The organism is Enterobacter sp. YSU (assembly GCF_016082135.1).
GTDB classification, from domain to species: Bacteria; Pseudomonadota; Gammaproteobacteria; order Enterobacterales; family Enterobacteriaceae; genus Enterobacter; species Enterobacter hormaechei_C.
Window position 1 is genome coordinate 288,018 of the sequence record NZ_CP059487.1, and the last position, 57,671, is coordinate 345,688.

55 protein-coding genes and 7 tRNA genes (3 of these 62 running past the window's edge) are annotated in these 57,671 nt (G+C 54.6%); 47 read left to right on the plus strand and 15 right to left on the minus strand.

Translation table 11 applies throughout. The features are described from left to right. The 4 genes from ybfF to fur all read left to right on the plus strand — a co-directional run. Window positions 1–299 carry the 3' portion of an esterase gene (gene ybfF, locus H2Z33_RS01355; RefSeq protein ID WP_063134795.1) on the plus strand. The gene continues 475 nt to the left of window position 1, outside the view, so only the last 299 of its 774 coding nucleotides appear in the window; the start codon falls outside the window, past its left edge; its stop codon occupies window positions 297–299. Between the two features lie 128 nt (window positions 300–427). Next, the gene (ybfE, locus tag H2Z33_RS01360; RefSeq protein WP_003858652.1) at window positions 428–715 is read left to right on the plus strand and encodes a LexA regulated protein; all 288 of its coding nucleotides are present in this window, start codon (window positions 428–430) and stop codon (window positions 713–715) included. A gap of 155 nt (window positions 716–870) precedes the next feature. Continuing rightward, entirely contained in the window at window positions 871–1,401 is a 531-nt protein-coding gene (gene fldA, locus H2Z33_RS01365) for a flavodoxin FldA (protein WP_003858653.1), read from the plus strand. A gap of 291 nt (window positions 1,402–1,692) precedes the next feature. After that, complete coding sequence (gene fur / locus H2Z33_RS01370; RefSeq protein ID WP_010428651.1) at window positions 1,693–2,139, plus strand: ferric iron uptake transcriptional regulator; 447 nt, start codon at window positions 1,693–1,695, stop codon at window positions 2,137–2,139. A gap of 143 nt (window positions 2,140–2,282) precedes the next feature. Here the strand turns inward: fur and chiQ are convergent, their stop codons facing one another. From chiQ to nagE, 4 genes are all read right to left on the minus strand, one after another. Further along, a complete protein-coding gene (gene chiQ / locus H2Z33_RS01375; protein ID WP_032102682.1) occupies window positions 2,283–2,609 on the minus strand; it encodes a ChiQ/YbfN family lipoprotein in 327 nt (108 codons plus the stop codon). A gap of 47 nt (window positions 2,610–2,656) precedes the next feature. Further along, window positions 2,657–4,054: a chitoporin ChiP gene (gene chiP / locus H2Z33_RS01380; protein ID WP_017694280.1), complete on the minus strand. Its 1,398-nt coding sequence runs from the start codon at window positions 4,052–4,054 to the stop codon at window positions 2,657–2,659. 446 nt (window positions 4,055–4,500) lie between these two features. Continuing rightward, on the minus strand, window positions 4,501–6,168 hold the full coding sequence (gene glnS, locus H2Z33_RS01385) for a glutamine--tRNA ligase (RefSeq protein WP_047734239.1): 1,668 nt from the start codon (window positions 6,166–6,168) through the stop codon (window positions 4,501–4,503). Between the two features lie 169 nt (window positions 6,169–6,337). Continuing rightward, window positions 6,338–8,287, minus strand: a complete 1,950-nt coding sequence (gene nagE / locus H2Z33_RS01390) for a PTS N-acetyl glucosamine transporter subunit IIABC (RefSeq protein WP_063134794.1) — start codon at window positions 8,285–8,287, stop codon at window positions 6,338–6,340. A 325-nt stretch (window positions 8,288–8,612) separates the two neighbouring features. On the opposite strand from nagE, the gene nagB reads away from it, so the two are divergent. The 12 genes from nagB (at window position 8,613) to H2Z33_RS01450 (ending at window position 15,478) form a co-directional block, all read left to right on the plus strand. Continuing rightward, complete coding sequence (gene nagB / locus H2Z33_RS01395; RefSeq protein WP_003858663.1) at window positions 8,613–9,413, plus strand: glucosamine-6-phosphate deaminase; 801 nt, start codon at window positions 8,613–8,615, stop codon at window positions 9,411–9,413. 55 nt (window positions 9,414–9,468) lie between these two features. Then, entirely contained in the window at window positions 9,469–10,617 is a 1,149-nt protein-coding gene (nagA, locus tag H2Z33_RS01400) for an N-acetylglucosamine-6-phosphate deacetylase (protein ID WP_032670349.1), read from the plus strand. Window positions 10,618–10,625: 8 nt separating this feature from the next. Then, a complete protein-coding gene (gene nagC / locus H2Z33_RS01405) occupies window positions 10,626–11,846 on the plus strand; it encodes a DNA-binding transcriptional regulator NagC (RefSeq protein WP_063134793.1) in 1,221 nt (406 codons plus the stop codon). 45 nt (window positions 11,847–11,891) lie between these two features. Next, entirely contained in the window at window positions 11,892–12,644 is a 753-nt protein-coding gene (gene nagD / locus H2Z33_RS01410; RefSeq protein WP_003858667.1) for a ribonucleotide monophosphatase NagD, read from the plus strand. A gap of 250 nt (window positions 12,645–12,894) precedes the next feature. Further along, a complete protein-coding gene (gene asnB / locus H2Z33_RS01415; RefSeq protein WP_063134792.1) occupies window positions 12,895–14,559 on the plus strand; it encodes an asparagine synthase B in 1,665 nt (554 codons plus the stop codon). A gap of 225 nt (window positions 14,560–14,784) precedes the next feature. Beyond that, a tRNA-Met gene (locus H2Z33_RS01420) sits at window positions 14,785–14,861 on the plus strand. 8 nt (window positions 14,862–14,869) lie between these two features. Then, a tRNA-Leu gene (locus H2Z33_RS01425) sits at window positions 14,870–14,954 on the plus strand. A 23-nt stretch (window positions 14,955–14,977) separates the two neighbouring features. Next, window positions 14,978–15,052, plus strand: a tRNA-Gln gene (locus H2Z33_RS01430). 32 nt (window positions 15,053–15,084) lie between these two features. Continuing rightward, window positions 15,085–15,159: transfer RNA gene (locus H2Z33_RS01435), tRNA-Gln, on the plus strand. Between the two features lie 17 nt (window positions 15,160–15,176). Then, window positions 15,177–15,253 (plus strand) — tRNA-Met (locus H2Z33_RS01440). Window positions 15,254–15,294: 41 nt separating this feature from the next. Beyond that, a tRNA-Gln gene (locus H2Z33_RS01445) sits at window positions 15,295–15,369 on the plus strand. Window positions 15,370–15,403: 34 nt separating this feature from the next. Further along, window positions 15,404–15,478: transfer RNA gene (locus H2Z33_RS01450), tRNA-Gln, on the plus strand. Window positions 15,479–15,574: 96 nt separating this feature from the next. Here H2Z33_RS01450 and ubiF read toward each other — a convergent pair. Then, a complete protein-coding gene (ubiF, locus tag H2Z33_RS01455) occupies window positions 15,575–16,750 on the minus strand; it encodes a 3-demethoxyubiquinol 3-hydroxylase (RefSeq protein WP_003858670.1) in 1,176 nt (391 codons plus the stop codon). 135 nt (window positions 16,751–16,885) lie between these two features. On the opposite strand from ubiF, the gene miaB reads away from it, so the two are divergent. The 10 genes from miaB (at window position 16,886) to rihA (ending at window position 27,134) form a co-directional block, all read left to right on the plus strand. Continuing rightward, window positions 16,886–18,310: a tRNA (N6-isopentenyl adenosine(37)-C2)-methylthiotransferase MiaB gene (gene miaB / locus H2Z33_RS01460; RefSeq protein ID WP_017382461.1), complete on the plus strand. Its 1,425-nt coding sequence runs from the start codon at window positions 16,886–16,888 to the stop codon at window positions 18,308–18,310. Window positions 18,311–18,473: 163 nt separating this feature from the next. After that, window positions 18,474–19,520 carry a PhoH family protein gene (locus H2Z33_RS01465; RefSeq protein WP_003858674.1) on the plus strand — a complete coding sequence of 349 codons (1,047 nt, stop codon included), beginning with the start codon at window positions 18,474–18,476 and terminating at the stop codon, window positions 19,518–19,520. Next, window positions 19,517–19,984 carry an rRNA maturation RNase YbeY gene (ybeY, locus tag H2Z33_RS01470; RefSeq protein ID WP_017694310.1) on the plus strand — a complete coding sequence of 156 codons (468 nt, stop codon included), beginning with the start codon at window positions 19,517–19,519 and terminating at the stop codon, window positions 19,982–19,984. The genes H2Z33_RS01465 and ybeY overlap by 4 nt, the downstream gene beginning before the upstream one ends. A gap of 84 nt (window positions 19,985–20,068) precedes the next feature. Continuing rightward, a complete protein-coding gene (gene corC, locus H2Z33_RS01475) occupies window positions 20,069–20,947 on the plus strand; it encodes a CNNM family magnesium/cobalt transport protein CorC (RefSeq protein WP_003858679.1) in 879 nt (292 codons plus the stop codon). 5 nt (window positions 20,948–20,952) lie between these two features. Next, the gene (gene lnt, locus H2Z33_RS01480; RefSeq protein WP_032670351.1) at window positions 20,953–22,491 is read left to right on the plus strand and encodes an apolipoprotein N-acyltransferase; all 1,539 of its coding nucleotides are present in this window, start codon (window positions 20,953–20,955) and stop codon (window positions 22,489–22,491) included. A 380-nt stretch (window positions 22,492–22,871) separates the two neighbouring features. Continuing rightward, a complete protein-coding gene (locus tag H2Z33_RS01485; RefSeq protein WP_003858681.1) occupies window positions 22,872–23,777 on the plus strand; it encodes an amino acid ABC transporter substrate-binding protein in 906 nt (301 codons plus the stop codon). Window positions 23,778–23,932: 155 nt separating this feature from the next. Then, window positions 23,933–24,673 carry a glutamate/aspartate ABC transporter permease GltJ gene (gene gltJ, locus H2Z33_RS01490; protein ID WP_015571133.1) on the plus strand — a complete coding sequence of 247 codons (741 nt, stop codon included), beginning with the start codon at window positions 23,933–23,935 and terminating at the stop codon, window positions 24,671–24,673. Beyond that, window positions 24,674–25,348 (plus strand): glutamate/aspartate ABC transporter permease GltK, encoded by a 675-nt coding sequence (gene gltK / locus H2Z33_RS01495; protein ID WP_003858686.1) that lies wholly within the window; start codon window positions 24,674–24,676, stop codon window positions 25,346–25,348. Then, window positions 25,348–26,073: an amino acid ABC transporter ATP-binding protein gene (locus tag H2Z33_RS01500; RefSeq protein WP_017382465.1), complete on the plus strand. Its 726-nt coding sequence runs from the start codon at window positions 25,348–25,350 to the stop codon at window positions 26,071–26,073. The genes gltK and H2Z33_RS01500 overlap by 1 nt, the downstream gene beginning before the upstream one ends. Before the next feature lie 119 nt (window positions 26,074–26,192). Further along, window positions 26,193–27,134: a pyrimidine-specific ribonucleoside hydrolase RihA gene (rihA, locus tag H2Z33_RS01505; RefSeq protein WP_058700494.1), complete on the plus strand. Its 942-nt coding sequence runs from the start codon at window positions 26,193–26,195 to the stop codon at window positions 27,132–27,134. A 56-nt stretch (window positions 27,135–27,190) separates the two neighbouring features. Here the strand turns inward: rihA and H2Z33_RS01510 are convergent, their stop codons facing one another. Continuing rightward, window positions 27,191–27,673, minus strand: coding sequence for a zinc ribbon-containing protein (locus tag H2Z33_RS01510; protein WP_003858689.1), 483 nt, complete (start codon window positions 27,671–27,673; stop codon window positions 27,191–27,193). Between the two features lie 214 nt (window positions 27,674–27,887). Here H2Z33_RS01510 and leuS point away from each other — a divergent pair, with 214 nt between their 5' ends. The 14 genes from leuS to lipA all read left to right on the plus strand — a co-directional run bounded on the left by leuS (window position 27,888) and on the right by lipA (window position 42,844). Further along, complete coding sequence (gene leuS, locus H2Z33_RS01515; RefSeq protein ID WP_015571136.1) at window positions 27,888–30,470, plus strand: leucine--tRNA ligase; 2,583 nt, start codon at window positions 27,888–27,890, stop codon at window positions 30,468–30,470. 14 nt (window positions 30,471–30,484) lie between these two features. After that, on the plus strand, window positions 30,485–31,054 hold the full coding sequence (lptE, locus tag H2Z33_RS01520; protein ID WP_006809628.1) for an LPS assembly lipoprotein LptE: 570 nt from the start codon (window positions 30,485–30,487) through the stop codon (window positions 31,052–31,054). Then, entirely contained in the window at window positions 31,054–32,085 is a 1,032-nt protein-coding gene (gene holA / locus H2Z33_RS01525; protein WP_015571137.1) for a DNA polymerase III subunit delta, read from the plus strand. Before lptE ends, holA begins: the two co-directional genes overlap by 1 nt. Next, window positions 32,078–32,743: a nicotinate-nucleotide adenylyltransferase gene (gene nadD, locus H2Z33_RS01530; protein ID WP_033486409.1), complete on the plus strand. Its 666-nt coding sequence runs from the start codon at window positions 32,078–32,080 to the stop codon at window positions 32,741–32,743. The genes holA and nadD overlap by 8 nt, the downstream gene beginning before the upstream one ends. Window positions 32,744–33,011: 268 nt before the next feature. After that, complete coding sequence (rsfS, locus tag H2Z33_RS01535; protein ID WP_003858696.1) at window positions 33,012–33,329, plus strand: ribosome silencing factor; 318 nt, start codon at window positions 33,012–33,014, stop codon at window positions 33,327–33,329. 3 nt (window positions 33,330–33,332) lie between these two features. Continuing rightward, complete coding sequence (gene rlmH, locus H2Z33_RS01540) at window positions 33,333–33,800, plus strand: 23S rRNA (pseudouridine(1915)-N(3))-methyltransferase RlmH (RefSeq protein ID WP_003858701.1); 468 nt, start codon at window positions 33,333–33,335, stop codon at window positions 33,798–33,800. Window positions 33,801–33,828: 28 nt separating this feature from the next. Next, a complete protein-coding gene (mrdA, locus tag H2Z33_RS01545) occupies window positions 33,829–35,730 on the plus strand; it encodes a peptidoglycan DD-transpeptidase MrdA (RefSeq protein WP_047637510.1) in 1,902 nt (633 codons plus the stop codon). A gap of 2 nt (window positions 35,731–35,732) precedes the next feature. After that, a complete protein-coding gene (mrdB, locus tag H2Z33_RS01550) occupies window positions 35,733–36,845 on the plus strand; it encodes a peptidoglycan glycosyltransferase MrdB (protein WP_015571139.1) in 1,113 nt (370 codons plus the stop codon). A 16-nt stretch (window positions 36,846–36,861) separates the two neighbouring features. Beyond that, on the plus strand, window positions 36,862–37,968 hold the full coding sequence (gene rlpA / locus H2Z33_RS01555) for an endolytic peptidoglycan transglycosylase RlpA (protein ID WP_032652961.1): 1,107 nt from the start codon (window positions 36,862–36,864) through the stop codon (window positions 37,966–37,968). A 139-nt stretch (window positions 37,969–38,107) separates the two neighbouring features. After that, a complete protein-coding gene (gene dacA, locus H2Z33_RS01560; RefSeq protein ID WP_003858714.1) occupies window positions 38,108–39,319 on the plus strand; it encodes a D-alanyl-D-alanine carboxypeptidase DacA in 1,212 nt (403 codons plus the stop codon). A gap of 107 nt (window positions 39,320–39,426) precedes the next feature. Further along, window positions 39,427–39,690 (plus strand): DUF493 family protein YbeD, encoded by a 264-nt coding sequence (gene ybeD, locus H2Z33_RS01565; protein WP_063134791.1) that lies wholly within the window; start codon window positions 39,427–39,429, stop codon window positions 39,688–39,690. A gap of 94 nt (window positions 39,691–39,784) precedes the next feature. Next, entirely contained in the window at window positions 39,785–40,426 is a 642-nt protein-coding gene (gene lipB / locus H2Z33_RS01570) for a lipoyl(octanoyl) transferase LipB (RefSeq protein WP_017694313.1), read from the plus strand. A 291-nt stretch (window positions 40,427–40,717) separates the two neighbouring features. After that, window positions 40,718–41,671, plus strand: coding sequence for a YbeF family transcriptional regulator (locus H2Z33_RS01575; protein WP_032647690.1), 954 nt, complete (start codon window positions 40,718–40,720; stop codon window positions 41,669–41,671). Between the two features lie 207 nt (window positions 41,672–41,878). Next, window positions 41,879–42,844 (plus strand): lipoyl synthase, encoded by a 966-nt coding sequence (lipA, locus tag H2Z33_RS01580; RefSeq protein WP_006809637.1) that lies wholly within the window; start codon window positions 41,879–41,881, stop codon window positions 42,842–42,844. 80 nt (window positions 42,845–42,924) lie between these two features. On the opposite strand, the gene tatE is transcribed toward lipA, so the two are convergent. Both tatE and H2Z33_RS01590 read right to left on the minus strand, forming a co-directional pair. Next, window positions 42,925–43,128, minus strand: coding sequence for a twin-arginine translocase subunit TatE (tatE, locus tag H2Z33_RS01585; protein ID WP_003858723.1), 204 nt, complete (start codon window positions 43,126–43,128; stop codon window positions 42,925–42,927). Window positions 43,129–43,253: 125 nt separating this feature from the next. Next, a complete protein-coding gene (locus tag H2Z33_RS01590) occupies window positions 43,254–44,042 on the minus strand; it encodes a deaminated glutathione amidase (protein ID WP_032103123.1) in 789 nt (262 codons plus the stop codon). Window positions 44,043–44,109: 67 nt separating this feature from the next. Between H2Z33_RS01590 and crcB the strand changes: the two genes are divergently transcribed. Continuing rightward, the gene (gene crcB, locus H2Z33_RS01595; RefSeq protein WP_017382474.1) at window positions 44,110–44,493 is read left to right on the plus strand and encodes a fluoride efflux transporter CrcB; all 384 of its coding nucleotides are present in this window, start codon (window positions 44,110–44,112) and stop codon (window positions 44,491–44,493) included. A 219-nt stretch (window positions 44,494–44,712) separates the two neighbouring features. Here the strand turns inward: crcB and cspE are convergent, their stop codons facing one another. The 7 genes from cspE to H2Z33_RS01630 all read right to left on the minus strand — a co-directional run bounded on the left by cspE (window position 44,713) and on the right by H2Z33_RS01630 (window position 52,175). Beyond that, window positions 44,713–44,922, minus strand: a complete 210-nt coding sequence (cspE, locus tag H2Z33_RS01600) for a transcription antiterminator/RNA stability regulator CspE (protein WP_002439184.1) — start codon at window positions 44,920–44,922, stop codon at window positions 44,713–44,715. 190 nt (window positions 44,923–45,112) lie between these two features. Further along, window positions 45,113–45,688, minus strand: coding sequence for a lipid IV(A) palmitoyltransferase PagP (gene pagP, locus H2Z33_RS01605; protein WP_032670357.1), 576 nt, complete (start codon window positions 45,686–45,688; stop codon window positions 45,113–45,115). Between the two features lie 161 nt (window positions 45,689–45,849). Next, window positions 45,850–48,966, minus strand: coding sequence for an efflux RND transporter permease subunit (locus tag H2Z33_RS01610; RefSeq protein WP_063134788.1), 3,117 nt, complete (start codon window positions 48,964–48,966; stop codon window positions 45,850–45,852). After that, window positions 48,963–50,162 (minus strand): efflux RND transporter periplasmic adaptor subunit, encoded by a 1,200-nt coding sequence (locus H2Z33_RS01615; protein WP_058689205.1) that lies wholly within the window; start codon window positions 50,160–50,162, stop codon window positions 48,963–48,965. The genes H2Z33_RS01610 and H2Z33_RS01615 overlap by 4 nt, the downstream gene beginning before the upstream one ends. Further along, window positions 50,159–51,415 (minus strand): TolC family protein, encoded by a 1,257-nt coding sequence (locus H2Z33_RS01620; RefSeq protein ID WP_023303289.1) that lies wholly within the window; start codon window positions 51,413–51,415, stop codon window positions 50,159–50,161. Before H2Z33_RS01620 ends, H2Z33_RS01615 begins: the two co-directional genes overlap by 4 nt. Window positions 51,416–51,426: 11 nt before the next feature. Next, window positions 51,427–51,720: a copper-binding protein gene (locus H2Z33_RS01625; RefSeq protein WP_017694319.1), complete on the minus strand. Its 294-nt coding sequence runs from the start codon at window positions 51,718–51,720 to the stop codon at window positions 51,427–51,429. Between the two features lie 53 nt (window positions 51,721–51,773). Continuing rightward, window positions 51,774–52,175, minus strand: a complete 402-nt coding sequence (locus tag H2Z33_RS01630) for a hypothetical protein (RefSeq protein WP_032652952.1) — start codon at window positions 52,173–52,175, stop codon at window positions 51,774–51,776. 340 nt (window positions 52,176–52,515) lie between these two features. Here H2Z33_RS01630 and dcuC point away from each other — a divergent pair, with 340 nt between their 5' ends. Beyond that, a complete protein-coding gene (gene dcuC / locus H2Z33_RS01635; RefSeq protein WP_017382481.1) occupies window positions 52,516–53,883 on the plus strand; it encodes an anaerobic C4-dicarboxylate transporter DcuC in 1,368 nt (455 codons plus the stop codon). 94 nt (window positions 53,884–53,977) lie between these two features. After that, window positions 53,978–54,787, plus strand: coding sequence for a ribonuclease I (gene rna, locus H2Z33_RS01640; RefSeq protein ID WP_003858741.1), 810 nt, complete (start codon window positions 53,978–53,980; stop codon window positions 54,785–54,787). Window positions 54,788–54,960: 173 nt separating this feature from the next. After that, window positions 54,961–55,284, plus strand: a complete 324-nt coding sequence (locus H2Z33_RS01645) for a PTS fructose transporter subunit IIB (protein WP_017382483.1) — start codon at window positions 54,961–54,963, stop codon at window positions 55,282–55,284. Between the two features lie 27 nt (window positions 55,285–55,311). Next, window positions 55,312–56,562 (plus strand): PTS fructose transporter subunit IIC, encoded by a 1,251-nt coding sequence (locus H2Z33_RS01650; RefSeq protein ID WP_045337956.1) that lies wholly within the window; start codon window positions 55,312–55,314, stop codon window positions 56,560–56,562. Window positions 56,563–56,573: 11 nt separating this feature from the next. Beyond that, window positions 56,574–57,671, plus strand: the 5' portion of a protein-coding gene (gene ypdF, locus H2Z33_RS01655; protein ID WP_063134787.1) for an aminopeptidase. Its footprint extends 15 nt past the window's final position; 1,098 of the gene's 1,113 nt are visible here — the first part of the coding sequence; it begins with the start codon at window positions 56,574–56,576; the stop codon falls past the right edge of the window. Further along, on the plus strand, window positions 57,659–57,671 hold the 5' end (the start) of the coding sequence (gene ypdE / locus H2Z33_RS01660; RefSeq protein WP_063134786.1) for an aminopeptidase. 1,028 nt of this gene lie beyond the right edge of the window; the window shows 13 of its 1,041 coding nt (coding positions 1–13); it begins with the start codon at window positions 57,659–57,661; the stop codon falls past the right edge of the window. Before ypdF ends, ypdE begins: the two co-directional genes overlap by 28 nt.

The window sequence follows — 57,671 nt, forward strand, 5'->3', positions numbered from 1 at the left end:
TTCAGTTCCTGCTGAAATCGTTTGTTGACGGACAATGGCGCTTTAACGTCCCGGTATTGTGGGATCAGTATTCGCATATTGTGGGCTGGGAAACCGTCCCCGCCTGGCCGCACCCTACCCTTTTTATTCGCGGCGGCAACTCCCCTTACGTCACTGATGCGTATCGTAACACGCTGCTGGCGCAATTCCCGCAGGCTCGCGCTCACGTCATTGCCGGTGCCGGACACTGGGTACACGCGGAAAAACCGGATGCCGTCCTGCGCGCCATTCGCCGCTATCTTACTGATACAGCGAATTGATTAAAAAGCCAGCGACCGGAAGACGACGGGCTTCCAGTCGTTGGCGTGTGGATTTGGGTGATGTATGATGGCGCGCTTATCGCCCGGGCATTAGCAGGGCGGCGTGTTTCCCCCGAAGTCTCAGAATCATGGCCAAAGAACAAACGGACCGTACGACACTAGATCTGTTCGCGAATGAGCGTCGACCGGGACGACCGAAAACGAATCCGCTTTCGCGCGATGAACAGCTGCGTATCAATAAACGCAACCAGCTTAAACGCGATAAAAATCGTGGGCTTAAGCGTGTCGAACTGAAGCTGAATGCCGATGCCGTCGATGCGCTTAACGAGTTAGCTGACGCGCGCAACATCAGCCGCAGCGAACTGATCGAAGAGATGCTGATCGCCCAGCTTGAGACGTTACGCGGCAAGGCGTGAGTCAGAAAATCCCCAATATTACCTTTTTCATGTAGCACAGAGTGCAGTCCTGCGTGATAGCTGTTTCCGCAGGGTTGCCTGTTCTGCTATTATTGCCCTTATCCGTGGACAATTTGGGCCACCATACCATTAAGTTTCAAGAGGTTATTTTACTCATGGCAATCATCGGCATTTTCTTTGGCAGTGATACCGGCAATACTGAAAATATCGCAAAAAACATTCAAAAACAGCTCGGTAAAGACGTTGCTGATGTGCATGACATCGCCAAGAGCAGCAAAGAAGATCTCGAGGGCTATGACATCCTGCTGCTGGGCATCCCGACCTGGTACTACGGTGAAGCACAGTGTGACTGGGACGATTTCTTCCCGACGCTGGAAGAAGTAGACTTCAACGGCAAGCTGGTTGCCCTGTTTGGCTGTGGCGATCAGGAAGACTATGCTGAGTATTTCTGTGATGCGCTGGGCACTATTCGCGACATCATTGAGCCACGCGGTGCGGCGATCGTCGGTCACTGGCCAACGGCGGGTTACCATTTCGAAGCGTCCAAAGGTCTGGCAGATGACGATCACTTCGTTGGCCTGGCCATTGATGAAGACCGTCAGCCAGAGCTGACCGCTGAGCGTGTAGAAAAATGGGTTAAGCAGGTTCGTGAAGAGCTGAACCTGGACGATATCCTTAACGCCTGATATCTCTGCGGCGCAACTCCGGTTGCGCCCGTTTTCCAGGTAAAACCGATTAAATTAATTGCTACAAACTTTTAACTTTTTCGCCCAGACCTGTACAATATCCCCCTGGTAAAAAGTGGGTGCCATCGAACAAGTTTGTTGGTGATACCACGTTTTTATAAGCATACTTTGCTTGAGACTTGCAGTTTTCATTTAGCCATGGCAGTTCTATAATGAGACGCATTATCCCAAGTGCATTTTCTGTCACTTCTTCTTTTGAAGTGAATCGTTTAGCAACAGGACAGATTCCGCATGACTGACAACAATACCGCATTAAAGAAAGCTGGCCTGAAAGTAACGCTTCCTCGGTTAAAAATCCTTGAAGTGCTTCAGGGGCCAGACAATCACCATGTCAGTGCGGAAGACCTTTATAAGCGTCTTATCGATATGGGTGAAGAGATTGGGCTGGCAACCGTCTATCGTGTGCTGAACCAGTTTGATGACGCGGGCATTGTTACTCGTCATAATTTCGAAGGCGGTAAATCCGTGTTCGAGCTGACTCAGCAGCATCACCACGATCACCTGATCTGCCTCGACTGTGGCAAGGTCATTGAATTTAGCGATGATTCCATTGAATCACGCCAGCGTGAAATCGCCGCCCGTCATGGCATCCGCCTGACCAACCACAGCCTGTACCTGTACGGTCACTGCGCTGAAGGCGATTGCCGCGAAGACGACCACGCGCACGACGCGAAATAATATCGTGTTCATACTCTGAGCCAGCCGTAAGGTTGGCTTTTTTTTTGCCTGAAAAAAGCCCGGTGGCGCTGCGCTTACCGGGCCTACGGGCTGTGACACCGTTGTAGGCCCGGTAAGCGCAGCGCCACCGGGCGTAAAGCAACTTATTTATTGTTATTGCGAATCTCGTCCCAGATCTTATCGCAACGCTTCGCCACTTCCTGATCGTTACCGCTTTTCCGCGCCTGGATACAGGCCTGGTAATCCATCACGCGAACATTTTCCTGCGTCGCAAACTGCTCATGCGCTTTCTCTTTTTTCAGCACATTCAGCACGCTCTGGCAGGCTTCAATCTTCTCTGGCGATCCTTGTGCTGTATTGATGCAGGCGCTATACGCCTCCTTCAGACGGGAGTCTTCTTTCTGCGCCTGATCCTGCGCACACGCCACCAGCCCCGATGCCAGCAGCGCAACGATTACCATTTTTTTCATCATATGCAGTCTCCATGCAGGCGGGATTTCGCCCGCCTGCGTGTTCATCAGAAGATTGTGAATGGCGCAATGACCATGAATTTCACGTCACGTTCATCCTGGAAGATGTTGCCGTAACCGCCCGCGTAGCTCGGGATATCGGAGTGGTTGTCATACTGGGTGAAGTGCAGTTTGAACATCGTGCCTTTCGCACGGCCCTCCTGAAGGGTGTAAATCGCATCCAGACTGTATGAAGACTCTTTCAGACGGTAATTCGGATCGTAGTAGGCGTCTGGCGTAGCCATATCTGCTGGCTTCGCGTCCCAGGCGTACGCGTAGGACGCACCCACTGCCCAGCCAGGCAGGTTCCAGTTCTTCAGGTCATACATTGCGCCGAAGAAGACCGCCTTTTCGCCGTCGGCGTTAAAGTCAGAGCGGTTATCCCACCAGATATCCAGACGACCATTGGAAGAGGCGTAGGTTGGCGTCATACGTTGCAGGAAGTAGCCCTGCTGCCCTTCTGCCTTGACCCATGTTCCCTCCAGACGTAAATCAACCTGACCTACCTTGTAACCGAAGGTCAGCGCCTGTAACCACGCGGTGCCGTCATAGATATCATTTACGCTGCCATCACTGACTTTGTCGCGCGTACCGTAGAACTGATAGCTGGTGCTCAGCGGGCTACCCGCGATATCAAATTTGTAGCTGGCTTTAGCAAAGTACTGATCGATATAGCCTTCAGCCTGACCAAAAGCAGCTTCCAGCACCAGATCGTTTTTGAAGTCGTACTTCGCCCCCAGCGAGTGGAGATAATCAACTTTGGTTTTTTTATCGTTCTGATAGAACTTGTCCATCTCAATGTGCCACGGCGCTTTGTACTCGTTGGTCCACATATAGGAGAAGCTCAACGCCCCCGCATCGCCGTAGTCAAAATTAGCACCGGCTTCCGCACCCTGATAGGTACCTGGCATAAAGCTCCAGTGCGGTGCTAACAGCGTCTGGCCGGTTGGCTGGATATAACCTCCACGCGCCCAGACAGGACCATATTTGAATTTTGCAGCCGCTTTATACAGGCTGATTCCGCTTTTATCGCCGGACCAGTCTTCGTCGTAGGCTTTATTGCTGGAGGAGAACGCAATTTCGTTCGGATGGCCGCTGTCGCCATTTTCGGCCATTTCAATTGCGGTGAACGCTGCAATATCGATCCCGAACATATCGGCGGCATATCCCGACTGGAAATCAAGGTTAGCGTTCCAGGTCGAGTGAGAAAGGTTGGTTTTGTATTTATCTTCAGTGACGTCTTTACGGTCACGCTCACGCTGCCAGTAATAAATACCGCCCGTGAGGGTGGAATCTTCGATGAAACCTGCTGCTTTTGCCTCTGGCGCAACCACCAGGCCCGACATTGCTGTCACACCGGCGATAGCCAGCGCCAGCGCACTACGTTTGCCACTGAACGTACGCATAGATTATTCCTCTTTGACGAATTAAAACGCCTTAAACGGCGAAAAACAGAAAAGACCAAGTGGTCAGGGGTAGTCAGAAATACCCTCGAATTAACTACCGTCTTTAGGTTATTTTTCGCGACGCGAATTATCAATGCTTTTAATCAGGCAAAAGTCAGGATTATGACGAAGAGCACATATTTCGTAGTGCTTTGTAACATTTACCGGGAAGCAAGTACTGGCGGGGGAATGCGCTAATTTTCAGTAATTAACATTGATATTGTGAATATATTTTTCAGCGTTTCTGTTTTTGGAAAACAACAAACTTTATTAAATAAAATAAGTAGCACCACATTGACCTGGAATGTTGGCTTTAATTCATCATCCCGATGCTTAACGACATGATCGTTAAATAAAAAAACGCCGCATTACGCGGCGTTTGTTTCTCATTGACCATGCCAGCGTGATTATTCGCCGATCTTAGTCCAGGTATCACGCAGACCGACGGTACGGTTAAATACCGGTTTTTCCGCCGTGCTGTAACGGCTGTCCAGGCAGAAGTAACCCTCACGTTCAAACTGGAAAGCTTTACCGGCTTCAGCGGCTTTCAGAGACGGCTCGGCATACCCCTGCTTGATAATCAACGACTCAGGGTTGATAACCGCCAGGAAGTCCTCCGCAGCGCCTGGGTTAGGTACGCTGAACAGACGATCGTAGAGACGGATCTCAACCGGCAGCGCATGCTGCGCACTCACCCAGTGGATCACACCTTTTACTTTACGGCCATCCGCCGGATCTTTACTCAGCGTCTCTGCGTCGTACGTACAGAAGATGGTCGTGATGTTACCTTCCGCATCTTTCTCTACGCGCTCGGCTTTGATCACATAGGCGTTACGCAGACGCACTTCTTTGCCCAGCACCAGACGCTTGTACTGCTTGTTCGCTTCTTCGCGGAAGTCGGCGCGATCGATCCAGATTTCACCGCTGAACGGCACGTCGCGGGTGCCCATTTCCGGTTTGTTCGGATGGTTAGGCATCGAGACCAGTTCGCTTCCACCCTGCGGATAGTTTTCGATGACCAGTTTCACTGGATCGATCACTGCCATCGCGCGCGGCGCGTTTTCGTTCAGGTCTTCACGAATGCAGGATTCCAGAGACGCCATTTCGATAGTGTTGTCCTGCTTGGTAACGCCAATACGTTTGCAGAACTCACGAATGGACGCCGAGGTGTAGCCACGACGACGCAGGCCAGAGATGGTCGGCATACGCGGGTCGTCCCAGCCTTCAACGTGCTTGTCGGTGACCAGCAGGTTCAGCTTACGCTTGGACATCACGGTGTATTCCAGGTTCAGACGAGAGAACTCGTACTGACGCGGATGCACAGGAATGGTGATGTTATCCAGCACCCAGTCGTACAGACGACGGTTGTCCTGGAATTCCAGCGTGCACAGAGAGTGCGTAATGCCTTCCAGCGCATCGCTGATGCAGTGGGTGAAGTCGTACATCGGGTAGATGCACCACTTGTTACCGGTCTGGTGGTGTTCAGCGAACTTAATGCGGTACAGCACCGGATCGCGCATCACGATGAACGGAGACGCCATATCGATTTTGGCACGCAGACACGCTTTACCTTCTTCGAAGCCACCGGCACGCATTTTTTCAAACAGCGCCAGGTTCTCTTCCACGCTACGATCGCGGAACGGGCTGTTTTTACCAGGCTGAGTCAGCGTACCGCGGTATTCACGGATTTCGTCAGCAGACAATTCGTCGACGTATGCCAGACCTTTGTTAATCAGTTCAACCGCATAGGCATACAGCTGATCGAAGTAGTCTGAGGAGTAGCAGATATCGCCAGACCAGTTGAAGCCCAGCCATTGCACGTCGTTTTTAATCGACTCAACGTATTCGATGTCTTCTTTTACTGGGTTGGTGTCATCGAAACGCAGGTTGCACTGCCCCTGGTAATCTTGCGCAATACCAAAGTTCAGGCAGATCGATTTGGCGTGACCAATGTGCAGGTAGCCATTTGGCTCCGGCGGGAAACGCGTGTGGATTGTGGTGTGCTTACCACTGGCCAGATCTTCATCGATGATCTGACGAATAAAGTTACTCGGGCGGGCTTCTGCCTCACTCATCGTGGATTCCTCAAAGCGTAAACAACGTATAACGGCATATGATCTTATAAGCCGGACGTAGTGACAACCCTTAAAACGTCCCGGAAGAAAATAATGGGGGCAATTGCTGCAAAAAAAAGCGGCGGAGGATATCCCCCGCCGCTAAAGGCATAACTCTACTCAGGAGCGATTACTTGCCTTTAATCTCATACAGTGGCGTCTGGCCTGCAACCACCTGACCCTGCGCCTGGATCACCAGACCGCTGAAGTCGTCGATGTTGCTGCACACGACCGGGCTTATCATGGAGCGCGCGTTGGCATTCAGGAAGTCCAGATCCATTTCCAGAATCGGCTGACCTGCCGCCACTTCAGCACCCTCTTCCACCAGACGAGTAAAGCCCTGACCGTTCAGCGCAACGGTATCGATACCCATATGGACAACGATCTCCGCGCCTTTTTCCGTTTCCAGGCAGAACGCGTGGTTGGTGTTGAAGATTTTCACGATAGTACCGGCAGCCGGAGAGACCACGGTTTTGTCCGTTGGTTTCACCGCCACGCCGTCACCGACCGCTTTGCTGGCGAACGCTTCGTCAGGCACCTGCTCAAGCGCAACAACGTCACCTGTCACCGGAGAAACCAGCGCAGCGATGGTCACCGCGTTTGGCACAGCCTGCGGTTTTACAACCGGCGCGTCAGCCACTGGCGCGTTATCCGTTGAGGCGGCAGCGACCGGCCCACGGGCAACCACTTTTTTCATTTCATCGCCGATAGATTCGGCTTTCGCACCCACGATAACCTGGATGGTTTGTTTGTTCAGTTTCACCACACCAGACGCACCCAGGCGTTTGCACATTGCATCGCTCACGCGCGCGGAGTCACCTACGGTCAGACGCAGACGGGTAATACAGGCATCGATCGCTTTCAGGTTGTCGGTGCCACCCACAGCGGCAATGTAGTTGGTTGCCAGCTGGGTTAAACCCTCTTCGGTATTGCTGTTGGCTTCACTGGTCACAACATCATCTTTCGTATCTTCGCGGCCCGGCGTCTTCAGGTTAAACATACGAATAACCGCGCTGAACAGAACGAAGTAGATAACGAAGAAGATCAGGCCCATCACCATCAGGATCCAGACGTTGCTGCTTGCCGCCGGCAGGTTGTACATCAACACATAGTCGATGGCGCCTGCGGAGAAGGAGAAGCCAGCATGGATACCCAGAAGGGTGGCGACGAACAGGCTGATACCGGTCAGGATCGCGTGCATCAGATACAGCAGCGGAGCCAGGAACATGAACAGGAATTCCAGTGGCTCGGTCACGCCGGTCAGGAAGGCGGTGATCGCAACGGACAGCAGCATCCCGCCAACCATTGGGCGACGCGCTTTCGGCGCAGCCAGGTACATTGCCAGCGCCGCGCCAGGCAGACCAAACATCATGATTGGGAAGAAGCCAGACATGAACATGCCCGCGGTGCCGTCGCCTGCGTAGAAGCGGTTGATATCACCGTGGAATACCGCGCCGGCCGCGTTGGTGAACTCACCAATCTGGAACCAGGCGATGGTGTTCAGTACCTGATGCAGACCGGTTGGGATCAGCAGACGGTTAATGAAACCGAAGATGCCCGCGCCCATTGCGCCCGCAGACACGATCCACTCGCCACCCGCATGGATAGCATGCTGCACCGGTGGCCAAACGTAGCCAAAGATGGCGGCGAGGATCAGACAGAAAAAGCCCGTCGCAATCGGCACAAAACGTTTACCGCCGAAGAAGCTCAGGAAGTCAGGAAGTTTGATACCTGCCCAACGGTTGTACACGACGCCACCCACCAGGCCGGTAATGATACCTGCCAGCACACCCATATTGATTTCAGGGTTGATGGTTACCATCGCTTTCGTGAGGATGAAGTAACCGACAGCCCCTGCCAGTGCCGCGGCACCAGCGCTGTCTTTTGACCAGCTTGACGCCACACCGATGGCGAAAATCAGCGCCAGGTTGTCAAAAATTGCGCCGCCTGCCTGGGCAATAAACGGCACGTTAAGAAGATCGGGTTGCCCGAATCGCAGCAGCAACGCTGCAACCGGTAGCACGGCGATAGGGAGCTGCAAAGCCCTACCGAGGCGCTGGAAAAAACCTAAAATATTCATCCTATTCCCCCTACGAGACCCTTTGTTAAGACTCGCGCATAAACTATGTTTTTATTGTGTCACGAACGATAGATACAGTTGATGATTCACTGGCAGTGTGAGTGTGTGAAAAATTAATTCGTATCGCAAATTAAACACCTATTTTTTGTGATTATTGTCACCAAATATCGTATTAAACCCTCCCTTCCACTGGCTAACGACGAAAACTTATTTTATCATTCAAAAAATCAAGACGGATTGATCCGGCCTGAAAGGTTCCAGGTTACGCTTAGTTCAGGTTGCACTAATCATCCGCCCACTTTTACTTAAACTTTAGAGGTGAATAATGAGACTGATTCCCCTGGCAACAGCTGAACAAGTCGGAAAATGGGCTGCTCGTCATATCGTTAATCGCATCAACGCGTTCAAACCAACAGCCGATCGTCCTTTCGTTCTCGGTCTTCCAACCGGTGGCACGCCCCTGACCGCGTATAAAGCCCTGGTTGAAATGCACAAAGCGGGCCAGGTTAGCTTTAAACACGTTGTGACCTTCAACATGGACGAATATGTCGGCCTGCCGAAGGAACATCCGGAAAGTTACCACAGCTTTATGCACCGTAATTTCTTCGATCACGTTGATATTCCGGCTGAAAACATTAACCTGCTGAATGGAAACGCGCCTGATATTGACGCAGAATGCCGTCAGTATGAAGAAAAAATCCGTTCCTACGGTAAAATCCACCTGTTTATGGGCGGCGTAGGCAACGATGGTCATATCGCGTTCAACGAACCGGCATCTTCACTAGCTTCCCGTACCCGTATTAAAACGCTGACCCATGATACGCGCGTGGCTAACTCCCGCTTCTTTGACGGCGACGTCAATCAGGTGCCTAAATACGCGCTGACCGTGGGCGTGGGCACGCTGCTGGATGCCGAAGAAGTGATGATTCTGGTGCTGGGCGCGGTGAAAGCGCAAGCGCTTCAGGCTGCCGTTGAAGGTAACGTGAACCATATGTGGACGATCAGCTGCTTACAGCTGCATCCAAAAGCGGTTGTCGTGTGTGACGAACCGTCCACCATGGAGCTGAAAGTGAAAACGCTGAAATACTTCAACGAGCTGGAAGCTGAGAACATCAAAGGTCTGTAATTGAATAACCGCCTCTTTATATCCGGGGCGGTCGCTTTTTTAACCGGGGGTCGATATGTACGCTTTAACCCACGGTCGGATTTATACCGGCCATGAAATTCTGGATGACCATGCGATTGTAATCGCCAATGGCCTGATTGAACGTGTTTGCCCGCTGGCGGAACTGCCGCCGGAGATCGAACAGCGTTCCCTCAATGGAGCAGTAATCTCCCCCGGTTTCATCGACGTACAGCTCAACGGCTGCGGCGGTGTCCAGTTTAACGATACCGCAGAGGCGGTATCGGTTGAAACGCTGGAAATCATGCAAAAAGCCAACGAGAAATCGGGCTGCACCAGCTATCTGCCAACGCTGATCACCAGCAGCGATGACCTGATGAAACAGGGTATCCGCGTCATGCGCGAATACCTGGCAAAACATCCGAATCAGGCGCTGGGCCTGCACCTGGAAGGACCATGGCTGAATATGGTCAAGAAAGGCACCCATAACCCAAACTACGTGCGCAAACCGGATGCCGAGCTGGTGGATTACATGTGCGCCAATGCCGATGTGATCACCAAAGTAACGCTGGCCCCGGAAATGACCGGCACGGACGTTATCAGCAAACTGGCCGCCGCCGGGATTGTGGTGTCTGCGGGCCATTCGAACGCGACGCTGAAAGAGGCGAAGGCCGGTTTCCGCGCAGGCATTACGTTTGCCACACACCTTTATAACGCGATGCCCTATATTACTGGCCGCGAACCGGGACTGGTTGGCGCCATTCTGGATGAACCAGACGTCTACTGCGGCATTATCGCCGACGGCTTGCATGTCGATTACACCAACATCCGCAACGCCAAGCGTCTGAAAGGCGACAAGCTCTGCCTGGTGACGGATGCTACCGCTCCGGCAGGAGCGAATATTGAGCAGTTCATTTTTGCTGGTAAAACAATATACTACCGGAATGGACTGTGTGTGGATGAGAACGGCACGCTGAGCGGTTCTTCTCTGACGATGATCGAAGGGGTACGTAACCTCGTTGAACATTGCGGCATCGCGCTTGAGGAAGTGCTGCGCATGGCCACGCTTTATCCGGCGCGCGCCATTGGCGTCGATAAACAGCTCGGCGGTATTGCGCCAGGTATGGTTGCAAACCTGACGGCGTTCACACACGATTATAAAATTATTAAGACCATCGTTAATGGTAACGAGGTCGTCACTGAGTAAGTAAAAGTATGACACCAGGCGGACAAGCTCAAATCGGTAATGTCGATCTCGTTAAACAACTTAACAGCGCGGCGGTTTATCGCCTGATTGACCAGCACGGGCCAATCTCACGCATTCAGATAGCCGAACAAAGCCATCTTGCTCCCGCCAGCGTGACAAAAATTACACGTCAGCTTATTGAGCGCGGCCTGATCAAAGAAGTCGATCAGCAGGCCTCCACCGGGGGCCGCCGCGCGATTTCCATCGTCACGGAAACCCGCAATTTTCAGGCCATTGGCGTTCGCTTAGGACGTCATGACACCACGCTTACGCTCTACGATCTGAGCAGCAAGGCCATTGCCGAAGAACACTACCCCCTTCCTGAGCGCACGCAGGAGACGCTTGAACACGCGTTGCTGAATACCATTGCGCAGTTTATCGAAAGCTGTCAGCGCAAGATCCGTGAACTCATCGCCATCTCGGTGATTTTGCCCGGCCTGGTTGACCCGGAAAGCGGCGTTATTCGCTACATGCCGCATATTAAGGTAGAGAACTGGGGGCTGGTTGAGGCGCTGGAAAAGCGCTTCAAGCTGACCTGCTTTGTTGGTCACGATATTCGCTCGCTGGCGCTGGCGGAGCACTACTTTGGTGCGAGCCAGGACTGCGAAGACTCTATTCTGGTGCGCGTTCACCGTGGTACAGGTGCGGGCATCATCTCGAATGGCCGCATTTTTATTGGCCGTAACGGTAACGTAGGCGAGATTGGTCATATCCAGGTGGAACCGCTTGGCGAGCGCTGCCACTGCGGTAACTTTGGCTGTCTTGAAACCGTTGCCGCCAATGCCGCCATTGAACATCGCGTTCGCCATCTGCTGGAGCAGGGTTACCAGAGCCGCGTCACGCTGGACGATTGTAAGATCGGCGCCATCTGCAAAGCGGCAAACAAAGGCGATGCGCTGGCCTGCGAAGTGATCGAACAGGTAGGACGCCACCTGGGTAAGACCATCGCCATTGCCATCAACCTGTTTAATCCGCAGAAAGTGGTGATTGCCGGCGAGATCGTTGAAGCCGAAAAAGTGTTACTGCCCGCCATTGAAGGCTGCATCAATACCCAGGCGCTGAAGGCATTTCGCCAGAATTTGCCGGTGGTGCGATCTACGCTCGATCACCGCTCGGCAATTGGCGCATTCGCCCTGGTAAAACGTGCCATGCTCAACGGGATCCTGCTGCAACATTTGCTGGAATCCTGATCGGACCTTATAGTAACGCCTTCTTTTTTTGATGTCGGATTGTCCATGACCATTAAGAATGTAATTTGTGATATCGACGGCGTGCTGATGCACGACAACGTTGCCGTGCCGGGTGCTGCGGAGTTTCTTCACCGCATCATCGACAAAGGAATGCCACTGGTTCTTCTCACGAACTACCCTTCACAGACTGGTCAGGATCTGGCAAACCGCTTTGCTACCGCAGGCGTCAACGTCCCGGACAGCGTGTTCTATACCTCTGCGATGGCGACCGCGGATTTCCTGAAGCGTCAGGAAGGCAAAAAAGCCTATGTCGTTGGTGAAGGTGCGCTGATCCACGAGCTGTATAAAGCGGGCTTCACCATCACCGACGTGAACCCGGACTTTGTCATCGTGGGCGAAACGCGCTCCTTTAACTGGGAGATGATGCATAAGGCAGCCTACTTTGTCGCCAACGGTGCGCGTTTTATCGCCACCAACCCGGACACGCACGGTCGTGGTTTTTATCCCGCCTGCGGTGCGCTTTGCGCCGGTATCGAAAAAATCTCGGGTCGTAAGCCGTTTGTTGTCGGTAAACCGAGCCCGTGGATCATCCGCGCCGCACTGAATACGATGCAGGCACACTCAGAAGAAACCGTCATCGTGGGCGACAACCTGCGTACCGATATTCTGGCTGGCTTCCAGGCGGGGCTTGAAACCATCCTGGTGCTTTCTGGCGTTTCACAGCTTGATGACATTGATACGATGCCGTTCCGGCCAAGCTGGATTTACCCTTCTGTCGACGAAATCGACGTTATTTGATTCAGAACCACGCCTCAGGGCGTGGTTTTTCATTTCTGCTGTCTGAAAACATCACTTCATCTAAAGAAATCAGCCCTTCATTGAGAAAGCATCAATAGAATTGCTTAAGACATACTCTTTTTTTAAGATTCGGCAATCGTCATTGCACTTTTTACGTTTTCATCGGTAAAACGCTTGCGCCCCCTCCCCCTTTTGCGGCATTTTCATAAGCAAGCAACATCACAACGCAACAGGGTTAACGGAGAAGGTTATGTGTTCTATTTTTGGCGTACTGGATATTAAAACTGACGCGGGCGAACTGCGTAAAAAAGCACTCGAATTGTCCCGCCTGATGCGCCATCGCGGTCCGGACTGGTCAGGCGTATACGCCAGCGATAAAGCGATTCTGGCTCATGAACGTCTCTCCATTGTTGATGTCAACGCTGGCGCACAGCCGCTGTATAACGAGAAAAAAACGCACGCGCTGGCTGTTAACGGTGAAATTTACAACCATCAGGCGCTGCGCGCCGAGTACGGCGATCGCTACGCGTTTCAGACCGGCTCAGACTGCGAAGTGATCCTGGCGCTGTATCAGGAGAAAGGCCCGGAGTTCCTCGACGATCTGCAAGGTATGTTCGCCTTCGCGCTGTACGACAGCGAAAAAGACGCTTACCTGATTGGCCGCGACCATATCGGTATTATCCCGCTGTACATGGGACACGATGAGCACGGCAACTTCTACATTGCCTCAGAGATGAAAGCCCTGGTACCGGTGTGCCGCACCATCAAAGAGTTCCCGGCAGGTAGCTACCTGTGGAGTAAAGACGGCGAGATCCGCCCGTACTACCAGCGCGACTGGTTTGATTATGAGGCGGTGAAAGACAACGTGACGGACAAAGCCGAACTGCGTCAGGCCCTGGAAGAGTCAGTGAAAAGCCACCTGATGTCAGACGTACCTTACGGCGTACTGCTCTCCGGCGGTCTGGACTCCTCCGTGATCTCCGCGATCACCAAGAAATTCGCCGCACGTCGCGTGGAAGATCAGGAGCGCTCTGAAGCCTGGTGGCCGCAGCTGCACTCCTTTGCCGTGGGTCTGGAAGGGGCACCTGACCTGAAAGCCGCCCAGGAAGTGGCAAATCATCTCGGCACGGTGCACCATGAAATTCACTTCACCGTACAGGAAGGTCTGGATGCGATCCGCGATGTGATCTATCACATTGAAACCTATGATGTGACCACCATTCGCGCCTCCACACCGATGTATTTGATGTCGCGGAAGATCAAAGCGATGGGCATCAAGATGGTGCTCTCCGGCGAGGGTTCTGACGAAGTGTTTGGCGGTTACCTCTATTTCCACAAAGCGCCAAACGCCAAAGAGCTGCATGAAGAAACGGTGCGTAAGCTACAGGCGCTGCACATGTTTGACTGCGCGCGCGCCAACAAAGCGATGTCCGCCTGGGGTGTGGAAGCCCGCGTGCCGTTCCTCGATAAGAAATTCCTTGATGTGGCGATGCGCATCAACCCGCAGGACAAAATGTGCGGCAACGGCAAAATGGAGAAACATATCCTGCGTGAATGTTTTGAATCCTACCTGCCGGCAAGCGTGGCGTGGCGTCAGAAAGAGCAGTTCTCGGATGGCGTGGGTTACAGCTGGATCGACACCCTGAAAGAGGTAGCGGCGAAACAGGTTTCTGATCAACAACTGGAAACTGCGAGCTTCCGTTTCCCGTACAACACGCCAGCCTCGAAAGAAGCGTATTTGTACCGTGAGATCTTTGAGGAGCTGTTCCCGGTTCCAAGCGCAGCAGAGTGCGTACCGGGTGGCCCATCGGTCGCCTGCTCTTCTGCTAAAGCCATTGAATGGGATGAATCATTCAAAGCGATGAACGATCCGTCAGGACGCGCGGTGGGCGTTCACCAGTCTGCCTATAAATAATGTTCAGAGTATCATCAGGCCCTCCGGGGCCTGATTTTTTTGCCTCTCTTTTCTCCGCATAAAATCGATTAATAACCAATAATTGTCGAATATTCGGCCTCGCTGTTCGCAACCTAACCAAACAGTCACATTCCGGCTATTTTCATTGAAAAAGGTGTTGACGCTGCAAGGGTCTATACGCATAATGCGCCCCGCAACGCCGATAAGGTAACGCGAAAAAAAGATGGCTACGTAGCTCAGCTGGTTAGAGCACATCACTCATAATGATGGGGTCACAGGTTCGAATCCCGTCGTAGCCACCATCTTTTTTGCGGGAGTGGCGAAATTGGTAGACGCACCAGATTTAGGTTCTGGCGCCGCAAGGTGTGCGAGTTCAAGTCTCGCCTCCCGCACCATTCCCAGGTAAGCGTTGCACGGATGGGGTATCGCCAAGCGGTAAGGCACCGGTTTTTGATACCGGCATTCCCTGGTTCGAATCCAGGTACCCCAGCCATATTTCTTCGATTATGCGGTTCTCCGCGGTATTGGGGTATCGCCAAGCGGTAAGGCACCGGTTTTTGATACCGGCATTCCCTGGTTCGAATCCAGGTACCCCAGCCATCGAAGATTGCAGTACTGGCTACGTAGCTCAGTTGGTTAGAGCACATCACTCATAATGATGGGGTCACAGGTTCGAATCCCGTCGTAGCCACCATATTTATGTTATCGAATACGATTCGGTAAACTGAACATTGTTGGGGTATCGCCAAGCGGTAAGGCACCGGATTCTGATTCCGGCATTCCGAGGTTCGAATCCTCGTACCCCAGCCACTTTAAAGTCGTTAAGCAGTTTGTTTAACGCAATTGGGGTGTCGCCAAGCGGTAAGGCTCTGGTTTCTGATACCAGCATTCCGGGGTTCGAATCCCTGCACCCCAGCCACTTAAAACAAACAAGCCCGCTCTGCGGGCTTTTTTGTTTTTGTTGTTCAGAATAGTGCGGCCTGATGCCCTCTCCCACGGGGAGAGGGAATAAAGATCAGAGTCCGAGGGCATATTTCAGGGCCTGACGCTTCAGACCACCGGCGCGTTCCGCTGCCATCAATCCAATATTGCGCACTATACGCACCGGACCAACATCGTTGCTGAACCCGGCATAGAACAGATCCATCCCCGACTGCATAATGAAGTTATCCGCCATACGGCGCGTCTGGTAGCGCTTCAGTACCTGATGGCTGGCCCAGGCTTCCGCGTGGGCGCGAGCGTTACCCAGCACATCCAGTAACGCATCGACGTCACGGTATCCCAGATTCACCCCCTGCCCCGCCAGCGGATGAATGGTGTGCGCCGCGTCCCCCACCAGCACCAGTCCTTCACGGGCATACTGCAACGCATGGCGTCGCATCAGCGGGAATGCGCCGGCGGCAACCGGGGTCACGTTGCCCAGACGGCTCGGGAAGTGCTGGCGGATTTCGCGCTGCAACTGATCCATGGACAGCCCCTGCAACTGTCGAATGCGCGCCGGTTTGTCGTACCACACCAGCGAAGCCCAGTTATCAAACAGCGGTAAGAATGCATGCGGGCCGTTCGGCGTAAAATGCTGCCAGGTGCTTTCGCCCGGCGCGTTTTCTGACTGCACGGTGATCAGCATGCAGGACTGCTGGTACTGCCAGGCATGGATCCCAATGCCTGCCATCTGCCTGACCTGCGAGTTCGCGCCATCCGCCCCCACCACCAGCTTCACGGCCAGCTCATCGTCGTTGTCCAGCGTCAGGAGATACCCGCCCTCATGACGATGCAGGCCTTTCAGCGAGTCCGGAACGCGCAGCGTCACCTTCGGGTGCGCCTCCAGCGCCTGCCAGAGTGCCTGCTGGAGCACGTTGTTTTCCACCATATAGCCCAGGCGCGGCAGTTTCAGCTCGGCGGCATCAAACGACACGTGAGCATTTTCCCACTCCCAGGTTTCAAGACGGCTGTATGGGTGCGCGCGCATCGCCAGCACCGCCTCCCAGACGCCCAGCCCGCGAAGCAGATCAACAGAGGCCGCGCTGATGGCGGAAATACGCACGTCCGGTTGGCTGGCAGGATCGAATGCCGGCGGAGCCGCCTGTTCAATAACGGTTACGTCAAATCCCTGCTGCGCCAGCCCCAGCGCCAGTGCGCCGCCGACCATACCGCCGCCAACAACGGCAACTTCGGTGTTCAGGAGTGTCATGGTCACTATTCCTTATTGGAGAATACCTTAAGTTTACCGGATTTTTGCGGCCCTGAGGTTGACAACCTTCATACTGGTCACAACCGCACCAAAGCATTACAATACGCGGCTTGCAATCCTGAGCTGAGCAAGTCGATGACTAAAAAACTCCATATAAAAACCTGGGGCTGTCAGATGAACGAATACGATTCATCGAAGATGGCCGATCTGCTGGATACCACCCACGGATACCAGCTGACTGAAAATGCGAAAGAAGCCGATGTGCTGCTGCTGAACACCTGTTCAATTCGTGAAAAAGCACAGGAAAAAGTCTTTCATGTGTTAGGCCGCTGGAAGCTTCTCAAACGGAAAAATCCGGACCTGATTATTGGCGTGGGTGGCTGCGTCGCATCGCAGGAAGGTAAGCTGATCCGCCAGAGAGCCCCCTATGTGGATATCGTTTTTGGCCCTCAGACCCTGCACCGCCTGCCAGAGATGATTAATCAGGTTCGCGGCAGCCGTAGCCCGGTGGTTGACGTGAGCTTCCCGGAGATCGAGAAATTTGACCGTCTGCCTGAGCCGCGCGCTGATGGCCCGACCGCCTTCGTCTCCATCATGGAAGGCTGCAACAAATACTGTACTTACTGCGTGGTGCCTTACACCCGCGGTGAAGAAGTGAGCCGCCCGGCAGACGATATCCTGTTTGAAATCGCGCAGCTTGCCGCGCAGGGCGTTCGTGAAGTGAACCTGCTGGGTCAGAACGTGAACGCCTGGCGCGGGGAAAACTACGACGGTACCACCGGCAGCTTTGCTGAACTGCTGCGTCTGGTGGCGGCGATTGACGGCATCGACCGCATTCGCTTTACCACCAGCCATCCGATGGAATTTACCGACGACATAATTGACGTCTATCGCGATACGCCAGAGCTGGTGAGCTTCCTGCACCTGCCGATCCAGTGCGGTTCTGATCGCGTGCTGAACCTGATGGGTCGTCCACATACGGTGCTCGAGTATAAGTCCACCATCCGCAAGCTGCGTGAAGCGCGCCCGGATATCCAGATTAGCTCCGACTTTATCGTCGGCTTCCCTGGCGAAACCGCTGATGACTTTGAGCGCACCATGAAGCTCATCGGCGAGGTGAATTTCGACGTCAGCTACAGCTTTATCTTCTCTGCGCGCCCGGGCACCCCTGCGGCCGATATGGTTGACGATGTGCCGGAAGAAGAGAAAAAGCAGCGTCTGTATATTCTACAGGAGCGTATCAACCAGCAGGCCAACGCCTGGAGTCGTCGTATGCTCGGCACTGTCCAGCGTATTCTGGTGGAAGGCACCTCCCGTAAGAGCGTCATGGAACTGTCTGGTCGAACCGAAAATAACCGCGTGGTGAATTTTGAAGGCACCCCGGACATGATCGGTAAGTTTGTGGACGTCGAGATTGTCGAAGTACTCACGAACTCGCTGCGCGGGAAGGTGGTACGCACTGAGGACGAAATGGGTCTGCGTATTGCCGAGACGCCTGAGTCCGTTATCTCTCGCACCCGCAAAGTCAACGACTCTGGCGTGGGTATTTACCAGCCTTGATCCTTCTGGCCTGCCTGTCCGGCAGGCCTTGTATTTCCTCTCATCGCCCCCAATATCTACCGCAACGCTTGCGCCTTTATTCTGTGGCGTGAATAATTTCGGTAATGACCGTTTTATTACGCCGTGTGGCCACAGGTCAGTTAACCAATTAAAGAGGAACAGTTTGAACATAGATACGCGTGAAATTAGCCTTGAGCCCGCAGACAACGCTCGCCTGCTGAGCCTGTGCGGGCCGTTTGATGACAACATCAAACAACTGGAGCGACGTCTGGGTATCGAAATCAATCGTCGCGATAACCATTTCAAACTCACCGGACGCCCAATCTGCGTCAACGCCGCGGCGGATATTCTCCGCAGCCTGTATGTTGATACCGCCCCGATGCGCGGTGAGATCCAGGATATTGAACCTGAACAGATCCACCTGGCCATCAAAGAGGCACGCGTGCTTGAGCAGAGCGCGGAGAGCGTGCCGGACTATGGCAAAGCCATCAACATCAAAACTAAACGGGGCGTGATTAAGCCTCGTACCCCGAACCAGGCGCAGTACATCGCCAACATTCTCGACCACGACATCACCTTCGGCGTGGGTCCGGCGGGTACGGGTAAAACCTATCTGGCCGTTGCCGCTGCGGTCGATGCGCTCGAGCGTCAGGAGATCCGCCGTATCCTGCTGACCCGCCCTGCTGTTGAAGCCGGTGAAAAACTGGGCTTCCTGCCGGGCGATTTGAGTCAGAAAGTAGATCCCTACCTGCGCCCGCTGTATGACGCGCTGTTCGAAATGCTCGGCTTCGAGAAAGTTGAAAAGCTCATCGAGCGTAACGTGATTGAAGTTGCTCCGCTGGCCTACATGCGTGGCCGTACGCTTAACGACGCGTTCATCATTCTGGATGAGAGCCAGAACACCACCATCGAACAGATGAAGATGTTCCTGACGCGTATTGGCTTTAACTCGAAAGCGGTTATCACCGGTGACGTCACCCAGATTGACCTGCCGCGTAACACCAAATCGGGTCTGCGTCACGCCATCGAAGTCCTGGCCGAGGTAGAGGAAATCAGCTTTAACTTCTTCCACAGTGAAGACGTGGTACGCCATCCGGTCGTCGCGCGTATCGTTAACGCTTATGAGGCCTGGGAAGAGGCAGATCAGAAGCGCAGGGCCGAGCTGGCCGCAGAACGTAAGCGCGAAGCGCAGGAGCATGAACAGAAATGAGTCAGGTGATCCTCGATTTACAGCTGGCCTGTGATGATAATTCCGGCATGCCAGAAGAGGCACAGTTTCAGAAATGGCTGGATGCCGTTATCCCCCAGTTTCAGGAAGAATCAGAGGTCACGATTCGCCTGGTGGATGAAGCAGAAAGCCATGAGCTCAACCTGACCTACCGCGGGAAAGATAAGCCGACCAACGTGCTCTCTTTCCCGTTCGAAGCCCCTCCGGGCATTGAGATGCCGCTGCTGGGCGATCTGATCATCTGCCGTCAGGTGGTTGAGCAGGAAGCCAAAGAGCAGCAAAAGCCGCTGGAAGCGCACTGGGCACACATGGTGGTGCACGGTAGCCTGCATCTTCTGGGTTACGACCATATTGAAGATGACGAAGCGGAAGAGATGGAATCCCTCGAGACAGAGATAATGCTTGCTCTGGGCTATGAGGATCCGTACATTGCCGAGAAAGAATAGTCAGTCACTGACTACCATGCCGCCGCGCAGGGACATAGCGCGGCGGTTAACATTGAACTAACAAGAGAACCCTTAACAAACGCCATGAGCGACGACAATTCACACAGTAGCGACACGACAACCACTAAAAAGGGATTTTTCTCCCTCATTCTGAACCAGCTTTTCCACGGCGAACCGAAAAACCGTGATGAACTGCTGGAGCTGATTCGTGATTCCGGGCAGAACGACCTTATCGACGAAGATACGCGCGAAATGCTCGAAGGGGTGATGGACATCGCCGACCAGCGCGTCCGCGACATCATGATCCCCCGCTCGCAGATGATTACCCTGAAACGCAACCAGACGCTGGACGAGTGCCTCGATGTGATTATCGAATCGGCTCACTCACGTTTCCCGGTCATCAGCGAAGACAAAGATCACATTGAAGGGATTTTGATGGCGAAAGATCTGCTGCCGTTTATGCGCAGCGATGCCGAAGCCTTCAGTATGGAAAAGGTGTTACGCCCGGCCGTGGTTGTGCCGGAAAGTAAACGTGTGGATCGGATGCTGAAGGAGTTTCGCTCCCAGCGCTATCACATGGCGATTGTTATTGATGAATTTGGTGGCGTTTCCGGTCTGGTCACAATCGAAGACATCCTTGAGCTGATCGTGGGCGAAATCGAAGATGAGTATGACGAAGAAGAGGATATCGACTTCCGTCAGCTGAGCCGCCACACCTGGACCGTGCGCGCGCTGGCCTCCATTGAAGACTTCAACGATACCTTTGGCACCAGCTTCAGCGATGAAGAAGTGGACACCATTGGTGGTCTGGTGATGCAGGCCTTCGGCCATCTTCCGGCCCGCGGTGAAACCGTTGACATCGATGGTTACCAGTTCAAGGTCGCAATGGCTGACAGCCGACGTATTATTCAGGTTCACGTCAGAATGCCGGACGACTCACCGGTGCCAAAACTGGAAGATTAATGTAAATGGCATTTGCCCCACTCTTTGAACGCCAGCGCGTCCGTTTGCTGCTGGCGCTGTTACTCGGAGCCAGCGGTACGCTGGCTTTTTCTCCTTACGATATCTGGCCGGCCGCTATTCTCTCCCTGATGGGGCTACAGGGTCTTACCCTGAACCGTCGTCCGGTACAGGCCGCGGCCATTGGCTACTTCTGGGGGCTGGGGCTGTTCGGCTCTGGTATCAACTGGGTCTACGTCAGTATCGCGCAATTTGGCGGAATGCCGGGGCCGGTTAACGTCTTCCTGGTTGTGCTGCTCGCTGCCTATCTCTCGCTCTACACCGGCCTGTTCGCGGGCATCCTGTCTCGCCTGTGGCCAAAAACGACCTGGCTGCGCGTGGCGATAGCGGCACCCGTTGTCTGGCAAATCACCGAATTTCTGCGCGGCTGGGTACTGACCGGCTTCCCGTGGTTGCAGTTCGGTTATAGCCAGGTAGACGGCCCGCTGAAAGGCCTGGCCCCGGTCATGGGCGTGGAAGCCATCAATTTCCTGTTGATGATCGTCAGCGGCCTTCTGGTGCTGGCTCTGGTGACACGTAACTGGAAGCCGCTGGTTGCCGCGTTGATCCTGTTTGCCCTGCCCTTCCCGCTGCGTTATATCCAGTGGTTTACGCTGGAGCCCGCGCGCGCCACGCAGGTTTCACTGGTACAGGGCGATATCCCGCAGTCCCTGAAATGGGATGAGAATCAGCTGCTGAACACGCTGAAAATCTACGCCAACGCCACTGAAAAGGTGATGGGCAAATCGCAGCTCATCATCTGGCCTGAGTCTGCGATCCCGGACCTGGAGATCAATCAGCAGCCCTTCCTGAAGATGATGGATGATCTGCTGCGCGCGCGCGGCAGTACGCTGATCACCGGAATTGTGGATGCGCGTCTCAATCAGCAGAACCGCTATGACACGTACAACACGATCATTACGCTCGGTAAGGACAGCGAATACAGCTATACCTCCACCAATCGCTACAACAAAAACCACCTTGTACCGTTTGGCGAATTTGTTCCGCTGGAGTCTATTCTGCGCCCACTGGCACCGTTCTTTGATTTGCCGATGTCCTCATTCAGCCGGGGCCCTTACGTTCAGCCGCAGCTGCATGCGCACGGTTTTGCCCTGACGGCCGCCATTTGCTACGAGATTATCCTCGGCGAGCAGGTGCGCGATAATTTCCGCCCGGACACCGACTATCTGCTGACCATCTCAAACGATGCGTGGTTCGGTAAATCGATTGGCCCGTGGCAGCACTTCCAGATGGCGCGAATGCGTTCTCTGGAGCTGGCGCGTCCGTTGCTGCGCAGCACCAATAACGGCATTACCGCCGTGATTGGTCCGCAGGGTGAAATCCAGGCCATGATCCCGCAATTTACCCGTGAGGTGCTGACTACTAACGTCACGCCAACTACCGGGCTTACGCCTTACGCGCGCACCGGGAACTGGCCGCTGTGGATTTTGACCTTGCTCTTCGGCTTTGGCGCAGTACTGATGAGCCTGCGTCAGCGTCGTAAATAACCTTACCTTCTGTTGCCGGGTGGCGGCTACGCCTTACCCGGCCTACTCTCCAGCGCCGCCACCCGACAATTTCCTCCCAAACTTCAATTCTGGCACGCCTGTTGCTTTGTTTATTCACATCAACGCTGTCTGGCTTAACGTGCAACTTTGTCGCACCAGCGTAGATCATCGGTAGCACCGAAACGGTGCAACGAGGGATTATTGCCTCTGAATGGTGCGGCGCGCTTCGCAAAAATAAACAATAACGCAGCAAAATCTTTACATTAAGCCAGACTAAATGTTAACAAGCTTGCATAACACTGCACTCGCATTGCGCGAGATATAACAACATCACAATGGGTATCTATGCGTCACTGGCGCTGATAAGAAAGGAGTTGGGTATGCAATTACGTAAACTGGCCACAGCAATGCTGGTTATGGGAATGTCTGCGGGGGTTGTCCACGCTGAAGACGCTCCGGCAGCAGGAAGCACTCTCGACAAGATTGCCAAAAACGGCGTGATCGTGGTCGGCCACCGTGAATCTTCTGTCCCGTTCTCTTACTACGACAACACGCAAAAAGTCGTGGGCTATTCACAGGATTACTCCAACGCCATCGTTGAAGCCGTGAAGAAAAAGCTGAACAAACCTGACCTGCAAGTGAAGCTGATCCCCATCACTTCACAGAACCGTATTCCTCTGCTGCAAAACGGCACATTTGATTTTGAATGTGGCTCAACCACCAACAACCTTGAACGTCAGAAACAGGCCGCTTTCTCGGACACCATCTTCGTTGTGGGCACCCGCCTGCTGACGAAGAAAGGCGGCGACATCAAAGATTTTGCTGACCTGAAAGGCAAAGCGGTTGTCGTGACCTCCGGTACCACGTCCGAAGTGCTGCTGCACAAGCTGAACGACGAGAAGAAAATGGACATGCGCATCATCAGCGCGAAAGACCATGGCGACTCCTTCCGTACCCTGGAAAGCGGCCGTGCTGTCGCGTTTATGATGGATGACGCCCTGCTGGCGGGCGAACGCGCGAAAGCGAAGAAACCAGACAACTGGGAAATCGTCGGTACCGCCCAGTCGAAAGAAGCCTACGGCTGTATGCTGCGTAAAGGTGACGAGGACTTCAAGAAACTGATCGATGACACCATCGCTCAGGCGCAAACCTCCGGCGAAGCGGCAAAATGGTTCGACAAATGGTTCAAGAACCCAATTCCACCAAAAAACCTGAACATGAACTTTGAACTGTCTGACGACATGAAAGCGCTGTTCAAATCACCAAACGACAAAGCTCTTAACTAATTAGAACGACAGGGGCGGGATCTCCTGCCCTCTCGATTGTCGGGAAGCATGGACAGACTATACGTTGAGTGGTCGTTCCCCACTCAGCGCAAAAATTGAGCTTCTCACCAATCTTCGAGGGTAGCGCTGCTACCCTTTTTTTTCTGGAGTTTACTATGTCAATTGACTGGAACTGGGGCATCTTTCTGCAACAAGCCCCGTTCGGCAACACCACCTATCTCGGCTGGCTGTGGAGCGGCTTTCAGGTTACCGTTGCGTTATCGATAACGGCGTGGATTATCGCGTTTCTTGTCGGTTCGCTGTTCGGTATTCTGCGTACCGTCCCTAACCGTTTTCTCTCTTCGATTGGCACGCTCTATGTGGAACTGTTCCGTAACGTTCCGCTGATCGTGCAGTTCTTTACCTGGTATCTGGTGATCCCGGAACTGCTGCCGGAAGATCTCGGCATGTGGTTTAAGGCCGAGCTGGATCCTAACGTACAATTTTTTGTCTCCTCTATGCTGTGTCTGGGGCTGTTCACCGCTGCGCGCGTCTGCGAGCAGGTACGTGCCGCCATACAGTCACTGCCGCGCGGGCAAAAGAATGCGGCACTGGCAATGGGCCTGACTCTGCCCCAGGCCTACCGTTACGTACTGCTGCCTAACGCTTACCGCGTCATCGTTCCGCCGATGACGTCCGAGATGATGAACCTGGTAAAAAACTCGGCTATCGCCTCAACCATCGGTCTGGTGGATATGGCGGCACAGGCGGGCAAACTGCTGGATTACTCCGCTCACGCCTGGGAATCCTTCACGGCGATTACGCTCGCCTATGTTCTGATTAACGCTTTCATCATGCTGGTGATGAACCTGGTTGAACGCAAAGTACGCCTGCCGGGCAATCTGGGGGGCAAATAAATGTACGATTTTGACTGGAGTTCCATTGTTCCCTCCATGCCCTATCTGCTGGATGGACTGGCAATCACCTTAAAGATCACCGTTATCGCCATTATCGTCGGTATCGTCTGGGGCACCCTGCTGGCAGTGATGCGCCTGTCGAGCTTTAAGCCGCTCGCCTGGTTTGCCACGGCTTACGTTAACGTATTCCGCTCCATTCCACTGGTCATGGTGCTGCTGTGGTTTTATCTGATTGTTCCCGGCTTTTTACAGAACGTACTGGGACTGTCGCCAAAGACCGATATCCGCCTGATCTCTGCCATGGTGGCGTTTTCCATGTTTGAAGCCGCCTACTACTCAGAGATCATCCGCGCAGGTATTCAGAGTATCTCTCGCGGGCAGTCCAGCGCTGCGCTGGCGCTCGGTATGACGCACTGGCAGTCCATGAAGCTCATTATTCTGCCGCAGGCGTTTCGCGCCATGGTTCCGCTGCTGCTGACGCAGGGCATCGTCCTGTTCCAGGATACCTCCCTGGTCTACGTGCTGAGTCTGGCAGACTTCTTCCGTACCGCCTCCACCATTGGCGAACGTGACGGAACGCAGGTTGAGATGATCCTCTTCGCGGGCGGGGTCTATTTTGTGATTAGTTTAAGCGCATCGCTGTTGGTCAGCTGGCTGAAGAAAAGGACGGTATAATGATTTCCCTGAAAAATGTTTCTAAATGGTATGGGCACTTTCAGGTGCTGACCGACTGCTCAACAGAAGTAAAAAAAGGCGATGTGGTAGTGGTATGCGGCCCGTCCGGTTCCGGTAAGTCCACGCTTATCAAAACCGTTAATGGGCTGGAACCTGTCCAGCAGGGCGAGATTGTCGTTAACGGCACCAAAGTAAATGACCGCAAAACCAACCTTGCCCAGCTTCGCTCCCACGTAGGGATGGTGTTCCAGCATTTTGAGCTGTTCCCTCACCTGTCCATCATTGAGAACCTGACGCTGGCGCAGGTCAAAGTGCTGAAGCGCGACAAAAAAGCGGCGCGCGAAAAGGGGCTGAAGCTGCTGGAACGCGTCGGGCTGTCTGCGCATGCGAATAAGTTCCCGGCCCAGCTTTCGGGCGGCCAACAGCAGCGTGTGGCAATCGCGCGTGCGCTGTGCATGGATCCGGTGGCAATGCTGTTTGATGAGCCGACGTCCGCGCTCGACCCTGAGATGATCAACGAAGTGCTGGACGTCATGGTGGAGCTGGCGCACGAAGGGATGACCATGATGGTGGTGACGCACGAAATGGGCTTCGCCCGTAAAGTGGCCAACCGCGTGATCTTCATGGATGAAGGGAAAATTGTTGAAGACTCACCAAAAGAAGAGTTCTTCGCAAATCCTAAATCTGAACGTGCAAAAGACTTCCTCGCCAAAATCCTGCATTAATCTTTTTAGTGCGCAATCTGCGGATTGCGCACTGCTTCACGCTTTAGATCTCTTTTTCTATTCGGCGTCACATCGCAGCGTTAACCTTGTCACAAATAATGCTGAGAATGGAGAACGCTATGGCACAGCCAATTATTCTCGACTGCGATCCGGGTCATGATGACGCGATCGCACTCGTCCTTGCTCTTGCTTCCCCTGAACTGGACGTAAAAGCTGTCACCTCCTCCGCCGGGAACCAGACGCCGGATAAAACCTTGCGAAACGTGTTGCGCATGTTGACGCTGCTGAAACGCACCGATATTCCGGTCGCAGGTGGCGCCGTTAAGCCACTGATGCGCGAGCTGATCATTGCGGATAATGTTCACGGTGAAAGTGGGCTGGATGGCCCGGCGCTACCGGAGCCGAATTTCACACCGCAAAACTGCACTGCCGTCGAGCTCATGGCGAAGGTGCTGCGTGAGAGCGCAGAGCCCGTGACGCTGGTGGCGACCGGCCCGCAGACCAACGTAGCGCTGCTGCTGAACAGCCATCCTGAACTGCACAGCAACATCGCCCGTATCGTCATCATGGGCGGGGCAATGGGGCTGGGGAACTGGACGCCAGCAGCAGAGTTCAACATCTTCGTTGACCCGGAAGCCGCGGAAATCGTCTTCCAGTCGGGCCTGCCGATTGTGATGGCGGGGCTGGACGTGACGCATCGGGCACAGATTATGACAGGCGATATTGAACGCTTCCGCGCCGTGGGCAACCCGGTTGCAACGACCGTGGCCGAGCTGCTCGACTTCTTTATGGAGTATCACAAAGCCGAGAAGTGGGGCTTCCACGGCGCCCCGCTGCATGACCCATGCACCATCGCCTGGCTGCTGAAGCCGGAAATGTTTACCACGGTCGAGCGTTGGGTTGGTGTGGAAACACAGGGGAAATATACCCAGGGAATGACGGTGGTGGACTATTACTCATTGACGGGAAACAAGCCGAATACCACGGTAATGGTGGATATCGATCGGGAAGCGTTTGTGGATTTGCTGGCGGAGCGGCTGGCTTATTATTCTGCGGCCTGATGCCCTCACCCCGCCCCTCTCCCACAGGGAGAGGGTGCAAACAATTTTGCTTTTACCTACGGCTCAAATGGTCGACGCTGGAACTGGTCGTGCCCGCACTTCGGACACAGCGACAGCACCTCCGGCGTATAAACGGCGATATGGTGGTGGCACTTCTCACACACCAGGTTCCCCAACCCCACTACTTCGCCGCTGTGATAGACACCGTGGTGGTTTAAATCCTGAAACACCTCACGCCATTCCAGCTGAGTTTTATCGGTAATATCCGCCAGCTCCTGCCACAGGCTCTCTTTGATGACCCGCATAAAAACGCTGTCGGCGATCTCGTCCTGGCTCTCTTCATAGCTTCGCGCGAACTCCTCCAGGTCACGGCGCACGGCGCGCGTCACCTCTTCCACTTCGGTTCGCGTTAACTCACCCGTTTGCGTCACGCGTGCGCGTGCCTGTTCGACCAGCGCGTCGATATCACGCTCGCCGTTACGCAGCCGTTCCGTCAGAGTCGCTACCAGTTCACGGTAAAATTGAGCAACCTTGTTCATCATTTTGCCTCCCGGGTAAGTAACTGCCTCTAATAATAGACCTTATTTCGCCGCCGCTTTGTCAGGTGAAGCACAGACCCGGTAAATTCCTGCAAAGTGCATTTGCGTGAAAGGCTGTTTTGACGCGGGCGTTTGGGCTATGCTATGCGGATCTGAATTACCACATCCATTGGCTACATTTGTAGCTGTATTGAACACAGGACCACTGGCTGCCATGCAAGAGCAATACCGCCCGGAAGAGATAGAATCAAAAGTCCAGCAACACTGGGACGAGAAGCGCACCTTTGAAGTAACCGAAGACGAGAGCAAAGAGAAGTATTACTGCCTGTCGATGCTTCCCTATCCTTCTGGTCGACTACACATGGGCCACGTGCGTAACTACACCATCGGTGACGTGATTGCGCGCTACCAGCGTATGCTGGGCAAAAACGTTCTTCAGCCTATCGGCTGGGATGCGTTCGGCCTGCCTGCTGAAGGCGCGGCGGTGAAAAACAACACGGCACCGGCTCCGTGGACGTACGACAACATTGCGTACATGAAAAACCAGCTGAAAATGCTGGGCTTTGGCTATGACTGGAGTCGCGAGCTGGCAACCTGTACCCCGGAATACTACCGCTGGGAGCAGAAATTCTTTACCGAGCTGTATAAAAAAGGCCTGGTGTACAAGAAGACCTCTGCCGTTAACTGGTGCCCGAATGACCAGACCGTTCTCGCGAACGAACAGGTTATCGACGGCTGCTGCTGGCGCTGCGACACCAAAGTAGAGCGTAAAGAGATCCCGCAGTGGTTTATCAAAATCACCGCCTACGCTGACGAACTGCTGAACGATCTGGATAATCTGGACCACTGGCCAGATACCGTTAAGACCATGCAGCGCAACTGGATCGGCCGTTCCGAAGGTGTGGAAATTACCTTCAACGTTGAGAACTACGACCAGACCCTGACCGTCTATACCACCCGTCCGGACACCTTCATGGGCGCGACCTACCTGGCCGTGGCCGCAGGTCACCCGCTGGCGCAGAAAGCGGCAGAAAACAATCCGGAACTGGCGACCTTCATCGACGAATGCCGCAATACTAAAGTGGCCGAAGCCGACATGGCGACGATGGAGAAAAAAGGCGTTGATACCGGCTTTAAAGCCATTCACCCGCTGACGGGCGAAGCGATCCCTGTCTGGGCAGCCAACTTCGTACTGATGGAATACGGCACAGGCGCCGTGATGGCCGTGCCGGGTCACGACCAGCGCGACTACGAATTTGCCACCAAATACGGCCTGACCATCAAGCCTGTTATTCTTGCTGCTGACGGCTCTGAACCCGATCTCTCTGAGCAAGCGCTGACTGAAAAAGGCACCCTGTTTAACTCCGGTGAGTTCAGCGGCCTGAGCTTCGAAGAAGGCTTCAACGCCATCGCCGACAAGCTGGCCTCCCTGGGCGTGGGCGAGCGTAAAGTGAACTACCGTCTGCGCGACTGGGGCGTTTCCCGTCAGCGTTACTGGGGTGCGCCAATCCCAATGGTGACTCTGGAAGATGGCACCGTGATGCCAACGCCGGAAGATCAGCTGCCGGTGATCCTGCCGGAAGACGTGGTCATGGACGGCATCACCAGCCCGATCAAAGCCGATCCTGAGTGGGCGAAAACCACCGTCAACGGTCAGCCAGCGCTGCGTGAAACCGACACCTTCGACACCTTTATGGAATCCTCCTGGTACTATGCGCGCTACACCTGCCCGCAGTACAAAGAAGGCATGCTGGATTCCGATGCAGCAAACTACTGGCTGCCGGTAGACATCTACATCGGTGGCATTGAACACGCCATCATGCACCTGCTCTATTTCCGCTTCTTCCATAAACTGATGCGTGACGCAGGCCTGGTCAACTCCGACGAGCCGGCAAAACAGCTGCTGTGTCAGGGCATGGTGCTGGCAGATGCGTTCTACTACGTTGGCGCGAACGGCGAGCGTAACTGGGTTTCTCCGGTTGATGCGATTGTGGAGCGCGACGAGAAAGGCCGTATCGTGAAGGCGAAAGACGCCGAAGGTCATGAACTGGTGTATACCGGCATGAGCAAGATGTCCAAGTCGAAAAATAACGGTATCGACCCGCAGGTAATGGTTGAGCGTTACGGCGCTGACACCGTGCGTCTGTTCATGATGTTCGCCTCCCCGGCAGATATGACGCTGGAATGGCAGGAATCCGGCGTTGAAGGGGCAAACCGCTTCCTGAAACGCGTCTGGAAACTGGTGTACGAGCACACCTCTCAGGGTGATGCGCCAGCGCTGAACGTGGCTGCACTGAGCGAAGATCAGCAGGCGCTGCGTCGTGATGTTCATAAAACCATTGCGAAAGTCACCGATGATATTGGTCGTCGTCAGACCTTCAATACCGCAATTGCGGCTATTATGGAACTGATGAACAAGCTGGCGAAAGCCCCGCAGGACGGCGAGCAGGATCGCGCCTTAATGCGTGAAGCGCTGCTGGCGGTCGTTCGCATGCTTAACCCGTTCACGCCGCACGTTAGCTTCACCCTGTGGCAGGAGCTGAAAGGCGAAGGCGATATCGACAACGCGCCGTGGCCAGTGGCGGATGAATCCGCTATGGTGGAAAACACCACGCTGGTGGTGGTGCAGGTTAACGGTAAAGTGCGCGGTAAAATTACCGTCGCGGTCGACGCAACCGAAGAACAGGTTCGCGAGCGCGCAGGCCAGGAGCATCTGGTCGCGAAATACCTTGAGGGCGTTACCGTACGTAAAGTGATCTACGTACCTGGTAAACTGCTGAATCTGGTCGTTGGCTAAGCGCGGGAGGAAACGTGCGACAACTGGCAACAATACTCTTATCTCTGGCGGTGCTGGTCACCGCTGGCTGCGGCTGGCACCTGCGCAACACCACGGCAGTGCCTGCTCAGATGAAAACAATGATCTTCGACTCATCCGATCCGAACGGACCGCTGAGCCGGGCCATTCGTAACCAGCTGCGTTTGAACGATGTTGAGCTGATCGAGAAGGGAACCCTGCGTCAGGATGTTCCTTCGCTTCGCGTCCTGAAATCAACGCTGTCACAAGATACGGCCTCGATCTTCCAGGATGGGCGAACGGCGGAATATCAGATGGTGCTTACCGTTGATGCGGCCGTCTTGATGCCAGGTAAAGATATTTACCCTATCAATACCAAAGTCTACCGCTCGTTCTTCGATAACCCGCAGACGGCGCTGGCAAAAGACGCCGAACAGCAGATTATCATCAAAGAGATGTACGATAAGGCCGCGGAACAGCTGATCCGCAGACTGCCTGCCATTGCCGCGTCGACGAAAAAAGGCGCTGACGTCATCGAAACACCGGATGCCAGCACGCCGGATATGCCAACGTCTCTGGGTAACTGATGATCAGGTTGTATCCTGAACAACTCCGCGCGCAGCTCAACGAAGGGCTGCGCGCGGCCTATCTGCTACTCGGCAATGACCCCCTGTTACTTCAGGAAAGCCTTGATGCGGTTCGCCATGCGGCAGCCGCGCAGGGTTTCGATGAGCATCATACGTTCCAGATCGATAACAGTACCGACTGGAACGCTATCTTCTCGCTTTGTCAGGCCATGAGCCTGTTTGCCTCTCGTCAGACAATCCAGATCCTGCTGCCAGAGAATGGTCCTAACGCTGCTATCAATGAACAGCTAGCCATGCTGGTAAGTTTGTTACACGACGATCTGCTGCTTATCGTACGCGGCAACAAACTCACAAAAGCGCAGGAAAACGCGGCCTGGTTTACCCGGCTAGCCCCCAGTGCGGTGCTGGTCACCTGCCAGACGCCAGAGCAGGCGCATCTGCCAAAATGGGTTGCCGCGCGAGCAAAGCAGCACAATTTGCAGCTGGATGAGGCCGCCAGTCAGCTCCTGTGCTACTGCTACGAAGGCAACCTTCTGGCACTGGCGCAGGCGCTGGACAGGCTCGCCCTGCTGTGGCCCGATGGTAAGCTGACGCTGCCGCGCGTGGAACAGGCGGTGAATGATGCCGCGCACTTTACCCCCTTCCACTGGGTTGATGCGCTGCTGTCGGCGAAAAGTAAGCGTGCTCTGCACATCCTGCAACAGCTGCGCCTGGAAGGGAGTGAGCCGGTCATTCTGCTCCGTACGCTCCAGCGCGAATTACTGCTGCTGAACAACCTTAAACGCCAGTCAGCACACACGCCCCTGCGCGCCTTATTCGACAAACATCGCGTCTGGCAAAACCGTCGGGCGATGACCACGGAGGCGATAAACCGCCTGAGCCAGGAGCAGTTGCGTCAGGCAGTACAACTTCTGATGCGCGCCGAACTGACGTTAAAACAGGATTACGGCCAGTCTGTCTGGGCGGAGCTGGAGAGCCTCTCTTTGCTGCTCTGCCATAAGGCGCTGGCAGACGTATTTATCGATGGGTGATATGCATTCTTTACAGGCAATGTATGGCGGGACCTTCGACCCGGTACACTATGGGCATCTTAAGCCGGTAGAAATCCTCGCGAATTTGATTGGGTTGCAGCGGGTAATCATTATGCCCAACAATGTTCCGCCGCACCGTCCTCAGCCAGAAGCAACCAGCGAGCAGCGTAAAGCGATGCTCGCACTGGCTATCGCCGATAAGCCTCTCTTCACGCTGGATGAGCGTGAACTGCGCAGGGATACCCCTTCCTGGACATCGCAAACGCTGCGGGAGTGGCGCGCTGAGCAAGGGCCCATGAAACCGCTGGCGTTTATCATCGGCCAGGATTCCTTGCTCAACTTTCCCAGCTGGTACCAGTACGAAACCATTCTGGAAAACAGTCATCTGCTGGTCTGCCGCCGTCCGGGCTACCCGCTGAACATGCGCGACGCACAGCATCAGCAGTGGCTTGACGCGCATCTGACGGACAATATAGAAGACCTGCACAGTCTCCCCGCCGGGAAAATTTATCTCGCTGAAACGCCGTGGTTTGATATTTCCGCAACCCTCATCCGCGAGCGTCTCCAGCAGGGTTTAGACTGTGACGATCTCCTCCCCTCGCCCGTGCTGGCCTATATCCACGCACACGGTCTGTATCAGAAAAGTACAGATGTCTGAGCATCGCCGGCGAAATTGTCCGTTAATGATTATCCTGCCTTGACAGGCTAAGCCATACTGATATCCTCCGCTGCCAGACTTTCCCGCCGATCGCTGCTTTACAGAAATTGTTTTACAAAAATGGCGATGCAATCTCAGGCGGAGGGTGGGATGATACCCGCCTTCAAAAGCCGGGCGGTGACATTTGTCCCGCGACTGGCGTCAGTTCAGGTATACTGACTGGCCACGAATTCATAGTTGTACAATCTCATTCACCCAGGGGGAAAACTTGCAGGGTAAAGCACTCCAGGATTTTGTTATCGACAAAATTGATGACCTGAAAGGTCAGGACATCATCGCTATCGACGTTAAGGGTAAATCCAGCATCACCGACTGCATGATCATCTGCACCGGGACCTCAACTCGTCACGTTGTTTCGATTGCTGACCATGTTGTTCAGGAATCGCGCGCGGCAGGGCTGCTTCCGCTGGGCGTTGAAGGTGAAGCGACCGCTGACTGGGTGGTTGTCGATCTCGGCGATGTGATTGTCCACGTCATGCAGGAAGAGAGCCGTCGCCTGTATGAGCTGGAAAAACTCTGGGGTTAATGCGTGAAGTTGCAACTGGTCGCCGTCGGCACCAAAATGCCGGACTGGGTACAAACCGGTTTTACTGAGTATCTGCGTCGTTTCCCAAAAGATATGCCGTTCGAACTGGTGGAGATCCCAGCAGGAAAGCGCGGCAAGAACGCAGATATCAAACGTATTCTCGATAAAGAGGGAGAACTGATGCTGGCTGCCGCAGGCAAAAACCGCATCGTGACCCTCGATATCCCGGGCAAACCCTGGGATACGCCGCAGCTGGCGCACGAACTGGAGCGCTGGAAGCAGGATGGTCGGGACGTCAGTCTGTTGATTGGCGGACCAGAGGGGTTATCTCCCGCCTGCAAAGCGGCAGCAGAACAAAGTTGGTCACTCTCGGCGCTGACGCTGCCCCACCCGCTTGTACGGGTTCTCGTGGCAGAAAGTTTGTATCGCGCATGGAGCATCACTACCAACCACCCTTATCACCGCGAGTAATGACTGACCAGGGTAATTTAAGCAGCGGATGAAACTACAGAATTCTTTTCGCGACTATACGGCTGAGTCCGCGCTGTTTGTGCGCCGGGCGCTGGTCGCCTTTACGGGGATTTTGCTGCTTACCGGCGTGCTGATCGCCAACCTCTATAATCTGCAAATTGTCCGCTATACCGATTACCAGACCCGCTCAAACGAAAACCGTATCAAGCTGGTGCCCATCGCGCCCAGCCGCGGCATTATCTACGATCGTAACGGCACGCCGCTGGCGCTTAATCGCACCATCTACCAGATAGAGATGATGCCCGAGAAAGTGGATAACGTGCAGGATACCCTGAACGCGCTGAGAAGCGTTGTCGACCTGACTGATGACGATATCGCTGCGTTCAAAAAAGAGCGCGCACGTTCTCACCGCTTCACCTCCATTCCGGTAAAAACCAACCTGACGGAAGTGCAGGTCGCCCGTTTTGCCGTTAACCAGTACCGTTTCCCCGGTGTGGAAGTCAAAGGCTATAAACGCCGCTACTATCCTTACGGCTCCGCGCTGACGCACGTCATTGGTTACGTCTCCAAAATCAACGATAAAGACGTCGAACGCCTTGATAAAGACGGCAAGCTGGCTAACTACGCCGCAACCCATGATATTGGCAAGCTGGGGATCGAACGTTATTACGAAGACGTGCTGCACGGTCAGACCGGGTATGAAGAGGTTGAAGTTAACAACCGTGGCCGCGTGATCCGTCAGCTGAAAGAGGTTCCCCCGCAGGCGGGGCATGACGTCTATCTGACGCTCGACCTGAAGCTACAGCAGTATATCGAGACGCTGCTGGCGGGTAGCCGTGCTGCGGTTATTGTGACCGACCCGCGTACCGGCGGCATTCTGGCGATGGTTTCGATGCCAAGCTACGATCCGAACCTGTTCGTGGATGGCATCTCCAGCAAGGATTACTCCGGCCTGCTCAACGATCCAAACACGCCGCTGGTGAATCGCGCGACGCAGGGGGTTTATCCTCCAGCTTCAACGGTTAAACCGTATGTCGCCGTGTCTGCGCTAAGCGCGGGCGTCATCACCCGCAATACCAGTCTGTTTGACCCCGGCTGGTGGCAGTTACCTGGCTCTGAGAAACGCTACCGCGACTGGAAAAAATGGGGCCACGGTCATCTGAACGTGACCAAATCACTGGAGGAGTCGGCGGATACCTTCTTCTATCAGGTCGCCTACGACATGGGTATTGATCGTCTGTCTGAATGGATGAGCAAATTCGGCTACGGGCATTACACCGGTATAGATTTGGCGGAAGAGCGTTCCGGCAACATGCCAACCCGCGAATGGAAGCTGAAGCGCTTTAAAAAACCCTGGTATCAGGGTGACACCATTCCGGTAGGGATCGGCCAGGGCTACTGGACGGCAACGCCGCTGCAAATGAACAAGGCGATGATGATCCTCATTAACGATGGCGTTGTGAAAGTGCCGCACCTGCTGCAAAGCACCGTTGAAGACGGCAAAAAAGTGCCGTGGATACAGCCGCACGAGCCGCCGGTGGGTGACATTCATTCCGGGTACTGGGAAATCGCGAAAGACGGCATGTACGGTGTAGCCAACCGCCCTAACGGGACGGCGCACAAATATTTCGCTGGCGCACCGTATAAGGTAGCCGCGAAATCAGGTACGGCTCAGGTCTTCGGTCTGAAAGCGAATGAAACTTATAATGCACATAAAATTGCCGAACGTCTGCGTGACCACAAGCTCATGACGGCGTTTGCCCCTTATGATAACCCGCAGGTTGCGGTGGCGATGATTCTTGAGAACGGCGGCGCAGGCCCGGCGGTGGGTACCATCATGCGTCAAATCCTCGACCACATCATGCTGGGTGACAACAACACCGAACTGCCAGCTGAAAACCCGGCAGCCGCTGCGGTGGAGGACCAATAATCATGACGGATAATCCGAATAAAAAATCGCTGTGGGACAAGATCCACATCGACCCTGCCATGCTGCTGATCCTGCTGGCTCTGCTGGTCTATAGCGCCCTCGTTATCTGGAGCGCCAGCGGCCAGGATATCGGCATGATGGAGCGTAAAATCGGCCAGATCGCCATGGGTCTGGTCATTATGGTGGTGATGGCGCAAATACCGCCGCGCGTGTACGAGGGCTGGGCGCCCTATCTCTATATTTTCTGTATTATTTTGTTGGTGGCAGTAGATGCTTTCGGCGCCATCTCGAAAGGGGCGCAACGCTGGCTGGATCTGGGGATTGTCCGCTTCCAGCCGTCGGAAATCGCCAAAATCGCCGTCCCGCTGATGGTGGCGCGTTTTATTAACCGCGACGTCTGCCCGCCGTCGTTGAAAAATACCGCCATTGCGCTGGTGCTGATTTTCCTGCCGACGCTGCTCGTGGCCGCACAGCCGGACCTCGGTACTTCAATTCTTATCGCCCTCTCCGGCCTGTTCGTCCTGTTCCTGTCCGGCCTGAGCTGGCGTCTGATTGGTATCGCCGTGGTGCTGGTTGCCGCCTTTATCCCCATCCTCTGGTTCTTCCTGATGCATGATTACCAGCGTCAGCGCGTTATGATGCTGCTCGATCCCGAGACCGATCCGCTGGGCGCAGGCTATCATATTATTCAGTCGAAGATTGCGATTGGCTCCGGAGGCCTGCGTGGTAAAGGCTGGCTGCACGGTACGCAGTCGCAGCTCGAATTTTTACCGGAACGCCACACCGACTTTATCTTTGCCGTTCTGGCTGAGGAGTTAGGGCTGGTTGGCATCCTGGTGCTGCTTGCACTCTACGTGCTGCTGATCATGCGAGGTTTGTGGATTGCCGCGCGCGCGCAAACCACCTTTGGTCGCGTGATGGCAGGCGGATTAATGTTGATTTTGTTCGTTTATGTCTTCGTAAATATTGGTATGGTGAGTGGTATTCTGCCGGTTGTTGGCGTACCGCTGCCGCTGGTGAGTTACGGGGGCTCGGCACTGATCGTGTTGATGGCCGGGTTTGGTATCGTCATGTCGATCCATACCCACAGGAAAATGTTGTCCAAAAGCGTATAAAAATAAGGGGATCGCAATGCGTAAGCAGTGGCTGGGGATCTGCATCGCAGCAAGTTTACTTGCCGCCTGTACAAGTGATGATGGTCAGCAACAGGCAACCGTCGCGCCGCCGCAGCCTGCGGTCTGTAATGGCCCGATTGTTGAGATTAGCGGTGCCGATCCCGTTTATGAACCGCTGAACGCCAGCGTGAATCAGGATTATCAGCGCGACGGTAAAAGCTATAAAATCGTTCAGGATCCTTCCCGTTTCAGCCAGGCTGGCTTTGCTGCCATCTATGACGCTGAGCCCGGCAGCAATCTAACCGCGTCGGGTGAAACCTTCGATCCGATGCAGATCACGGCGGCACACCCGACGTTGCCTGTCCCGAGCTATGCACGCATCACTAACCTGGCGAATGGCCGAATGATCGTGGTGCGTATCAACGATCGCGGTCCTTACGGCACCGATCGCGTGATCTCCCTGTCCCGCGCGGCTGCCGACCGTCTGAACACCTCAAACAATACTAAAGTGCGTATCGACCCGATTATCGTGGCGCAGGATGGTTCACTGTCTGGCCCGGGCACGGCCTGTACCACGGTCGCGAAACAGACCTATGCCCTGCCCGCTCGCCCGGATCTGAGCGGTGGTATGGGGGGGGCTTCAACGCCGGCAGAGCCCGCACAGCCGCAGGGTGAAGTGCGTGCTATCAGCAACGATACGCTGCAAAGTGAAGACGCGACCGGCGCCCCGGTGAAAAGCAGTGGTTTCCTTGGCGCACCCACCACGTTAGCGCCGGGCGTGATTGAATCAAATGAACCTGCCCCAGCGCCTGCGCCCGTCGCTGCTGCACCCGCTACACAAGCCGCCCCGGTGACCGCGCCTGCTGCTACGCAGACTGCGGCGCCTGCGACGGCGAGCGGCAGCTACGTGGTTCAGGTTGGCGCCGTCAGCGATCGGACCCGTGCAGAGCAATATCAGCAGCGTTTAAGCAAGCAGTTTGGCGTGCCAGGCCGCGTTGAGCAAAACGGTGCGGTATGGCGTATCCAGATGGGTCCGTTTGCCAGCAAATCGCAGGCAGCGTCCCTGCAACAGCGTTTACAGAGCGAGGCGCAGCTCCAGTCGTTTATCGCTGTTGCAAAATAATTATTCGGTGGTATCCGAAATGTCAGTTTGTGTAAAGCACGTTAACACTCTCATGATGAAAGTCGGATGCCTGCCCGTATAGCATTTGCTATAGTAAGGCACTTTTTTTAATTCCATCACGGATGTCGTAGTTCTGACCATGAAGACCACTTTTTCTGCTCGTTTTGTGCAGCGCATGGCGCTGACCACGGCCCTTTGCGCTGCTGCGTTCTCCGCAGCTCACGCGGACGACCTGAACATCAAGACCATGATCCCTGGCGTTCCGCAGATCGACGCGGAATCCTACATCCTGATTGATTACAACTCCGGCAAAGTTCTGGCAGAACAGAACGCCGATGCCCGCCGCGATCCGGCCAGCCTGACCAAAATGATGACCAGCTATGTTATCGGCCAGGCCATGAAAGCAGGCAAATTCAAAGAAACCGACCTGGTGACCATCGGTAACGATGCGTGGGCAACCGGCAACCCGGTGTTCAAAGGTTCATCGCTGATGTTCCTGAAGCCAGGCATGCAGGTTCCGGTCTCTCAGCTTATCCGTGGCATCAACTTGCAGTCCGGTAACGACGCCTGCGTGGCCATGGCCGATTTTGCAGCGGGCAGCCAGGACGCGTTTGTGGGCCTGATGAACAGCTACGTCTCCGCCCTGGGCCTGAAAAACAGCCACTTCCAGACCGTTCACGGCCTGGACGCCGAGGGTCAGTACAGCTCCGCGCGTGACATGGCGCTGATCGGTCAGGCGCTGATCCGCGATGTGCCAAACGAGTACTCTATCTACAAAGAGAAAGAGTTCACCTTCAACGGCATTCGTCAGACCAACCGTAACGGCCTGCTGTGGGACAACAGCCTGAACGTCGACGGCATCAAAACTGGCCACACCGATAAAGCCGGCTATAACCTGGTGGCCTCCGCCACTGAAGGCCAGATGCGTCTGATCTCTGCCGTGATGGGGGGACGTACGTTTAAAGGCCGCGAAACGGAAAGCAAAAAGCTGCTGACCTGGGGCTTCCGCTTCTTCGAAACCGTGAACCCGCTGAAAGCCGGTAAAGAATTTGCCTCTGAACCTGTCTGGTTTGGCGATAACGATCGCGCTTCCCTGGGCGTGGACAAAGATCTCTATCTGACGATCCCACGCGGTCGTATGAAAGATCTGAAAGCCAGCTACGTGCTGAATACCACCGAGCTGCACGCCCCGCTGCAAAAGAATCAGGTCGTGGGTACGATTAACTTCCAGCTGGATGGCAAAACCATCGATCAGCGCCCGCTGGTGGTGCTGGAGGAAATTCCTGAAGGCAATTTCTTCGGCAAAATCATTGATTATATTAAGCTGATGTTCCATCACTGGTTTGGTTAAAAATCGAACACTTGAAAGTGTGATTTTGATCCCCATATACTACGTATCAGTAAAACTCCCGCCCCGTGGCGGGAGTTATTATTTTTTATACACACGCCGGAGCTGACATGAAAACCAAACTTAACGAACTGCTTGAATTCCCTACCCCTTTTACTTACAAAGTAATGGGTCTGGCGAAACCTGAGCTGGTTGATCAGGTGGTTGAAGTGGTACAGCGCCATGCGCCGGGTGACTACTCTCCATCAGTCAAACCGAGCAGCAAAGGTAACTACCACTCGGTCTCAATCACCATCACTGCGACACACATTGAGCAGGTTGAGACGCTGTACGAAGAGCTCGGCAATATCGAAAGTGTTCGTATGGTGCTGTAGTCCCTCAGCGGTTACCCGGTTTGCCGGGTAACCCACTTCCCCGCTGTGATATACTCCCCGTTACCTATTCTCCCTTGTCTTCGGAGACGTCCTTTTGTACCAGGATAAAATTCTTGTCCGCCATCTTGGGCTACAGCCTTACGAGCCAGTCTCTCAGGCTATGCATGAGTTTACCGATATGCGCGATGACACCACCCCTGATGAAATCTGGCTGGTAGAACACTTGCCGGTGTTTACTCAAGGCCAGGCAGGAAAAGCCGAACATTTATTGATGACGGGTGATATCCCGGTGATCCAGAGCGATCGCGGTGGACAGGTAACCTACCACGGCCCGGGCCAGCAGGTAATGTATGTCCTGCTTAACCTGAAACGCAGAAAGCTGGGCGTGCGTGAGCTCGTGACCTTACTGGAACAAACCGTGGTGAACACGCTCGCTGAGTACGGTATCGATGCTCACCCTCGCGCCGATGCCCCGGGCGTCTACGTGGGAGAGATGAAGATCTGTTCGCTGGGGCTGCGTATCCGTAAAGGCTGCTCGTTCCACGGGCTGGCACTGAATATCAATATGGATCTGACCCCTTTCCAGCGCATCAACCCATGCGGGTATGCCGGTATGGAAATGACGCAAATGCGCCAGTGGGTCGATACCGCCACCCCTGAGAATATCCGCCCCGTGCTTCTGAAGAAGTTTTTAGCGCTGCTTAACAATCCTGACTACGAATATATTGCTGCTTAACACACTTCCGGCAGTGGTTCGGTTATTTGACCAGCCACTGCTTAATTACCGCATTTACGCTTTACAATAAACCGCATATTCTATATTTTCGAGTCGCCCATATATTAGCGTCCCATATTAATTAGAACCTTAATAGTACCATCACCGGGTATCGTGTAACGTGCGTGATAATCACCCAACTGCTTGTTTTCGATAAACAAGGGAAACTTACGAAACACTTTACGAATCTCTGCAAGCATAATAAATAAATTCAACTATCATTCATATTGTGAATGGATACGGAGTAAGAGCGTGGAGCCTACTAATTTACCAGCCAAACGCCTGAATGAAACCAGCGGCGAAGATAAGCCGCAAATTTTCCGGACTTTACGTAATATTGATCTCAATTTATTGACTATTTTTGAGGCGGTATATGTCCACAAAGGTATCGTTAATGCTGCGAAAATTCTTAATCTCACGCCCTCCGCTATTAGCCAGTCAATTCAAAAATTGCGCGCGATATTTCCCGATCCCTTATTTATTCGTAAAGGCCAGGGCGTAACCCCCACCGCGTACGCCACCCATCTGCATGAGTACATCAGCCAGGGTCTGGAATCGATTCTGGGCGCGCTGGATCTCACCGGCAGTTACGATAAGCAACGAACCATCACCATAGGCACCTCTCCCTCTGTGGGCGTTCTGGTCATGCCCGCTATTTACCAGGCTGTTAAACAGCATGCGCCACAGCTGCTGATCCGGAACGTGCCCGTTAACGATCCGGAAACTCAGCTGGCACAATTCCAGACGGACCTGATCATCGACAGCAATAGCTTCGCGGCCAGGGCATTAGGGCATAACGTTCTCTATACCGACTCTCTGGCGCTCGTGTGTCGTCAGAGTCATCCTGCTTTGGGCGCAGCTTTGACGCCTGAAAATTTGCGTCATTACGAACATGCAACCTTTATGTCCGAGGGGCAGGGTCCGGATCCGCTGCGCCAGCGTATTGACGAACTGTTCCCGGACCGTCTGATCAGCTTCAGCAGTTACAATATGTTTACCCTCGCGGCCCTTATTGGCAGCAGCGATTTGCTCTGTATTATGCCTGTGCGTCTCTTCACTCTGCTTCAAAAGTGCTGGCCGCTGGAGAGCATTCCATTGAGTCAACTTACGACGGAATCTGTTGAAATCTCACTGCATTATAACAAGCTAAGCCTGCGCGATCCGGTGCTGGAAAACGTCATTAACGTGATCCGCCAGGCGTTCTGATCCCGCCTTTCAGCACAAGCCCCTGCCGCAAGCGGGGCAAAAGGCACAAAACAACAACTATTTTACAAATTGGCGACCTGGCAGGCTGCTTTATCGCCCCTTTAAATGATATACTGCCTGTCGTTCGTTCAAAAATAGTTGATAATTACAACATTCCCTTGAATTGAAACGCTTTCCTTCGATATTCGCAACTGGAACACGCACGCTATGAGTAAACCCATTGTGATGGAACGCGGTGTTAAATACCGCGATGCCGATAAAATGGCCCTTATCCCGGTTAAAAACGTGGCTACAGAGCGCGAGGCGCTGTTAAGAAAACCGGAATGGATGAAAATCAAACTTCCGGCCGACTCTTCGCGTATCCAGGGGATCAAAGCGGCGATGCGCAAAAATGGCCTTCACTCTGTCTGTGAAGAGGCCTCCTGCCCTAACCTTGCTGAATGTTTCAATCACGGTACCGCGACATTTATGATTCTGGGTGCCATCTGCACCCGCCGCTGTCCGTTCTGTGACGTTGCCCATGGCCGTCCTGTTGCGCCTGACGCAAACGAACCGCAAAAACTGGCGCAGACGATTGCCGATATGGCGCTGCGTTATGTTGTTATCACCTCCGTTGACCGTGACGATCTGCGCGATGGCGGTGCTCAGCATTTTGCTGACTGTATTACCGCCATCCGCGAAAAAAGCCCGAACATTAAGATTGAGACGCTGGTGCCAGACTTCCGTGGCCGTATGGATCGCGCGCTCGATATCCTGACCGCGACGCCACCAGATGTGTTCAACCACAACCTGGAGAACGTACCGCGTATCTACCGACAGGTACGTCCCGGTGCAGACTACAACTGGTCGCTGAAGCTGCTGGAGCGCTTTAAAGAAGCCCATCCGCATATTCCAACCAAGTCCGGCCTGATGGTCGGCCTGGGTGAAACCAACGCTGAGATCATTGAAGTGATGCGCGATCTGCGCCGCCACGGCGTCACCATGCTGACGCTGGGCCAGTACCTCCAGCCAAGCCGTCACCACCTGCCTGTACAGCGTTACGTGAGCCCGGATGAGTTCGATGAAATGAAAGCCGAAGCGATGGCGATGGGCTTTACCCATGCCGCGTGCGGTCCGTTTGTTCGCTCCTCTTATCACGCCGATATGCAGGCGAAGGGCGAAGAAGTGAAATAAAGCTGTAAAATTTATTTACAGTAAAACAAAAAACCGGCCTCGTGAGCCGGTTTTTTTATGCAAGCCTTGCAGCATTGCCATTACTCTTTGTGTGAAAGCTTCTGTGCAGTGATGTCATCTTCGGCGCTTTTCTTTGCTGCCGCGTCGTCATCGTTCATTGCTTTCTTAAAGCCCTTAATGGCAGCACCCAGGTCTCCACCCAGCGTGCGTAACTTCTTGGTACCGAACAGCAGGACGACCAGTGCGGCAACCACCAGCAGTTTGGTAATACTAATCTCACCCATAAATACCTTCTTTACATGAAACAGGCTGCATTCCGCCAAAAAACCTGAACGTATTAACGGTCATTTGGCGCGTGCACACAATAGCAATCTGTAACAAGGTGAATCAAGCATTGTTGAAAAAAACATCACATTAATTGCGGTGGCGCAAACCTGCGGTTGCGCAGAACAGGTAATTGCTGACGCGCAAGCGCTATTCGGGCGGAAATTATCTCCGTCAGCAATAACGCAGGCGTCTCCGCTGCTGCCGCAACCGTCACCCCCAGCGGATCGACAACCCTGCTCTGCCCGATATTTTTGTTACCACATTCACCCGCGGCTACCACGTAACAGGTGGTATCCAGCGCACGTGCTGCCAGCAGCGTCGCCCAGTGATGCTCCTTAAGCGGTCCTTTGACCCACGCGGCGGGCAGAACCAGCACCTCGGCCCCCTGCAATGCCAGGTTCAGCGCCAGCTCGGGAAAACGGATATCGTAGCAGGTCATCAGGCCAATCTTAAAACCCTCGACCTCAATCAGCGGCGGAATTACACTCCCCGGATCGACCAGGCGCGACTCCTGAACGCTGAACGCATCATACAGATGAAGTTTGGCGTAGCTCGCGACGATGGCACCCTCACGTATCGCCACCAGCGTGTTTACCGCGCGCCCCGGCGAGGACGGAATATGGACCGTCAAGATGGTGGTGAGCGTGTTGCCAACGCTTTCGGCCAGCAGTCGTTTCAGAAACGCCCCTTCCAGCGTTTGCGCAGACTTTACCGACAGGTCTGGATCGCCATCATCACGGGCCAGTAACGCCTCGGGAAGTACCAGCAACGACGCCCCCTTTTGCTTCGCCTGATGCATCAGGGAGACGCATTTTTCCGCGTTTTCATTCCAGTCCGGCGTCACCGCGAACTGCCCTACTGCAACATACATAATTGTCTCCCGGTTAAAAACAGCGTTACACTCGATTCACTTACACAGCAAATAGCAGGTATTGACAGTGTTACAACTACTTATAGCCGTTTTTATTGGTGGAGGCACGGGTAGCGTTGCGCGGTGGCTCTTAAGCATGCGGTTTAACCCCCTGCATCAGGCCATTCCGATGGGGACACTGGCGGCAAATCTGATCGGGGCGTTTATTATTGGGATGGGGCTGGCCTGGTTTAATCGCATGACCAACATCGACCCTATGTGGAAGGTTCTGATTACAACTGGTTTCTGCGGCGGCTTAACAACGTTTTCTACCTTCTCTGCGGAGGTAGTATTTCTGTTTCAGGAAGGCCGGATGGGCTGGGCGCTGACCAACATTGCCGTTAACATGCTTGGCTCGTTTGCGATGACTGCGATCGCATTCTGGTTATTTTCCTCCGCCAGCGGACATTAAGCGCAGCAACCTTAATGTTGGCTTAATTTTTCTCTGTCACTCTTGGATCAATATTGAACGAGGGTGATAGCATGAAAGAAACTCTGTCAGGCGTGGGTATGGTATTGCTAAGCGTCGCGATCGTCGCCAGCTTCCTGAAGATCTATCTTAACGGTTGATTCAGAACGAAAAAAACCCGCTCATTGAGCGGGTTTTGAAATTCTTGCTGACGCGTCTGAATTACAGAGCGATTACGTTAGCAGCAGAAGGGCCTTTGGCACCGTTAGTGATTTCGAACTCTACGCGCTGACCTTCAGCCAGAGTTTTGAAACCATTAGACTGGATTGCAGAGAAGTGTACGAACACGTCTTTGCTGCCATCTTCAGGAGTAATGAAACCGAATCCTTTGGACTCATTAAACCACTTAACGTTACCTTTAATCTTAGACATCAAAATTACCTTTACATTAAAAAACGACACAAATGCTGTGTCGGGTATCAGTACAACAATTGTGAGGCGTTTTGTCCAGCGGATCTTTGATAAAAAGTGACAAAAGTCGCGTTAATTTTCGCTGTTCGATTTTTATCCTTTACATTTCAATGTCTGTGCGTTTTTTGGCCGATTTAGCAGAAAAATTCAGTTAAAACTGAAACCGCATCCAGGCAAAGTAAACGTTACCGTTGTTATAGGTACCCGGTATGTAGGTCATCTGAAACGTTGCCGGACCATAGCCGATGGAGGCAAGCGGCAGCAGTACCGGAACAGGAATGTATTTCCAGTTATCACGCGCCGTGAACCCTGCCGTATAGCCCAGCCCCAGACGGAAGTTGTCGTCTGATAACGGGCGCCAGGTTTTTTCCCAGCCGTAGCCACCAATAGGCTCCCATTTATTGTAGGAGTCCTTAAACGCCATCAGGTACAGGCCATGCCAGTTACCTTTTTCATCCCAGCGAGACTGACCGAAGCCGGCCCCCCACGGACGCTCGTTATAACGGTCAGTTTTTTCTTTATCGTAGGCAAAACGTGCATGCCACGTAATGGCCGGAATATAGAGATCGTAATGCTCAGGTTCGTTCCATGTTTGCGCGACGTTATCCGTGAAGGTGGTGAACCAGCCTTTATCCGCTGTATTGCTGTCTGCATTAACCGCAGACGCAAACGATAACTGCCCAATAATAAACAACAAAATCAGGGGGAGTTTAATTCGTACAATCACAATGCCATTACCATATTTAGTATTCGGTGCAGACCTTAACACAGAATACTTGAATGAACGCTTAACAGCATGGGTGTTATTCCTAATTACCATCCCGTTCCTGGGAATAATCTGAGGATACATAAACTGCATGCCTGAATAAGCACATGCAGTTGACATATTTAACGTTGATGTAACAATTTGTAGAGTGCAGGAATAACTAACATCGATAATAACGGTGCCGTTACCATGCCACCAATCATCGGCGCGGCAATACGTTGCATCACCTCTGAGCCACTCCCACTCCCCCACATGATGGGCAGCAGTCCCGCCATAATAGTGGCGACCGTCATCACCTTCGGACGCACGCGCAGCACGGCACCTTCGTGGATCGCCCGCATCAGCACCGTATTTCCCCCTTCTGGCTCCAGCCTGTGAAATTTATCGAGCGCATGATTCAAATAAAGAACCATAATTACGCCGAATTCTGCCGCCACCCCGGAAAGGGCGATAAAGCCAACGGCCCCCGCCACTGACAAATTATATTCAAGCAGCCACAGTAACCACACGCCCCCAATAAGCGCGAAAGGCAATGTCCCCATTATTATCAGGACATTTGATATCCGCCTGAAGGTTAACCATAAAAGGACGAATATAATCATCAGCGTGACAGGTAAGATTATTTTGAGCGTCGCGGTCGCCCGTTCCAGATATTCAAACTGCCCGGACCAGGAGAGAGACACGCCCTGCGGCAATACCACCTTCTCCTCCACCCGTTTTTGCATTTCATCCACGGCGGACTTCAGATCGCGCCCGCGCAAGTCCACGTAGATCCAGCTGGAAAGGCGCGCGTTTTCACTTTTTAGCATCGGTGGGCCTTCCGTCACGACGATATCTGCCAATTCCCCCAGCGCCACCTGGCTACCGCTGGCGGTCACTACCGGCAACACCCGCAACGTGTCGACGTTATCACGCAAATCGCGGGGATAACGCAGGTTGATGGGATACCGCTCGCGTCCCTGGATCACCTCGCCAATGTTATCACCCCCGACCAGCGTGGAGACCAGGCTTTGCAGTTCATCGACGGAAACGCCGTAGCGCGCCGCTTTTTGCCGGTCGATACGTATATCCACGTAGCGCCCGCCTTCCAGACGCTCCGCCAGCGCAGAGGAGACGCCAGGAACGTCCTTCACCACCTGCTCAATCTGCCGGGCCACGCGCTCAATGTCGGCAATATTATTGCCGTTCACCTTAATGCCGACCGGGCTTTTGATCCCGGTTGCCAGCATGTCCAGGCGGTTACGGACAGGTGGCACCCACACATTGGCAATACCCGGCAGCGACACGGTTTTATCAAGCTCCTCCACCAGCTTTTGCGGCGTCATTCCTGGCCGCCACTGCTCGCGGGGCTTAAAGTGAATGGTTGTTTCCAGCATGGTTAATGGCGCGGGATCGGTTGCCGACTCCGCGCGACCGGCTTTGCCAAACACGCTCGCGACCTCCGGTACGCTTTTGATCAAGCGGTCCGTCTGCTGAAGCAGCCGCGATGCCTCGCGAGCAGAGATCCCCGGCAGCGTGGAGGGCATATAGAGTAAATCCCCTTCATCCAGCGGCGGCATAAATTCGCTTCCCAGGCGGCTCAGCGGCCAGAGCGTGGCGATCAGCAGCAGACATGCCAGTGCCAGCGTCATTTTCGGGAAGGTCAGTACCTTGTCCAGCAGCGGCTCATACAGGCGGATCAGGAGGCGGTTGATCGGGTTTGCCTTCTCATCCGGGATTTTCCCGCGAATGAAAAAGCCCATTAGCACCGGCACCAGGGTGATCCCAAGCCCGGCGGCCACGGCCATCGACCAGGTTTTGGTGAACGCCAGCGGCGAGAACATTCGCCCCTCCTGCGCTTCCAGCGAAAAAACCGGTATAAATGACAGCGTGATGATTAACAGGCTGCAAAACAGCGCCGGTCCCACTTCAACCGCCGCCTTTTCCGCCAGACGCCAGTATTCCCCCGACGCGGGCTCCTTGCCCGGATTATCATGCCGCCACTGCTCCAGCACCTTGTGCATGTTTTCAATCATCACAATTGCCGCATCCACCATCGCCCCGATGGCAATGGCGATCCCGCCGAGCGACATCATATTCGCGTTAATGCCCTGATAGTGCATCACCACAAAAGCACCGAGGATCCCCAGCGGCAGAGAGACCATCGCCACCAGCGCGGAGCGCAGGTGGAACAGGAACAGCGCGCACACCAGTACCACCACGGCAAACTCTTCGAGCAGCTTGTGCGTCAGCGTTTTGACCGATTCCTCAATCAGCGTGGAACGATCGTAGACCGGAACAATCTCGACGCCCTGCGGCAGCGTTTTTTGCAGCTCGCTCAGTTTCGCTTTTACCGCACGAAGCGTTTCCAGCGCATTCTGCCCGTAGCGCATCACGATCACGCCGCCAGCGACCTCCCCTTCACCGTTAAGCTCCGCCACGCCCCGGCGGATCTCCGGGCCAATGCCAATGGTGGCGACATCTTTCAGCAGGACAGGTACGCCATCGCGGTTGGCGATCACCACATTGCGAAAATCCTCCAGCGAGCGCAAATAGCCCGTTGTCCGCACCATATACTCCGCTTCGCCCATCTCCAGCAGGGCGCCGCCGCTCTCTTTATTGGCGGCCTGCACCGCGCCGGATAGCTGGCTGTGGGTAATATTCAGCGCGCGCATCTTCGCCGGGTCCGCCACGATCTGATACTGACGCACCATTCCGCCAATGCTTGCCACTTCAGATACATTCGGTACCGTCTTAAGCTCGAACTTAAGCGTCCAGTCCTGAAGGGCCCGCAGATCTGCCAGGCTGTGTTTTCCACTACGGTCGATCAGCGCATATTCGTAGATCCAGCCCACGCCCGTCGCATCCGGCCCCAGCGACACCTTCACGCCCGGCGGAAACTGCGCCTGTACCTGGCTTAAATATTCCAGTACACGGGATCTCGCCCAGTAGAGATCGGTGCCATCCTCAAACAGCACATACACATAAGCGTCACCAAACATTGAAAAACCACGCACGGTTTTGGCGCCCGGCACAGACAACATGGAGGTTGTCAGCGGCCAGGTCACCTGATCCTCAATCACCTGCGGCGCTTTTCCGGGGTAACTCGCTTTGATAATGACCTGCACATCAGACAGATCGGGCAATGCGTCCAGCGGCGCGCGCTGCACCGCCCACCAGCCCCAGCCGGCCATCATCAGCGCGGCCAGGATCACCAGCAGGCGGTTACGCAACGAGGCGCGAATCACAGCGGCAATCATGGCGTCACCTCCGGCATCACGCTACGCAGGCTGGCTTCGGAATCAATGAGGAATTGCCCGGACGTCACCACCTTATCGCCCTCTTTGACCCCGGACAGGATCGCCGTCCAGCCCTGCGCCGTCAGGCCGGTTTTCACCGTCACAGGCCGGAAATAACCGTTCCCGGTGGCCAGCAGCAGACGCGCAGACTCTCCGCTGTTAATCACCGCCTCTTCCGGCACCGCCAGCACCGGCGGGCCTTTCATCTCTTCCGCACGCCTGACGGAGAGGTACATGCCTGGCTTCAGCTTATGTGCGGTATTTTCCAGCACGATACGGGCTTTCAGGGTTCGCGTGGTCGCCTCCATCTGCGGCAGCAATTCGCTGACCGTGCCGTGGAATTGCTCCCCCGGCCAGCTTTCTGACGTTGCTACCACGTTGCTGCCCACTGCCAGAGACTGCGCCTGCGTTTGCGGGTAGTCGACCACCAGCCAGACCGGATCGAGGCTGGCGATCTCAAACAGCGGCGCCGTTGCGGTGATTTGCGCCCCTTCCCGCACGTCCAGCTTCACCACATAGCCCGCCCGGTCAGCGCGCAGGGTGAGCGTGGTCTGCGGCTTACCGCTACGCTCCAGCAAACGAATGACCTCTTCCGGCATAAACTGCAACGCCAACCGCTCGCGTGCGGCGCGGGTCAATGCGGCATCGCCAAGCTGACGAACCGCGAGATACTCCTGCTGGGCGGTGGTCCATTGCGGGATCCACAGTTGCGCCAGCGCCTCTCCGGCTTTCACCTGCTGCTGTGGCGCATTAACAAACAATTTTGACACCACGCCATTGGCCGGGGCTGACACCACCGAGACGTTACGTTCATCCGTTGCAACCGTGGCAAAGGCCGAGAACGGCGAAACCAGCTGGCGCATCTCAACGTTGGCGGTTTTCATCCCCAGGTTTTGCTGCTGTTGAGTGCTGATGGCCACGCCCGACGCCGCCTGTGCTTCATCGGCGTAGCGCGGGACCAGATCCATATCCATAAAGGGGGATTTACCCGGCTTATCGAAGCGCTGACCGGGCACCATAGGGTCGTACCAGTAAAGCACCTTACGTTCAGAGGGTTGTGCAGCCGCAGCCGGCTGATGCGTCTGCTTCTTTCCGACAAAATAGCCGCCAGCGGCAGCTATCGCGATGGCAATCGCCATTAACGTTGTTTTTTTCATTGCGCCAGCTCCTGCGGGATCAGCCAGTTCACGGCAGCCCAGGTTCGCGCCATTTCGCGCTCCGCCTGGTTCACCGCCAGTTCCGTATCCAGTACGCCACGACGCGCCTCCAGCAGGGCCGGAAGCGCCGACTGCCCAGAGCGATATTGCGCCGTCAGTACCGCCAGCCGTTGACGCTGCAACGGCAGTACCTCGTCCCGCTGTCGCTGCCACACCGTTTGCGCAGCCTGATACTGCGCCACCAGCGTTTGCACCTGGGCAATGTGTTCGCGTTTGAGCAGCGTCAGTTGATCCACCGCCTGCATTGAGCGGGAAACATCGGCGGCGTAATCCTTGTCCTGACGTTTTGACTGGAACAAAGGCAGATCCACGCTGAACATCACGCCAGCCATATCGTCATAGCCTTCGGCGCGGTGGGCGTAATAGACCTCCACATCCACATCGGGTATCGCCGCCACGGCAGATTGCGCTGAACGCGCTTTCGCGGTCTCGGCTTCACGTCGTGCGGCCTCCACTTCCGGGTGCCTGACGATCCCCTCCTGCAACGTTTTTTCATCGGCAGGAAGACGTTGATAGCGCGGCAGCGGACCGCGAACCGCCGTAATCGCGTGCCCCGTTAGCTCCAGCAGACGGCTTTGCGCCAGCTGCACATCCCGCTGCGCCAGCGTCTCTTTGTCGCGCATGGCGCTGAGGATCATTTGCAGGGCCAGTACGCTGTCCGGCGTGGCGCTTCCCGCCCCGACGCTCGCCTTCTGCACGCCCCGCTGGCGTTCGGTTTCACGGACCAGCGTTCTGGCCGTGTTCAGCGCCTGCTGGGCCAGCGCCAGATCCAGCCAGGCCTGGGCGGTATCACGCTGAAGCGCGGCGCGGACGGCCTCGGATTTTGCCAGCACGCTTCGCGCCTGCGCCTGAAAGGTCTGCGCTTTACGTTCCCGCTTCTCTGAGCTGACGTAGCTTTGCATGATGCCAACCTTCTGCATGGTCATCCCTTCGCGCGTCAGCCGCCGATCGTTGCTGCCCTGTACCGGCACGTTTTCGATACCGAATTTCAGTTTTGGGTCAGGTAATTGCGTGGCGGAATCCGCCATCGCATCCAGCGCCTGCGCTTCGTTACGGCTGGCGGAGAGTTCTGCTGAGTAGCGCTGGGCTTCGGTCAGGGTGTGTTCGAGCGTCCACGGCTCCGCCTGCGCGGCGGAGGTTAACAGGCCGAACAACACCCCACCGAGCCACAGGCTCAGTGTGTGTTGTTTCATGGTGACCTCGCTTAGCGTGCTGGCGTCAGCGAGATAATCTGGAAACCGTCACCCGCACGCTCAAGCGTGAAGGTCACTTCATCCCCTGGTTTGGCGTCATTCAGCGTGGCGCCGGCAGATAAAGTAAACGGCATGGTCATTGCTGGCCATTTTAGTTCCGGTATGGCCTCGTGCCGGAGCATGACGGCGCTGTCAGAGATCGACTGAACCACGCCGTGGCCCTGCCAGGTCTGGTTTGCCTGAACGGTATAAGAAGCGAAAGAGACGGACGCGCCAACCAGCGCGGAAAGGAATATAGTACGCATGATAAATCTCCTGTTAAACGTTAAGTAAATAAAATCAACGAATTAACAGGTTTTTACTCCCGAAACCGGCAGTAGCGGATCGTTGCCGGCGGCCCCACAGCAGGAGGGGTAACGGACCACGCAGAATGGCTTGCAGATGAGCACTCTGGGGTCGTTAAGGTCAGGGTCATGGCGGCAGGCAGCGCCACCAGATGCGGCTGGGCAGGATCTTTTTGTACCTGATCCGGCACACAATGCTTTTCACACAGCGGTGAAGCACCGGCAGCATAATGCGGCCCCGGTTGCGCCATCATATCCATATGCTGGATGGTGGCCACCTCACCGCGCAAATCCATTGAACATTGATGGGAGGCGACGGCCACCTGACTCTGGATCAACAGCCAGCCAAACGCCAGCAAAAACATCAGCAGATGTTTTTTGATAAAGCGCAGGCGATATGTCCAGCTGGCGTGCATATTCAGATCGTCGGATAGGGTAAAAGTGAACCGAGTATAAGCAGGCAAAAGAATGAAAGAGAAGTGGTTTTAAAGAGATTTACGTTTTAAATCGATTGTCGGCAAGTAATACTCAAAACCTTAACACTTCACCATCAATTTAATGACATATAATATCTATTCATCAGGTCAATAACGTCTTAATATAAATGACGCAGGGTTAGCAAAAATATCGTCATCAGTGCCTTTAGTAGTCTCTTTCTTGATTTTAATCAGCAAGGACTGGACATTTATTCGGCACATTTCAGCTTCTTTTTTATTGATTATTTGTCTCTCGGGCAGCAAGGATACAGGGGAAATCATGCTTACTTTTCTCGAACTCCTCATTGGAGTCGTGGTCATTGTCGGTGTAGCACGCTACATCATTAAAGGTTACTCAGCCACCGGCGTGCTATTTGTCGGCGGCCTGACGCTGCTGATCATTAGCGCGCTAATGGGTCATCAGGTTTTACCCGCCAGCGAAGCCAGTACCGGATATACCGCTACCGATATTGTGGAATATATAAAAATTCTGCTGATGAGCCGCGGCGGCGATCTGGGCATGATGATCATGATGCTCTGCGGATTTGCTGCCTATATGACCCATATCGGCGCGAATGATATGGTGGTAAAGCTGGCTTCTAAGCCGCTGCAATATATTAATTCCCCCTATCTGCTGATGGTCGCGGCCTATTTCCTGGCCTGTCTGATGTCATTAGCCGTTTCCTCAGCAACGGGCCTTGGCGTGCTGTTAATGGCAACGTTGTTCCCGGTAATGGTTAACGTCGGGATCAGCCGTGGCGCAGCGGCGGCTATTTGCGCCTCTCCGGCGGCGATTATTCTCTCCCCTACTTCCGGTGACGTAGTGCTGGCCGCAAAAGCCGCGGAAATGTCGTTGATTGACTTCGCCTTCAAAACCACACTGCCGATCTCCATCACCGCTATTCTCGGCATGGGCGTGGCGCATTTCTTCTGGCAGCGCTATCTCGATAAGAAAGAGAACGTCAGCCACGAAATGATGGACGTCAGCGAAATCACCACTACCGCCCCGGCGTTTTATTCCATCCTGCCCTTCACGCCGATTATTGGCGTGCTTATTTTCGACGGCAAATGGGGCCCGCAGCTGCACATCATCACTATCCTGGTGATCTGTATGCTGCTGGCGGCCATCCTGGAATTCGTTCGTGGTTTTAACACCCAGAAAGTGTTCACGGGTCTGGAAGTTGCCTTCCGCGGTATGGCGGATGCCTTCGCGGGCGTGGTGATGCTGCTGGTTGCCGCGGGGGTGTTTGCCCAGGGGCTGAGCACCATCGGCTTTATTCAGAGCCTGATCTCTATCGCCACCTCGTTCGGCTCGGCCAGCATTATCCTGATGCTGGTGCTGGTGGTGCTGACCATGCTGGCGGCGATGACCACCGGCTCCGGTAACGCGCCGTTCTACGCCTTTGTTGAGATGATCCCTAAGCTGGCGCACTCCTCCGGCATCAACCCGGCTTACCTGTCCATTCCGATGCTTCAGGCCTCCAACCTGGGCCGTACCATTTCTCCGGTATCGGGCGTGGTGGTTGCGGTTGCGGGGATGGCGAAAATCTCTCCGTTTGAAGTGGTAAAACGCACGTCAGTGCCGGTGCTGGTTGGCCTGATTATCGTTATTATCGCCACCGAAGTGCTGGTTCCCGGCGCTGCCTAAGCGAAATTCCTGATTTCCAAAAAGCGCCTGCGGGCGCTTTTTGTGCTTTAATAACCCCCAGAAATTAATCGCGCCCAACCAATCAGGAAAGCAAATGTTCAGGAAGGATATCGTTATCCCGTCTGGCGCAGTAGCGCTTGCACTCTGTGTCTTCTCAATTCAGGCAGATCCGCTTAAGCCAACCCAGTACGGCGATTTCGATCGCTACGTTCTGGCTCTTTCCTGGCAAACCGGATTTTGCCAGAGCATGGTCGAACGTAACCGTGACGAACCGGAAGAGTGTCGCCTGCAAAAAGAGAGCAGCAACAAAACCGATTTTCTGACCGTCCACGGCTTATGGCCCGCGCTGCCGAAATCTATTGCCGCTCGCGGAGTGGATGAACGCCGCTGGATGCGCTTCGGCTGTGCCACTCGTCCGGTTCCGAATATGCCGGAAGCAAAAGCCAGCCGCAAATGTGACGCCGCAGAGACCGGACTATCGCTAACCGGCGCGGCGAAGCTGAACAGCGTGATGCCCGGCGCGGGCGGCAACTCCTGCCTTGAACGTTATGAATACGCGAAACACGGCGTCTGCTTTGGTTTTGATCCCGACGCTTACTTCGGCACCATGGTGCGCATGAACCAGGAGGTGAAGCACAGCGCGGCAGGAAAATTTCTGGCGGAAAATTATGGCAAAACCGTCCGCCGCAGCGACTTCGATGCAGCCGTGGCCAAAAGCTGGGGGAAACAGAGCGTAAAAGCGTTCAAGCTTACCTGCCACGGCAATCCGGCTTATCTGACCGAGATGCAGATCTCGCTGAACGCCAGCACCATCAACAACCCGCTCTCTGCCGGCTCCTTTGCGCCACAGCCGCATCCGGGCAACTGCGGCAAACAGTTTGTCATTGATAAAGCCGGTTACTGATGCTGCGCCGGGCACCTTTTTGCCCGGTTTTTCATTGATTTCCGTGATATGACGATTAACCTCACACTTCCGCTCACACGCATCATTTTTCCAGCTAAAGCATTATTAATCCGGTAAACATCACTGAAACCTCCCCGCCATAATCATGGCGTTATCTACAGGAGGAATTTCACATGGCTAAAAAACTGATTGCACTGTGCGCCTGCCCGATGGGCCTGGCACATACCTTCATGGCAGCCCAGGCGCTGGAAGACGCGGCGACGGAAGCCGGTTATGAGGTAAAAATTGAAACCCAGGGCGCGGACGGGATCCAGAATCGCCTGACCCCGCAGGATATTGCCGACGCTGACATTATTATCCACGCCATCGCGATCACCCCGGAAGACAATGAGCGCTTCGAAACGCGCGACGTGTATGAGATTACGCTTCAGGACGCTATTAAAAACGCGGCAGGCACCCTGAAAGAGATCGAAGAGATGATTGCAGCAGAACAATAATAATCCTCACACCCAGGGGTTTTCGTCATGGCTATTAAAAAACGCAGCGCGGTTCGCCCGGACAGTCACGAGGGTGACACACTTGCCATCAAATCCGCACCGGTTGCCGCCGGTGCGTCTTTCTGGAAAGAGCTTCCACAGCACATTATGTCGGGGATATCCCGCATGGTGCCAACGCTTATCATGGGCGGGGTTATCCTCGCCATTTCACAGCTCATCGCCTACGTCTGGCTGGAGATCCCGCCTGACACCGGTATTCTCGACGCGCTTAACTCTGGCAAATTCACCGGTTTCAATCTCTCGATATTGAAATTTGGCTATCTGACCGAATCGTTCGGCGGGCTGCTGTTCAGCTTCGCCATCCCGATGTTTGCCGCCTTTGTCGCCAACTCTATCGGCGGAAAGCTGGCCTTCCCAGCCGGGTTTATCGGTGGCCTTGTCGCCACGCAGCCGACGCTGGTGCTGAACTTTGATGCGGAAAAACTGACCTGGCTTGCCACCAAACCCGTGCCCTCCACGTTTATTGGCGCGCTGATTATCGCCATAGCCGCAGGCTATCTGGTCAAATGGCTGAATAGCCGTATTAACGTACCGCAGTATCTGCTGGCCTTTAAAAGCACCTTTCTGATCCCAATCCTCTCGGCGCTGTTTGTGATGCTGGCGATGTATTACATCATCACGCCGATTGGCGGCTGGCTGAATGCAGGTATGCGGACCGTACTGCTGGCGGCGGGTCAGGCGGGCTCCATGATGTATGCCATCGGGATGGCGGCGGCCACGGCGATTGATCTTGGCGGCCCCATTAACAAAGCGGCGGGATTTGTTGGCCTGGGGCTGACAACCGATCATGTCCTGCCCATCACCTCCCGCGCCGTGGCGATTGTTATTCCGCCCATTGGTCTGGGGCTGGCCACGCTGATTGACCATCGTCTGACCGGCAAACGCCTGTTTAGTCCGCAGCTTTATCCGCAAGGCAAAACGGCCATGTTCCTCGCCTTTATGGGCATCAGTGAAGGGGCCATCCCGTTCCTGCTGGAAAATCCGCTTGCGACGCTGCCGGCGTATATGGCGGGTGCGATCGCGGGTGCGATGACCGCCACCGCGCTCGGTGCCGTGCAGTGGTTCCCTGAATCGGCGATCTGGGCGTGGCCGCTGGTCACCAATCTGGGGGCGTACATGCTCAGTATTGTGGTCGGGGCGGCGATCACCGCGCTGTTGGTCGTGATTATTCGTAACAGTCTGCACAAGCGCGGAAAACTCGCTATCGACACGCTGTAACGGGGTGAACCATGGAATTACTGAGAAGGCTTCATGCCTGGCTGGCTGCGGAAAAACTGGACGGCGTGCTCATCTCTTCGCGCCAGAATAAACAGCCGCACCTGGGCATTTCAACCGGTTCGGGATATGTGCTGGTGACACAAACCGCGGCACATATCCTGGTGGATTTCCGTTACTACAGCGATATCGCTTCACGAGCGGCGGGCTATGAAATGCACCTGCTTAACACGGAGAACCCGTTTGCGCAGGCGGTGAATCAGATTATTGCGAAGGAAGATCTTACCCGTCTTGGCTTTGAGGGTGAATACGTGAGCTGGCAAACAGGCGTGCTGTGGCGCGATAAGCTGAATACCACCCTTTGCAGCACCTCGCTAGACGCGCTGCGGCAGATAAAAACCGCTGACGAAATCGACCGTATCCGTGCAGCATGCGGCATTGCCGACCGCGCCGCACAGCACATCCGGCGTTTCATTCAGCCCGGTATGCGCGAGCGTGAAGTCGCTGCCGAGCTGGAGTGGTTTATGAAGCAGGAGGGTGCGGACAAGCCCTCTTTCGACACCATTGTCGCCAGCGGGCCGCGCGGTGCGCTGCCCCACGGCAAAGCCTCTGACAAAGTGATTATGCCTGGCGAGATGATCACCCTTGATTTCGGCGCCCAACACCAGGGGTATTGCTCGGATATGACAAGGACCTTTCTTGTCGCCGGGCAAAACACGCCGCCGGAGGAGCACCCTCTCTATGCGGTGTACCAGATCGTTCTGGCGGCACAACAGGCGGCCATTGATGCCATCCGCCCCGGCGTTTCCTGTCATCAGATCGATAGCGCCGCACGTTCCGTGATTGAACGTGCAGGTTACGGCCCGCAGTTCGGGCATAACACCGGCCATGCCATTGGTATTGATGTCCATGAAAATCCACGTTTTTCCCCCACCGATCGCACCCTGTTACAGCCCGGCATGGTGCTGACCGTTGAGCCGGGGATCTACCTTGAACACCTGGGCGGGGTACGAATTGAAGATGTGGTGCTGGTGACGGAAACGGGCGCCGAGGTGCTTTATACCCTCGACAAACGGCTATTGCTGACGGGAGAACAAGAATGGACAGAGATT

What these genes read in the sequence shown, in the direction of transcription:
- ybfE (WP_003858652.1), top strand. Translation starts at nt 428, where the DNA reads ATGGCCAAAGAACAAACGGACCGTACGACACTAGATCTGTTCGCGAAT.
- fldA (WP_003858653.1), top strand. Translation starts at nt 871, where the DNA reads ATGGCAATCATCGGCATTTTCTTTGGCAGTGATACCGGCAATACTGAA.
- fur (WP_010428651.1), top strand. Translation starts at nt 1,693, where the DNA reads ATGACTGACAACAATACCGCATTAAAGAAAGCTGGCCTGAAAGTAACG.
- chiQ (WP_032102682.1), bottom strand. Translation starts at nt 2,609, where the DNA reads ATGAAAAAAATGGTAATCGTTGCGCTGCTGGCATCGGGGCTGGTGGCG.
- chiP (WP_017694280.1), bottom strand. Translation starts at nt 4,054, where the DNA reads ATGCGTACGTTCAGTGGCAAACGTAGTGCGCTGGCGCTGGCTATCGCC.
- glnS (WP_047734239.1), bottom strand. Translation starts at nt 6,168, where the DNA reads ATGAGTGAGGCAGAAGCCCGCCCGAGTAACTTTATTCGTCAGATCATC.
- nagE (WP_063134794.1), bottom strand. Translation starts at nt 8,287, where the DNA reads ATGAATATTTTAGGTTTTTTCCAGCGCCTCGGTAGGGCTTTGCAGCTC.
- nagB (WP_003858663.1), top strand. Translation starts at nt 8,613, where the DNA reads ATGAGACTGATTCCCCTGGCAACAGCTGAACAAGTCGGAAAATGGGCT.
- nagA (WP_032670349.1), top strand. Translation starts at nt 9,469, where the DNA reads ATGTACGCTTTAACCCACGGTCGGATTTATACCGGCCATGAAATTCTG.
- nagC (WP_063134793.1), top strand. Translation starts at nt 10,626, where the DNA reads ATGACACCAGGCGGACAAGCTCAAATCGGTAATGTCGATCTCGTTAAA.
- nagD (WP_003858667.1), top strand. Translation starts at nt 11,892, where the DNA reads ATGACCATTAAGAATGTAATTTGTGATATCGACGGCGTGCTGATGCAC.
- asnB (WP_063134792.1), top strand. Translation starts at nt 12,895, where the DNA reads ATGTGTTCTATTTTTGGCGTACTGGATATTAAAACTGACGCGGGCGAA.
- ubiF (WP_003858670.1), bottom strand. Translation starts at nt 16,750, where the DNA reads ATGACACTCCTGAACACCGAAGTTGCCGTTGTTGGCGGCGGTATGGTC.
- miaB (WP_017382461.1), top strand. Translation starts at nt 16,886, where the DNA reads ATGACTAAAAAACTCCATATAAAAACCTGGGGCTGTCAGATGAACGAA.
- ybeY (WP_017694310.1), top strand. Translation starts at nt 19,517, where the DNA reads ATGAGTCAGGTGATCCTCGATTTACAGCTGGCCTGTGATGATAATTCC.
- corC (WP_003858679.1), top strand. Translation starts at nt 20,069, where the DNA reads ATGAGCGACGACAATTCACACAGTAGCGACACGACAACCACTAAAAAG.
- lnt (WP_032670351.1), top strand. Translation starts at nt 20,953, where the DNA reads ATGGCATTTGCCCCACTCTTTGAACGCCAGCGCGTCCGTTTGCTGCTG.
- H2Z33_RS01485 (WP_003858681.1), top strand. Translation starts at nt 22,872, where the DNA reads ATGCAATTACGTAAACTGGCCACAGCAATGCTGGTTATGGGAATGTCT.
- gltJ (WP_015571133.1), top strand. Translation starts at nt 23,933, where the DNA reads ATGTCAATTGACTGGAACTGGGGCATCTTTCTGCAACAAGCCCCGTTC.
- gltK (WP_003858686.1), top strand. Translation starts at nt 24,674, where the DNA reads ATGTACGATTTTGACTGGAGTTCCATTGTTCCCTCCATGCCCTATCTG.
- H2Z33_RS01500 (WP_017382465.1), top strand. Translation starts at nt 25,348, where the DNA reads ATGATTTCCCTGAAAAATGTTTCTAAATGGTATGGGCACTTTCAGGTG.
- rihA (WP_058700494.1), top strand. Translation starts at nt 26,193, where the DNA reads ATGGCACAGCCAATTATTCTCGACTGCGATCCGGGTCATGATGACGCG.
- H2Z33_RS01510 (WP_003858689.1), bottom strand. Translation starts at nt 27,673, where the DNA reads ATGAACAAGGTTGCTCAATTTTACCGTGAACTGGTAGCGACTCTGACG.
- leuS (WP_015571136.1), top strand. Translation starts at nt 27,888, where the DNA reads ATGCAAGAGCAATACCGCCCGGAAGAGATAGAATCAAAAGTCCAGCAA.
- holA (WP_015571137.1), top strand. Translation starts at nt 31,054, where the DNA reads ATGATCAGGTTGTATCCTGAACAACTCCGCGCGCAGCTCAACGAAGGG.
- nadD (WP_033486409.1), top strand. Translation starts at nt 32,078, where the DNA reads ATGGGTGATATGCATTCTTTACAGGCAATGTATGGCGGGACCTTCGAC.
- mrdA (WP_047637510.1), top strand. Translation starts at nt 33,829, where the DNA reads ATGAAACTACAGAATTCTTTTCGCGACTATACGGCTGAGTCCGCGCTG.
- mrdB (WP_015571139.1), top strand. Translation starts at nt 35,733, where the DNA reads ATGACGGATAATCCGAATAAAAAATCGCTGTGGGACAAGATCCACATC.
- rlpA (WP_032652961.1), top strand. Translation starts at nt 36,862, where the DNA reads ATGCGTAAGCAGTGGCTGGGGATCTGCATCGCAGCAAGTTTACTTGCC.
- dacA (WP_003858714.1), top strand. Translation starts at nt 38,108, where the DNA reads ATGAAGACCACTTTTTCTGCTCGTTTTGTGCAGCGCATGGCGCTGACC.
- ybeD (WP_063134791.1), top strand. Translation starts at nt 39,427, where the DNA reads ATGAAAACCAAACTTAACGAACTGCTTGAATTCCCTACCCCTTTTACT.
- lipA (WP_006809637.1), top strand. Translation starts at nt 41,879, where the DNA reads ATGAGTAAACCCATTGTGATGGAACGCGGTGTTAAATACCGCGATGCC.
- tatE (WP_003858723.1), bottom strand. Translation starts at nt 43,128, where the DNA reads ATGGGTGAGATTAGTATTACCAAACTGCTGGTGGTTGCCGCACTGGTC.
- H2Z33_RS01590 (WP_032103123.1), bottom strand. Translation starts at nt 44,042, where the DNA reads ATGTATGTTGCAGTAGGGCAGTTCGCGGTGACGCCGGACTGGAATGAA.
- cspE (WP_002439184.1), bottom strand. Translation starts at nt 44,922, where the DNA reads ATGTCTAAGATTAAAGGTAACGTTAAGTGGTTTAATGAGTCCAAAGGA.
- H2Z33_RS01610 (WP_063134788.1), bottom strand. Translation starts at nt 48,966, where the DNA reads ATGATTGCCGCTGTGATTCGCGCCTCGTTGCGTAACCGCCTGCTGGTG.
- H2Z33_RS01615 (WP_058689205.1), bottom strand. Translation starts at nt 50,162, where the DNA reads ATGAAAAAAACAACGTTAATGGCGATTGCCATCGCGATAGCTGCCGCT.
- H2Z33_RS01620 (WP_023303289.1), bottom strand. Translation starts at nt 51,415, where the DNA reads ATGAAACAACACACACTGAGCCTGTGGCTCGGTGGGGTGTTGTTCGGC.
- H2Z33_RS01625 (WP_017694319.1), bottom strand. Translation starts at nt 51,720, where the DNA reads ATGCGTACTATATTCCTTTCCGCGCTGGTTGGCGCGTCCGTCTCTTTC.
- H2Z33_RS01630 (WP_032652952.1), bottom strand. Translation starts at nt 52,175, where the DNA reads ATGCACGCCAGCTGGACATATCGCCTGCGCTTTATCAAAAAACATCTG.
- dcuC (WP_017382481.1), top strand. Translation starts at nt 52,516, where the DNA reads ATGCTTACTTTTCTCGAACTCCTCATTGGAGTCGTGGTCATTGTCGGT.
- rna (WP_003858741.1), top strand. Translation starts at nt 53,978, where the DNA reads ATGTTCAGGAAGGATATCGTTATCCCGTCTGGCGCAGTAGCGCTTGCA.
- H2Z33_RS01645 (WP_017382483.1), top strand. Translation starts at nt 54,961, where the DNA reads ATGGCTAAAAAACTGATTGCACTGTGCGCCTGCCCGATGGGCCTGGCA.
- H2Z33_RS01650 (WP_045337956.1), top strand. Translation starts at nt 55,312, where the DNA reads ATGGCTATTAAAAAACGCAGCGCGGTTCGCCCGGACAGTCACGAGGGT.